At 46.3% G+C, this 57,671-nt stretch carries 54 protein-coding genes, 1 tRNA gene and 1 pseudogene (1 of these 56 running past the window's edge); 29 read left to right on the plus strand and 27 right to left on the minus strand.

Translation table 11 applies throughout. The annotated features are described in order from the left end of the window. Positions 1-16 precede the first annotated feature (16 nt). Complete coding sequence (locus QUA80_RS11850; protein WP_333424340.1) at positions 17-454, minus strand: helix-turn-helix domain-containing protein; 438 nt, start codon at positions 452-454, stop codon at positions 17-19. 617 nt (positions 455-1,071) lie between these two features. Here QUA80_RS11850 and ggt point away from each other — a divergent pair. Both ggt and QUA80_RS11860 read left to right on the plus strand, forming a co-directional pair. Then, positions 1,072-2,799 carry a gamma-glutamyltransferase gene (gene ggt / locus QUA80_RS11855; RefSeq protein WP_333424342.1) on the plus strand — a complete coding sequence of 576 codons (1,728 nt, stop codon included), beginning with the start codon at positions 1,072-1,074 and terminating at the stop codon, positions 2,797-2,799. A gap of 447 nt (positions 2,800-3,246) precedes the next feature. Then, positions 3,247-4,116 carry a choice-of-anchor L family PEP-CTERM protein gene (locus tag QUA80_RS11860; protein WP_333424344.1) on the plus strand — a complete coding sequence of 290 codons (870 nt, stop codon included), beginning with the start codon at positions 3,247-3,249 and terminating at the stop codon, positions 4,114-4,116. A gap of 356 nt (positions 4,117-4,472) precedes the next feature. Here QUA80_RS11860 and QUA80_RS11865 read toward each other — a convergent pair whose 3' ends face one another. The 4 genes from QUA80_RS11865 to QUA80_RS11880 form a co-directional block, all read right to left on the minus strand. Next, positions 4,473-5,630 (minus strand): pentapeptide repeat-containing protein, encoded by a 1,158-nt coding sequence (locus QUA80_RS11865; protein WP_333424346.1) that lies wholly within the window; start codon positions 5,628-5,630, stop codon positions 4,473-4,475. A gap of 108 nt (positions 5,631-5,738) precedes the next feature. Then, positions 5,739-6,587 carry an alpha/beta hydrolase gene (locus QUA80_RS11870; RefSeq protein WP_333424348.1) on the minus strand — a complete coding sequence of 283 codons (849 nt, stop codon included), beginning with the start codon at positions 6,585-6,587 and terminating at the stop codon, positions 5,739-5,741. Between the two features lie 194 nt (positions 6,588-6,781). Next, the gene (locus tag QUA80_RS11875) at positions 6,782-7,507 is read right to left on the minus strand and encodes a DUF3120 domain-containing protein (protein WP_333424350.1); all 726 of its coding nucleotides are present in this window, start codon (positions 7,505-7,507) and stop codon (positions 6,782-6,784) included. Beyond that, positions 7,500-8,084 carry a hypothetical protein gene (locus QUA80_RS11880; protein ID WP_333424659.1) on the minus strand — a complete coding sequence of 195 codons (585 nt, stop codon included), beginning with the start codon at positions 8,082-8,084 and terminating at the stop codon, positions 7,500-7,502. The genes QUA80_RS11875 and QUA80_RS11880 overlap by 8 nt, the downstream gene beginning before the upstream one ends. Positions 8,085-8,794: 710 nt before the next feature. On the opposite strand from QUA80_RS11880, the gene QUA80_RS11885 reads away from it, so the two are divergent. From QUA80_RS11885 to QUA80_RS11905, 5 genes are all read left to right on the plus strand, one after another. Next, positions 8,795-10,063 carry a ferrochelatase gene (locus QUA80_RS11885; protein WP_333424661.1) on the plus strand — a complete coding sequence of 423 codons (1,269 nt, stop codon included), beginning with the start codon at positions 8,795-8,797 and terminating at the stop codon, positions 10,061-10,063. Between the two features lie 379 nt (positions 10,064-10,442). Then, entirely contained in the window at positions 10,443-10,685 is a 243-nt protein-coding gene (locus tag QUA80_RS11890) for an AbrB/MazE/SpoVT family DNA-binding domain-containing protein (protein WP_015179509.1), read from the plus strand. Further along, on the plus strand, positions 10,682-11,026 hold the full coding sequence (mazF, locus tag QUA80_RS11895; protein WP_015179510.1) for an endoribonuclease MazF: 345 nt from the start codon (positions 10,682-10,684) through the stop codon (positions 11,024-11,026). Before QUA80_RS11890 ends, mazF begins: the two co-directional genes overlap by 4 nt. A 4-nt stretch (positions 11,027-11,030) precedes the next feature. Next, on the plus strand, positions 11,031-11,318 hold the full coding sequence (locus QUA80_RS11900; RefSeq protein WP_333424665.1) for a DUF433 domain-containing protein: 288 nt from the start codon (positions 11,031-11,033) through the stop codon (positions 11,316-11,318). A 26-nt stretch (positions 11,319-11,344) separates the two neighbouring features. Beyond that, positions 11,345-11,656 (plus strand): DUF433 domain-containing protein, encoded by a 312-nt coding sequence (locus QUA80_RS11905; protein ID WP_333424667.1) that lies wholly within the window; start codon positions 11,345-11,347, stop codon positions 11,654-11,656. A gap of 17 nt (positions 11,657-11,673) precedes the next feature. On the opposite strand, the gene QUA80_RS11910 is transcribed toward QUA80_RS11905, so the two are convergent. Beyond that, the gene (locus QUA80_RS11910; protein WP_333424669.1) at positions 11,674-12,930 is read right to left on the minus strand and encodes an aminotransferase class V-fold PLP-dependent enzyme; all 1,257 of its coding nucleotides are present in this window, start codon (positions 12,928-12,930) and stop codon (positions 11,674-11,676) included. A 95-nt stretch (positions 12,931-13,025) separates the two neighbouring features. Here QUA80_RS11910 and QUA80_RS11915 point away from each other — a divergent pair, with 95 nt between their 5' ends. The 4 genes from QUA80_RS11915 to QUA80_RS11930 all read left to right on the plus strand — a co-directional run bounded on the left by QUA80_RS11915 (position 13,026) and on the right by QUA80_RS11930 (position 16,921). Continuing rightward, the gene (locus QUA80_RS11915; RefSeq protein WP_333424671.1) at positions 13,026-14,834 is read left to right on the plus strand and encodes a TM0106 family RecB-like putative nuclease; all 1,809 of its coding nucleotides are present in this window, start codon (positions 13,026-13,028) and stop codon (positions 14,832-14,834) included. An 88-nt stretch (positions 14,835-14,922) separates the two neighbouring features. Then, positions 14,923-16,050: an esterase-like activity of phytase family protein gene (locus tag QUA80_RS11920; protein ID WP_333424673.1), complete on the plus strand. Its 1,128-nt coding sequence runs from the start codon at positions 14,923-14,925 to the stop codon at positions 16,048-16,050. Positions 16,051-16,106: 56 nt separating this feature from the next. Further along, a tRNA-Asp gene (locus tag QUA80_RS11925) sits at positions 16,107-16,180 on the plus strand. A gap of 78 nt (positions 16,181-16,258) precedes the next feature. Next, positions 16,259-16,921, plus strand: a complete 663-nt coding sequence (locus QUA80_RS11930) for a Uma2 family endonuclease (protein ID WP_333424675.1) — start codon at positions 16,259-16,261, stop codon at positions 16,919-16,921. A gap of 56 nt (positions 16,922-16,977) precedes the next feature. Here QUA80_RS11930 and QUA80_RS11935 read toward each other — a convergent pair whose 3' ends face one another. Next, the gene (locus tag QUA80_RS11935) at positions 16,978-17,187 is read right to left on the minus strand and encodes a hypothetical protein (RefSeq protein ID WP_333048979.1); all 210 of its coding nucleotides are present in this window, start codon (positions 17,185-17,187) and stop codon (positions 16,978-16,980) included. Between the two features lie 97 nt (positions 17,188-17,284). After that, entirely contained in the window at positions 17,285-17,782 is a 498-nt protein-coding gene (locus QUA80_RS11940; RefSeq protein ID WP_333424677.1) for a DUF393 domain-containing protein, read from the minus strand. Between the two features lie 330 nt (positions 17,783-18,112). Here QUA80_RS11940 and gltX point away from each other — a divergent pair. Together gltX and QUA80_RS11950 are read left to right on the plus strand one after the other, a co-directional pair. Further along, positions 18,113-19,555, plus strand: a pseudogene (gltX, locus tag QUA80_RS11945) (glutamate--tRNA ligase); the annotation flags it as partial. Between the two features lie 408 nt (positions 19,556-19,963). Next, positions 19,964-20,398 (plus strand): CAAD domain-containing protein, encoded by a 435-nt coding sequence (locus QUA80_RS11950; RefSeq protein ID WP_333424797.1) that lies wholly within the window; start codon positions 19,964-19,966, stop codon positions 20,396-20,398. A gap of 342 nt (positions 20,399-20,740) precedes the next feature. Here the strand turns inward: QUA80_RS11950 and QUA80_RS11955 are convergent, their stop codons facing one another. Further along, entirely contained in the window at positions 20,741-24,367 is a 3,627-nt protein-coding gene (locus tag QUA80_RS11955) for a CHAT domain-containing tetratricopeptide repeat protein (protein ID WP_333424679.1), read from the minus strand. A 1,020-nt stretch (positions 24,368-25,387) separates the two neighbouring features. Beyond that, entirely contained in the window at positions 25,388-26,659 is a 1,272-nt protein-coding gene (locus QUA80_RS11960; protein ID WP_333424681.1) for an aspartate aminotransferase family protein, read from the minus strand. Between the two features lie 128 nt (positions 26,660-26,787). Between QUA80_RS11960 and QUA80_RS11965 the strand changes: the two genes are divergently transcribed. Continuing rightward, positions 26,788-28,062, plus strand: a complete 1,275-nt coding sequence (locus QUA80_RS11965) for a ribulose bisphosphate carboxylase small subunit (protein ID WP_333424683.1) — start codon at positions 26,788-26,790, stop codon at positions 28,060-28,062. A gap of 187 nt (positions 28,063-28,249) precedes the next feature. Here the strand turns inward: QUA80_RS11965 and rbsK are convergent, their stop codons facing one another. After that, positions 28,250-29,176, minus strand: a complete 927-nt coding sequence (gene rbsK / locus QUA80_RS11970; protein ID WP_333424685.1) for a ribokinase — start codon at positions 29,174-29,176, stop codon at positions 28,250-28,252. Between the two features lie 242 nt (positions 29,177-29,418). Here rbsK and nblR point away from each other — a divergent pair, with 242 nt between their 5' ends. The 4 genes from nblR to QUA80_RS11990 all read left to right on the plus strand — a co-directional run bounded on the left by nblR (position 29,419) and on the right by QUA80_RS11990 (position 31,775). Further along, positions 29,419-30,114: a response regulator transcription factor NblR gene (nblR, locus tag QUA80_RS11975; protein ID WP_333424687.1), complete on the plus strand. Its 696-nt coding sequence runs from the start codon at positions 29,419-29,421 to the stop codon at positions 30,112-30,114. Between the two features lie 96 nt (positions 30,115-30,210). Next, the gene (locus QUA80_RS11980; protein WP_333424688.1) at positions 30,211-30,741 is read left to right on the plus strand and encodes a DUF192 domain-containing protein; all 531 of its coding nucleotides are present in this window, start codon (positions 30,211-30,213) and stop codon (positions 30,739-30,741) included. Positions 30,742-31,231: 490 nt separating this feature from the next. Beyond that, positions 31,232-31,444 (plus strand): hypothetical protein, encoded by a 213-nt coding sequence (locus tag QUA80_RS11985; protein ID WP_333424690.1) that lies wholly within the window; start codon positions 31,232-31,234, stop codon positions 31,442-31,444. A 115-nt stretch (positions 31,445-31,559) separates the two neighbouring features. After that, positions 31,560-31,775 carry a DUF2949 domain-containing protein gene (locus tag QUA80_RS11990; RefSeq protein ID WP_333424691.1) on the plus strand — a complete coding sequence of 72 codons (216 nt, stop codon included), beginning with the start codon at positions 31,560-31,562 and terminating at the stop codon, positions 31,773-31,775. A gap of 55 nt (positions 31,776-31,830) precedes the next feature. On the opposite strand, the gene QUA80_RS11995 is transcribed toward QUA80_RS11990, so the two are convergent. From QUA80_RS11995 to QUA80_RS12015, 5 genes are all read right to left on the minus strand, one after another. Further along, positions 31,831-32,988, minus strand: coding sequence for an alanine--glyoxylate aminotransferase family protein (locus tag QUA80_RS11995; protein ID WP_333424693.1), 1,158 nt, complete (start codon positions 32,986-32,988; stop codon positions 31,831-31,833). Positions 32,989-33,071: 83 nt separating this feature from the next. Then, positions 33,072-33,317: a DUF5340 domain-containing protein gene (locus QUA80_RS12000; RefSeq protein WP_041623669.1), complete on the minus strand. Its 246-nt coding sequence runs from the start codon at positions 33,315-33,317 to the stop codon at positions 33,072-33,074. A 348-nt stretch (positions 33,318-33,665) separates the two neighbouring features. Beyond that, positions 33,666-34,565, minus strand: a complete 900-nt coding sequence (gene trpC, locus QUA80_RS12005) for an indole-3-glycerol phosphate synthase TrpC (RefSeq protein WP_333424799.1) — start codon at positions 34,563-34,565, stop codon at positions 33,666-33,668. 58 nt (positions 34,566-34,623) lie between these two features. Further along, complete coding sequence (locus tag QUA80_RS12010) at positions 34,624-35,049, minus strand: transcriptional regulator (protein WP_333424695.1); 426 nt, start codon at positions 35,047-35,049, stop codon at positions 34,624-34,626. Then, the gene (locus tag QUA80_RS12015) at positions 35,012-35,311 is read right to left on the minus strand and encodes a type II toxin-antitoxin system HigB family toxin (protein ID WP_333424696.1); all 300 of its coding nucleotides are present in this window, start codon (positions 35,309-35,311) and stop codon (positions 35,012-35,014) included. Before QUA80_RS12015 ends, QUA80_RS12010 begins: the two co-directional genes overlap by 38 nt. Positions 35,312-35,729: 418 nt before the next feature. Here QUA80_RS12015 and QUA80_RS12020 point away from each other — a divergent pair, with 418 nt between their 5' ends. Both QUA80_RS12020 and QUA80_RS12025 read left to right on the plus strand, forming a co-directional pair. Beyond that, positions 35,730-36,491, plus strand: coding sequence for a lecithin retinol acyltransferase family protein (locus QUA80_RS12020; protein WP_333424698.1), 762 nt, complete (start codon positions 35,730-35,732; stop codon positions 36,489-36,491). A gap of 218 nt (positions 36,492-36,709) precedes the next feature. Beyond that, on the plus strand, positions 36,710-37,165 hold the full coding sequence (locus tag QUA80_RS12025; RefSeq protein ID WP_333424699.1) for a hypothetical protein: 456 nt from the start codon (positions 36,710-36,712) through the stop codon (positions 37,163-37,165). Here the strand turns inward: QUA80_RS12025 and QUA80_RS12030 are convergent. Both QUA80_RS12030 and QUA80_RS12035 read right to left on the minus strand, forming a co-directional pair. Beyond that, the gene (locus QUA80_RS12030; RefSeq protein ID WP_333424701.1) at positions 37,123-37,575 is read right to left on the minus strand and encodes an SCO4402 family protein; all 453 of its coding nucleotides are present in this window, start codon (positions 37,573-37,575) and stop codon (positions 37,123-37,125) included. The two genes, QUA80_RS12025 and QUA80_RS12030, sit on opposite strands and share 43 nt — an antisense overlap. A gap of 16 nt (positions 37,576-37,591) precedes the next feature. Then, a complete protein-coding gene (locus QUA80_RS12035; protein WP_333424703.1) occupies positions 37,592-37,915 on the minus strand; it encodes a hypothetical protein in 324 nt (107 codons plus the stop codon). Positions 37,916-38,001: 86 nt separating this feature from the next. Between QUA80_RS12035 and QUA80_RS12040 the strand changes: the two genes are divergently transcribed. Together QUA80_RS12040 and QUA80_RS12045 are read left to right on the plus strand one after the other, a co-directional pair. Next, a complete protein-coding gene (locus tag QUA80_RS12040; RefSeq protein WP_333424705.1) occupies positions 38,002-38,328 on the plus strand; it encodes a nucleotidyltransferase domain-containing protein in 327 nt (108 codons plus the stop codon). After that, entirely contained in the window at positions 38,325-38,714 is a 390-nt protein-coding gene (locus tag QUA80_RS12045) for a HEPN domain-containing protein (protein ID WP_333164859.1), read from the plus strand. The genes QUA80_RS12040 and QUA80_RS12045 overlap by 4 nt, the downstream gene beginning before the upstream one ends. 70 nt (positions 38,715-38,784) lie before the next feature. Here the strand turns inward: QUA80_RS12045 and lpdA are convergent, their stop codons facing one another. Continuing rightward, entirely contained in the window at positions 38,785-40,221 is a 1,437-nt protein-coding gene (lpdA, locus tag QUA80_RS12050) for a dihydrolipoyl dehydrogenase (RefSeq protein ID WP_333424707.1), read from the minus strand. Positions 40,222-40,666: 445 nt separating this feature from the next. Between lpdA and QUA80_RS12055 the strand changes: the two genes are divergently transcribed. Further along, positions 40,667-40,945, plus strand: coding sequence for a hypothetical protein (locus QUA80_RS12055; protein WP_333424709.1), 279 nt, complete (start codon positions 40,667-40,669; stop codon positions 40,943-40,945). Between the two features lie 543 nt (positions 40,946-41,488). Here the strand turns inward: QUA80_RS12055 and QUA80_RS12060 are convergent. From QUA80_RS12060 to QUA80_RS12080, 5 genes are all read right to left on the minus strand, one after another. After that, the gene (locus tag QUA80_RS12060; RefSeq protein WP_333424711.1) at positions 41,489-43,717 is read right to left on the minus strand and encodes an AAA family ATPase; all 2,229 of its coding nucleotides are present in this window, start codon (positions 43,715-43,717) and stop codon (positions 41,489-41,491) included. 172 nt (positions 43,718-43,889) lie between these two features. Further along, the gene (locus tag QUA80_RS12065; protein ID WP_333424713.1) at positions 43,890-45,467 is read right to left on the minus strand and encodes a polysaccharide biosynthesis/export family protein; all 1,578 of its coding nucleotides are present in this window, start codon (positions 45,465-45,467) and stop codon (positions 43,890-43,892) included. 440 nt (positions 45,468-45,907) lie between these two features. After that, positions 45,908-46,609, minus strand: a complete 702-nt coding sequence (locus tag QUA80_RS12070) for a cyanoexosortase B system-associated protein (protein WP_333424715.1) — start codon at positions 46,607-46,609, stop codon at positions 45,908-45,910. A gap of 8 nt (positions 46,610-46,617) precedes the next feature. Next, a complete protein-coding gene (gene crtB, locus QUA80_RS12075; protein WP_333424801.1) occupies positions 46,618-47,493 on the minus strand; it encodes a cyanoexosortase B in 876 nt (291 codons plus the stop codon). Between the two features lie 149 nt (positions 47,494-47,642). Next, on the minus strand, positions 47,643-48,782 hold the full coding sequence (locus QUA80_RS12080) for a DegT/DnrJ/EryC1/StrS family aminotransferase (RefSeq protein ID WP_333424717.1): 1,140 nt from the start codon (positions 48,780-48,782) through the stop codon (positions 47,643-47,645). Between the two features lie 196 nt (positions 48,783-48,978). On the opposite strand from QUA80_RS12080, the gene QUA80_RS12085 reads away from it, so the two are divergent. From QUA80_RS12085 to QUA80_RS12100, 4 genes are all read left to right on the plus strand, one after another. Continuing rightward, entirely contained in the window at positions 48,979-50,016 is a 1,038-nt protein-coding gene (locus QUA80_RS12085) for an NADP(H)-dependent aldo-keto reductase (protein WP_333424719.1), read from the plus strand. A gap of 72 nt (positions 50,017-50,088) precedes the next feature. Next, on the plus strand, positions 50,089-50,352 hold the full coding sequence (locus QUA80_RS12090; protein WP_333424721.1) for a hypothetical protein: 264 nt from the start codon (positions 50,089-50,091) through the stop codon (positions 50,350-50,352). A gap of 204 nt (positions 50,353-50,556) precedes the next feature. Then, positions 50,557-51,084, plus strand: a complete 528-nt coding sequence (locus tag QUA80_RS12095) for a hypothetical protein (RefSeq protein WP_333424723.1) — start codon at positions 50,557-50,559, stop codon at positions 51,082-51,084. 862 nt (positions 51,085-51,946) lie between these two features. Then, complete coding sequence (locus QUA80_RS12100; protein ID WP_333424725.1) at positions 51,947-52,198, plus strand: hypothetical protein; 252 nt, start codon at positions 51,947-51,949, stop codon at positions 52,196-52,198. Between the two features lie 259 nt (positions 52,199-52,457). Here the strand turns inward: QUA80_RS12100 and uvrB are convergent, their stop codons facing one another. Further along, positions 52,458-54,470, minus strand: coding sequence for an excinuclease ABC subunit UvrB (gene uvrB / locus QUA80_RS12105; protein ID WP_333424727.1), 2,013 nt, complete (start codon positions 54,468-54,470; stop codon positions 52,458-52,460). 179 nt (positions 54,471-54,649) lie between these two features. Between uvrB and QUA80_RS12110 the strand changes: the two genes are divergently transcribed. Together QUA80_RS12110 and QUA80_RS12115 are read left to right on the plus strand one after the other, a co-directional pair. Next, positions 54,650-55,132, plus strand: a complete 483-nt coding sequence (locus QUA80_RS12110; protein ID WP_333424729.1) for a hypothetical protein — start codon at positions 54,650-54,652, stop codon at positions 55,130-55,132. Between the two features lie 301 nt (positions 55,133-55,433). Continuing rightward, entirely contained in the window at positions 55,434-56,126 is a 693-nt protein-coding gene (locus QUA80_RS12115) for a histidine phosphatase family protein (protein ID WP_333424730.1), read from the plus strand. A gap of 304 nt (positions 56,127-56,430) precedes the next feature. Here QUA80_RS12115 and QUA80_RS12120 read toward each other — a convergent pair whose 3' ends face one another. Both QUA80_RS12120 and urtA read right to left on the minus strand, forming a co-directional pair. Then, positions 56,431-56,751 (minus strand): hypothetical protein, encoded by a 321-nt coding sequence (locus QUA80_RS12120; RefSeq protein ID WP_333424732.1) that lies wholly within the window; start codon positions 56,749-56,751, stop codon positions 56,431-56,433. 167 nt (positions 56,752-56,918) lie between these two features. Further along, positions 56,919-57,671, minus strand: the 3' end of a protein-coding gene (urtA, locus tag QUA80_RS12125; RefSeq protein WP_333424734.1) for an urea ABC transporter substrate-binding protein. 2,178 nt of this gene lie beyond the right edge of the window; 753 of the gene's 2,931 nt are visible here — the last part of the coding sequence; its start codon lies off the right edge, out of view; the stop codon is at positions 56,919-56,921.

Raw genomic sequence — 57,671 nt, forward strand, 5'->3', positions numbered from 1 at the left:
GCGAGGTTGGTCAAATTTACGTGATCTGTGCCAGGGCTGGCTTCTTGCTACAAATCACACTTAACGGGAAAAGTAAGCTCTGTTTTGATTTATATATCACACCAAACTCTTGAGCTAAATAAGTAACCAACTCATCTAAATTCCAATATTCTTTATTCTTTAACCACTCGATTACTTCAGTATTTTGTCGAGCTGTTAAATACCCTTTTGACCCTTTATGTCCTAGTTTGATTCCGGCGATGCCTTTGGTTTTAAATTGTTTTTTCCAATAACCAATAAAAAATTTACTTACACCTAATATTTTGCTGATTTCATGGTAGATATTACCTGAGAGTGCCATCCTTACAGCTATTGCTCGTTTGAGCTCTCTGGCATCGATATCACTTTTAATGAAAGATTCTAATTGGGCTATTTCTTTTTCTCTATCTTTTTCTTGCAATTGTAAGTTATTCATCTTTTTATTCACGATCGAGTATTGCATATAATTGTATCATAGTCTTGATAATGATTTAGGATTGCTATAGATATCTACTAATAAACTGACTTTATGACTCAGAGCTAGTCCGGTTAACCGCTGAAAATATTTTTTTACCTCCGCCTTTTGCTGACTAAATAAAACTTTTATTGCTCACTAAAAAACTAATTTAAAGCATTTCCAAAAAACTCTTTATTGAAAGTTCGGAATTCCTATTTTATTAATTGACCAGATCGTCGCATTAATACTCAAAAAAACTCTACCGTGTCTGCTGTTATTTTCATAATTAAAGCAATAATCTAAAATTTGTACTGATTTTATTTGAGATTTTATTAACTGAATTTTTCGGCGTTCATCAGCTTTGTTGAGATTAGCGATTTCTAAATAAAGATGTTTTTTCAAACTTCTTGAATGATTAAGTTGCCATAAGCTGTCCCTCATTTTTCTGTTTTTTTGGGCCGCGAGAGCCTCCCAAGGTCAAATCGTTTCCCGGTCTGCCATAACAGGTTATCTGCTATTGAACTCAGTACGGCTAGGTCTTAGGGAAAACCAGCGTAAAATTATACTGTAAAAAATCCACGAATCACCCGTAAAAAATGTTGCCAAAGTTCTCGAGCAAAGTGCAAATTTATACTTGTTGCCTAACAGTCTTGGTTTTGGGCGGCTGCCAACAGCAGCTACAGCCAACCTCGCAGCAGCAGCGCAGCAAACAGGGAATGGCTGTTTCGGCTCACCCTCTGGCGAGCGCTGCGGGGCTGACCCTGCTGCAACAGGGAGGCAATGCAGTGGATGCGGCGGCTGCTACGGCTTTGGCGATTTCAGTGGTGGAGCCTTTTTCGGCGGGTATCGGCGGCGGGGGTTTTTTGCTGCTGCAGCGGGCGGAAACGGGGACTGTGCAAGCGCTGGATTTCCGGGAACGAGCTCCGAGAAGGGCGGCGCGGGATATGTACCTCGACAAGCAAGGCAAGGTGCGTCCAAGGGCAAGTCTAGACGGGCATTTGGCTGCGGGTATTCCGGGCACTGTTGCTGGACTTTACACGGTGCACCGAGAGTATGGTAAGTTGCCTTGGGCTGCGGTGGTGGCGCCGGCGATCGCCCTGGCTGAAAAAGGTTTTCCGGTAAGTTCGCGGTTTACCGCAGCTACCAAGCAACGACAGGATGCGATCAAAAAAAACCCGGCTGCGCGGGAAGTTTTTACTCGCGGTGGCATTTTATACCAGCCGGGTGAGCTTTTGGTGCAGCGGGATTTGGCGCGGACTTTGCGGCAGATTGCAGAAAATCCGCAAAGTTTTTATACCGGGGACATTGCGCGGGCGATCGCCGCCGACATGGCTAAAAACGGCGGCATTATCACTCTCGAAGATTTGAAAAACTATACGCCGATTTGGCGGAATCCGGTTTGCGGCAACTTTCGCACTTACCAAATTTGCGCGATGTCGCCTCCTTCTTCCGGCGGGGTTCATTTGTTGCAAATCTTAAATATTCTGGGAGATACGGATCTCAAGAGTTTGGGAAGGCAAAGTCCAGATACTTTGCACTTGCTGGCGGAGAGTATGAGGATTGCTTATGCTGACAGGGCCGAGTATTTGGGCGACCCGGATTTTGTGAATGTACCGATCGAAGCTCTGACTAGCAGCAATTATGCCAAATTGAGACGATCGCAAATTCAAATGTCAAAAGCCACACCCTCCAGCGAGGTAAAAGCTGTTGACGCTGAAACTTTGAGCCGCTTCGTGTGGGAGTCTCCTGAAACTACGCACCTGACGGTAGTTGATAAACAGCGCAATGTTGTGAGTTTGACGTTTACGGTGAATGGCGGTTTTGGGGCTGGGGCTGTGGCGGCGGGCACGGGAATTTTGCTCAACAACGAGATGGACGATTTTGCCGCAGCGCCTGGAGTGCCGAATTTATTTGGTTTGGTGGGCGGGGAGGCAAATTCGATCGCCCCGGGGAAAACTCCTTTATCCAGCATGACGCCGGTCATCGTGACCGAAAATGGCAAATTCCGTCTGGCTGCTGGGGCTCCCGGAGGCAGCACGATTATTACCACCGTGCTGCAAATTGTGCTGAATGTGTTGGTTTACGACATGAATGTCGGCGAGGCTGTATCTGCACCTAGAATTCACCACCAATGGCAGCCCGATCGCCTGATGGTGGAAGGGGGAGGTTTTGAGGCTGCCACGCTTTCGGAGTTGCGGCGGCGGGGACACCTGATTGTCGAAAGCGACGGCTGGGGAAACGCTAATGCGATCGTCCTGACTGCAGACGGTTGGTTGGAAGGGGCTGCGGATCGGCGCGGCGAAGGAGAAGCAAGGGGGTTTTAGTCATCTGTGAACCGTAATTGTTCTGGGGGCGGGTTTGCCATCACCTTGACTTCCTCACCAGCACTTGAGTAAACCCGCCCCGCCCTCTACCGGAATGGTCGATCGACCGGACTTGATATAAATTGCGGACTGACGCAGAAACCGGGTTTTTCACCAAAAATCCCACGCGAGTGCGCGATCGGCAACGACATAAAAACCCGATTTCTTTTAGTATCCAGTGCGTATGTCATGAAATTATTAGTCTGTGTAGGTATATTTTGGCATCCATGTTTTTGTGGTGAGGTTTATTGACTGACTAACTGCCAATAACTACAAAAAAAAATAACTACATAAACCGTAAATATACTTAGATATAAATTCATTGTAAAGGCACTAGACATTGATAGTTGTATAGTGTGAAAATGAAGTTGTGCATTGAATCAGCTTTGTATTTTTAACAAAAAATTTATGATAAATTCTCACAAAATTGCTGCATTAACTACTACATTGACTGGTGTCCTGAGCTGGTTGGCAGCGCCAGCCATGGCATTTTCGGTAGGGGCAACTCATAACATTGAGACTTTGAAAAAAAATTTGTTAGGAACTAATACAGCAGGATTGAGTGATTTTTCTGTTTCAATTACAGGGAATGAGGCTGCTTTTGGTACTTTCACTAATGACCCCTTCGGTTTGACATCAGGTGTTGTTCTCAGCACCGGTAAAGTCACGGATATACCGGGTCAGAATCGGAAAGATAATCTAATGATCAACGGCAGCGATTTAAACACGGACTTTGGGCCTAGGGGTGAACAGGGGGATTTGACTCAGCTCAACCTCAGCTTTTTTGCTAATAGCACGGTCGAAAAGTTGTTCTTTGAATATGTATTTGCTTCTGAGGAATTTCCTGAGTTCGGCGGTTCTGAATTTAATGACAATTTTGAACTCCTGTTGAACGGCACTAATTTGGCAAAGTTGAGCGATGGGAAAACATTTACGATTAATAATCTGGTTCCCGATCCAAATAATCGCTCTGCAGATCACGCGGACTATATTGACAACTCAAGTTTGACAGGTATTGCTGCTAGCATCATTAAGCTGGACGGTTTTACTAAAGTTTTAGGTTTTGAGGGTTTGCTCAAGCAAAATCAGACGAATGTTCTCAGCATCCGCATTAAAGATGTGGGCGACGGCAATGTAGATTCTGCTGTATTTATTAAAGGTGGTTCTGTGGGGACAGAAAAAGCTGAGGCGGTTCCAGAACCGATGACTGTGGGGGGTTTGATGGCGGGAGGGGCTATGCTGGCTGCGGGACGAAAGTTGCGCGATCGTCGGAAATAATTAATGTAAAAATAGATTAACAGTCTTGGAGGCAGAGAAGGGGTTTGATAAACCAAAATACTTCGTTCCAGTCTTTGAACCCGTTAAAAAAACTCGGTTTGTGCGATGATTGCGATCGTGTAATATCATCTGAAGTAATTTAACCTATATGGGTGCGCTGCGAGGAATGCAAGTCCTCATAAAATTTTAACGACGAACTTCCTCACTACCAACCAGTTTTATGGCGGTTGTTATAGCGGACAGAATATAAGTTTAGATCCAAAATTCGCAAAGGGCGGATTTTTTTGTATTTGGGGTTGCAGCAAATATTTCGGGTAAAATCCGGGTCTACAACAACTGACTAAAAAGTAAATCATTTAGCTATGAACGGTACCGTCGGGCAAGATTGTACCTGTTAATGTAGTTCGGGTGAGTTTGACCATAACTCGATCGCCGTAACCGATTTTCGCTCCTGTTAAGTCTGCACCGCTCAAGTCTGCACCGCTCAAATCGGCTCCGATTAAGTTGCTTTCTCTCAAGTTGGCATTGATCAAACAAGCTCCTAACAAATTGGCCCTGAACAAGTTTGCTTTGTGCAAATTCGCGCCTGTGAGGTTGACGTTGTGTAGAAAAGCATCGCTTAAATCGGCTTCACTCAGGTTTGCATTGCTCAAGTTTCTTCCTGAAAAATCCTTTTCTTTTAAGGAAGCTCCTTTGAAGTTGGAACCGCTCAAATCGGGAGCTTGCGGCCCAGCTTGGCGGTAAGACTGAGATGGCGGCGGCTGCGATTGGTAGCGGGACGCGTCTGAATAGGGCCCTGCAGGGTTTCCCCCATAGTTTCCCGGATAATTTCCAGCATATTTTTCTGAAGAGGGTTCAGAAGAGTAGCGGGGTTCTTTTGGGTTGGCCGGTGGTGGCTGGGTGTTTTGGTGCTGGGTGTTTGAATACTGACTATTTCTGTACTGAGTGTTTTGGTACTGAGTCTTGGGTTGTTGAGTGTTTTGGTACTGAGTGTTTTGGTACTGACTATTGGGTTGCTGGGTATGTTGTTGCTGGGTATGTTGTTGCTGGCTGTTTCTGTACTGGGTATGTTGTTGCTGGGTATGTTGTTGCTGAGTATGTTGTTGCTGGGTATTTCTGTACTGAGTATTTTGTTGCTGAGTATTTCTGTACTGGGTATTTTGTTGCTGGGTATTTTGTTGCTGTGTGTTTCTGTACTGAGCGTTTTGTTGCTGGGTGTTTTGGTGCTGGGTGTGTTTGTACTGGGTGCTTTGTTGCTGGGTGTGTTTGTGCTGAGAATGTTTGTGCTGAACGTTCTGATTCTGACCTCTTGGTTGAATCGATCGCAATTGTTCGCGAGCTTGATTAATTTCCTTAATCTTTTCTTCAGCTTTCTGTAGCAGTCTGGGATTGTCTTTGGGGATGCGATCGGGGTGCCAAATGAACGCTAAATCCTTGTAGGCTTGGCTAATTTCTTCTCTGGAAGCTCCCGGCAACAGTCCCAGCACTTTATAGTATTGGTCGAGGTCGTTCATTGTACCACCTTTCGCTTTAAGAAATTAGGAATTAAAAATTAAGATCGGAGCAAAAGCCGTTCTCAAAGCTTGCTTCTCCGATCGTACATTAAATGAACAATAACTCAGCTAAGCCGCTGCTGGCAAAAATTCTCGAATTCGCTGCAAGTATGTTGCTGCATCCTCCAGCATCGGAAAGTGAGCCGTATTGGGAATTATAACAAATTCTACTTTTTTGCTCAGGGACGCCGCTTGCTCTCCCATTGTAGCAGGGATAATTTGGTCAAATTCTCCGGCCACAAGCAGTGTGGGAACACTCAGCCTCGCAAATTCTTGGGGCATTTCTTCGGCTGCTCTTTTGCTGACTGCCGTCACCATTGTACCTATAGCAGCTTGCTCGTCTGCCATTAAAAAATCCTTGAGAAACGCCAGACTTACCTCTGTGGGCAGGGAACGCCGCAAAAACCTGGCCATAAATAGCCGATCGGCAAAGGGGATCGATGCCAGCCAAGATGGCCTAAACTTTACCACATAGCCGCCGAATTTGTGAAAAGTTGTAAAGGCTTTTTCATCGTATTCAAAAATCCCGCTGCAAGTGAGAATAGCTTTTTCTACTTTTTCGGGGTAAAGGTTGAGAAATAAAGTAGCAATTGATGCACCTGTAGAGTGAGCATTGAGAAAGACGCGGCTTAAATTCAGAGATTCTAACAATTCAGCTAAGTCGCGGGCATAGGTTTCGAGTTCGTAGCTTGACTCAGGAGGCTCTTTTGGCAAAGGCGATCGACCAAAACCTCTCATATCGTAAAGCAAACAATCAAAATCATCAGCAATAGCCCGGGCCGTGCTTTCCCAGTAGCGCGCCGAGCCCGCCCAGCCGTGCAGGAATACCATCACTGGTTTCCCGCTGTGCCCAGCGCTGTTATCTGCCGTTATCCACTCGTAATAATGTTCCACACCGCGAATTGAAATGAAAGACATGATATTGATTTTGGATTCTTAGATTTTAGATTTTAGATTTTAACTCATAATTGTTCACTAAATACCCAAATTCCCGACTTCTTAAAAAAGTCAGGAATCTCAAGACTACATCTCTCAAAAAATCTGCGTTAATCTGCGTCAATCCGCCCACATCTGCGGTCAAAAATTACCAACATAGGAACCAATCATAAATCTTAAGCCGCAGAAGCAGCCAGCCAAAATAAACCATCTACCAAAAGCGTGCTCAACACGGCTCCGCTAAACGCGCGCCAGTGCAGTTCTCGATCGCGCAAACTCAGCAAACCGACTGTTAGCAACACAGCGATTAAAACTAGAGCGCAACCTATGCCCCAAGGAGTTTCGATTTGACCGATCGCACTTTGAAAAATCGGCATAGCTAATTCCGGTTCCGCGTGCATAACTTGCCGCCAGTAGGGCATCAATCCTGTCAAGTAAAAATATAAGTCGGTAATAGCAGTCCCCAATAGCGAACCCAAATAAAAATATCCGCCTACTTTTCCCCAAGATTTGCCCAAGCACCAAATAGCAAAAGGCAAGCCAATTGATTCTATAGGTAGATGTAAAATTGGTTCCCATCTAAACCAGCCCCAATAGATAGAACCTGCCAGCCAACATCCGGCAAACCCTAATAATAAATCTCCCCAAAGTTGTGTTTTGGGGCGGAAAATGAGGATTAAACTAAGTACAAACCAGGGGATAGTTGAGAGCAAACTGATTGTTGGATATAAACGCACTAACGGTGCTTGCACGAAGACGGGAATAGAGACTAAAAATGCTGAGGCGCTGAATATTAACCACTGTTTGATGGTGTTTGTTGTGCCTGAAGCGAGAGAATTTTCTAGGCGGGCGATGCTGGCAATAGGTGCGATCGCAGAGGATACTAAATTAAAATTAAACAACTGATTTGACTCCGTACTGTTTCAATAGGTGGACTAAAAAGGTTGCTGCGGTTGTGGGTGCCACAGCCTCAATGCCGGCGGCTGTTTGGCTGACTTGCCAGCCTTTTGCGGTTTGAGGAGATCGCCACAAATCCAAATGTTCGATCGCCGGATCTGCATAAAAGCTTTCTCCACCGCCACCGAGAATTGCCGAACTCCAGTGCGTAAAGCGATCGTGGCTGATGCGGTGGATGGGAAAATTGCCCCCCAGGGGTACTCCCCAACCGTCTAAGGCAAAAAATGCCCCGACTTTGCCGCCGATTTGCTGCCACATCCAAGCAGCCCCGATCGCCCCGGCTACTCCTGCCGAAAAGCTGACGAATACTAAACTTTCTCCTGCCAACTCTTCGCTGCATAAAAAGTGCCATACGTCAAGAGCTGAAAAAGGCGGATATTTATGAGCGGGAAAAATCTTGACACGATCGACTATTTGCTGGTTTGGGCGATCGGCTGCCAGTCCCCAAAGCCCCGAAAGTCCCGCCAGGAAACAGTCGGTTAGCTTTGGTTCGTGAACTCCGGGGCATATTACCAGTCTCATAGTTCGTCAAGAAAGTTAATATAGTTCGCAACATAACTTTATCATATGCCTACTATATCATATACTACCCCAGGGGATAGGGTGTTAAACTTATAATAGAATCTAGTTTGAAGAGTATCCCCCAAGTTAAAAGCTGGGAACGCTCCAAACGGCATTAATCAGAGGCAAGGCGAGGGAGTCTTAAGAAAACATAAAACTTATCCCCCCCGGCCCCATTTCCTGTCAAGCTTAGCAAAGCCTGATTCTAGTTTTAAGCAGTTCTGTATTTAGATTTAACTTTTCTGGCGGCGTCGAAGCCCGGCCCAAAAAAGCTTAAAGAAATAGGATTGTGAAAATTAGAGGCCTGCCAGCTTAGCTGCCCTACGAATTTCGGGTCAGGGTCAATCGATTTTAGATTTTAGATTTTAGATTTTAGATTGACCCCACGGATAAATGCTCTTTCTTGAGGATTTTCGATTTGGGATTGATTCCACGGATAAATCACGTGGCGGGTACCATCAAGAAATTCTTGGTAAAAAAACCCACTTAGGACTGATGCTCATCAATCCGGTTTCTAGGATAAATAAGAGGTTTGACCGGGAAGTATGGGCCAAGAAACCGGGAATCAGCCCCGCGCACGTCAGTCGTGCGATCGCAAACAATGAAAAATCTCCCATTCACCCTTCATCCTGCCTGGATCTCTTAGAGTAAATAAAATTGAGGAATACAAAGTGGTTGCTTCTCCAGAAAAAATCGATTTCAAAACATCTGCGGCACCCGCAAGTAACGATCGCGTTGCTGTATTGCTGATGGGTTACGGCGAAGTCGAAAGCTACGACGATTTTGCCAACTACAACGAACAAGCTTTAAACTTGCTTACGGCAAAATTCGCGCCAGTACCGCTTTGGATTTATCCGCCGCTGGCGAAGATTTTAGCAATCTTTGACTTGCACGAGTGGAGTCACCAACACGGTCAATTCGTTTCGCCGCACAATGCAATTTTTGAACAGCAGCGCGCCGGGATTGAAAAGAATTTACAGGAGAAATGGGGCGATAAAGTAAAAGTGTTCAAAGCTTTTAACTTTTGCGCGCCGTTTTTGCCGGAACAAGTAATCCCTCAAATTAAAGCAGAAGGATTTGACAAAATTCTGATTTATCCGCTGTTGGTAGTTGATTCTGTTTTCACCAGCGGCATTGCAGTCGAACAGGTGAATAAAGCTTTAGCACAAACCTTTGATGGTAAGGAACATTGGGTAAAAGGACAGCGCTACATTCCTTCTTTTTACGATGAACCTGCTTATATCGATTTGATGGCGCGTTTGGTTGAAGAGGAAATTAAGAACGATTTAGCTGTAGCGCATTTGCCTTCTCAGATTGGGATTGTGCTGATGAATCACGGTTGTCCGCACAAGGCGAAGGGATTTACTTCGGGAATTGTGGAAAGTCAAGCTTTGTACGATCGCGTGCGGGAACGTTTGATGTATCGCTATCCTTTGATTTCGGTGGGTTGGCTGAATCACGACACGCCGCTGATTGAATGGACGCAGCCGGATGCGACGTTGGCTGCAAAGAATTTGATCGATTTGGGTGCAACTGCGATCGTCTTTATGCCGATCGGATTTGCGACAGAAAATCACGAAACATTGTTAGATGTTGACCACGTGATTGAGTCTTTGCAGAAACAGCGTAAAGGAGTTACTTACCGCAAATTGCCTTGCGTTAACGACCATCCAGAGTTTCTGAAAATGGCGGCCGAGTGGGCAAATCCGCAGATTGAAGCGTTGTTGAGTGAGACTGCGGTTGCTGTTAATCCGAGTTTGGCTTCCGCGCACCGCGAGCACAGCCATTCTCACGGGGAACACGGTCATTCTCACGGGGAACACGGGCATTCTCATGGTGATCACGGTCATTCTCATGGCGGGCACGGGCATTCTCACGGGCACGGGCATTCTCACGAAGGGCACGGGCATTCTCACGGGGGGCACGGGCACAGTCACTAATTGAGTCGTTGGGTGGGGGCGGGTTTATTATATTGTTGGTTTCCAACATAGATGGCTGGTAAAACCCGCCCCTACGATGCCCTGTAGGGGCGGGTTTTACAGATAATATTTGAGCCTCACAAACAATCTAGATAAACCCGCCCCGGCTATACTAATTGAGTGCGTCAGTTCAGATTAATTGAGGTCAAAAGTCGATCGTCCTTTGGTGTTTTTAGGGAAAGGGCGATGGCGTCCCGCCCCGCAAGCTACGGCTTTTTTATCAAATTTTCTGTGCTTGTCAAACATCCGCTCAGTCGCTACACTGTATATACTCTGTATATACATTCTCTGAGAAAGAGTAAATTCCTCAGAGTGATATCACTAACTAGAGGTTCAGGCTATGGTTGGGACGATCGCAAAATGGGGAAACAGTCTTGCTATTCGGATTCCACAGAATTTAGCTAAAAAGATTAACTTGGTTGAGGGTTCCGAAGTGAAGCTTATCTTGATAGATGGCAAGCTGACAATCGAGCCTATCGTTCGTCGGCGGTATTCGCTTGAGGAGCTGATCGAAGCAATGACGCCAGAGAATCTTCATACTGAGATTGATACTGGAGTTGCTGTGGGGAACGAAGTTTGGTGACACAATCAAATCCCTACATTCCGAGTCGAGGCGATATCGTTTATTTAGACTTTGACCCAACTAAGGGACACGAGCAAAAAGGACTTAGACCTGCTTTTGTGCTGTCGCCTCGCTCCTACAACGAGAAAAGCTCCTTAGCTCTATTTATGCCGATTACAAAACAACAAAAAGGGTATCCTTTTGAAGTTATCCTACCCACTGGATTAACAGTTCAGGGCGTAATTCTTGCAGATCAAATTAAGTGTTTAGACTGGAAAGCTCGCGGTATTCGATTGGTTGAGTCGGTATCTCAAGATGTAATTGAAGAGGTGCAAGCTAAAATAGAGCCGTTGTTATTCTAAAAGCATGGAGTTCACGGGGCTGCGGAAATCAGACGATCGCGCTTTTCCTGAAATTACCTATGTGCGCGGCGCTAGCGGCGAACTCGTACCCGTTTTGCGCGGCACTAGCTTGCGGGTGCAAACAGTAGTTATTGCAGCCCATAAATGGGGTTTTTCGCCAAACCAAATTGCCACTGAGTATGATTTAAGTGAAGCTCAAGTGAACGATGTTTTCGCTTTTTATGCAGCCCACTCTCAGGAAATAGATGCCTCTATTGCCGCTGAGCGAATTATCGAAGCTGCCAATGTGTAAACTGCTATTGCATCTGGATATCGATTATGACCATCAAAGAACAACTTCTCCAAACCATTGAAACACTGCCTGATGACTTGCTAGCACAAACGCTGCAATTCGTCCAAACCCTTCAGCATCCCATTCAGAAAACTCCAGGAATTTGTGGCGGTGCAGCGCGAATTCGCGATACCCGCATTCCCGTCTGGACGATTATCGCCTACCAACAACAGGGCGCAACTGAAGCCGAACTTCTCTATAATTATCCAGGACTTACCCTTCAAGATTTGCAAGCGGTTGCGAACTATTACGAAAACAACCGAGAAGAAATCGAGCTGTGGCTTGCTGAAAATGAATAACTGTCGATGCTAAAGTTTTACTCAAATGAAAACTTCGCTATGGCGATCGCCCCAACCAACTTATCAATCTCCGCCTCAGTTGTAAAATAGTGAACACAAGCCCGCACACAGTCAGGATTAAGAATAGTCCTTACCATAATTCCCTGTTTCTCCAACAAATTGACAAGCTTGTTGTGCGGCATCCCATTAGTTAATCGAAACGAAACTAAACCCGCTTCCGGCGCAGATTTCCGCAAACATTCCACATCGGGAAGTACCGACAAACGCTCCCAGAGATACTTACTTAAACGGCAAATTTCTGCATACCTTTCCTCGATCGTACCCCATTCGTGCTGCAGGGCGATCGCACTCCGCAAACCCGCATACAAAGGATAAGCCGAAGTCGCAATTTCATAGCGCTGCGATCCAGACTTCCACCCAAGGACTTTAGCATTAGCATCCGTCACAATTCCCCGCCAACCGATAAACACCGGATGCAAATCTGCCAAAGCTTCAGCACTCACATAAAGTCCGCCCAAACCTTCCGGGCCGCACCACCATTTATGACCCGTAAAAGCATAAAAGTCAACCCCCGATTCAATCAAATTTAAAGGCAAAACCCCCACAGATTGAGCCGCATCAACTAACACTCTAACTTTGTGATTCTTTGCAGGCAATTCCTCTTGTCCCCCCCCTTGAATCAGCGGAAATTCCTCTTGTCCCCCCCCTTGGCAAGGGGGGGTTAGGGGGGGTTCATGACACACTTTCACAATCTCAGCCAGAGGCAAAACTTGGCCAGTATTCCACAAAATGTGACTGATAACCAACAAGCGAGTATTTGGCCGCAAACTATCAGCAATCACCGCCACCGGATCGCCCTCATTCAAAGTTGCCGCCAACGGACAAACAGAAACCTCAATGTTGAAACGGCGCTGAAGTTCCATTACACTAGCTACAATGCCGTGGTGTTCGCAATCAGAAAGCAGCAAATGGTCGCCTGCTTTCCAGTCAATGCCCCACAGCGCAATATTGCAGCCGACGGTGACATCTTCAGTTAGGGCGATGGTTTCAGGAGGTACCGTCAACTCAGATGCGATCGCACGTCGCGTCAGCATCGCCTCCTGAACCACCCAAGCCCCCACCTCCCCCGAAAACGGCCCCCCAAGCTGCACCCGTTTGTAAGCCTGATAAATCGCGTCTAAAGCAGGCTCAGGCAGTGGCCCTTGTCCGCCGTAGTTAAAATAAGCTTTATTGGCCAAAGCTGGGAATTGTTGCCGGTGATTGTCCTTTGCCATTTTTTTTGGGGAATTATTGATAGCGTTAATATTGAATAACTAATGCTGTGAATTTTATACCTTTTGCCTGATACTCTATGCCTTGCGAATACTAAATGTTAATAACTGACAAACTGCTACTTTCCTATCAGCGATGCCATCTCCGAGCATTTTTAGACACCTGCGGAGACTGGAAACAACTAGATCCCCCCAGCGACTTTTTGCTGAAACTGATGCGCGACAGCGCGACATACCAGCAGCAAGCTTTGGAACACGAGACTTACCAACAACCATATTATCCTAGAGGGGATTGGGAAGCTGGCGCGGCCGCTACATTGAGTTTAATGCAGCAAGGGGTCGATCGCATTTACCGAGGAGTTCTGATCCGGGGCGAATTCGGCAAAACCAACGCCGCAACAACTTCTCTGGTAGGAATTGACAATCAATATTTCCCAGAATTTGGCGAAATCCCCGAAACTCCCGTTGATTTTTCATCCTTCAATCTTCCCTCTTCAAACATTACCCTGATTAGCCGCCCCCATTTATTAATTAAACAGCCGGGACAATCAAAATTTGGCAATTGGAGTTATACTACTGCGGATATTTGGCTTAGCAAGCGACCCAAACTAGAGTATCAAATTATAGCAGCTTTTCACGCCCAAGTTTTAGCTTCCGTGCAGGAAACAATGCCCGATACTGCGTGGCTGATGCTGCGAAAAAAAGGGCTGTGCTCGGTGAATCTCGGTCAGCGAACTCCTCAGATGTTCGAGATTTTAGATGATTGCATTCAGATGATAGAAAATCGGGATAAACCAGAGGTGTTCATTTCCCGGCAAAAGTGCAATCTTTGCGGTTGGTATACTATCTGTCACGCCGAAGCCGAATCTATTAAACATCTTTCGTTATTGCCGGGAGTTACTGCCAGCCGCTATGCTAGACTAAAAACTCTCGGAATTACTGATGTAGAAGCTCTCGCTAATGCTAGTTCCGAACTGCTAGCTGAGTATCCAGAATTCCCGGATCGAGTTGCTTTTGATGTGGTGCAGCAAGCTAAATCGCACTTGCTAAATCAACCGCTGTTGCGGGAAGAAGGAAGAAGGAAGAAGGAAGAAGGAAGAAGGGAAGAAGGAAGGCAAGACACGGATTTTGACACGGATACAGGGATTAACGATCGAGAAGAACGTAGAAGTGAGAATTCAGAAGAACTTAACTCATCTGAAATAGTACCAGATATTGCAGACAAGATCGTGAATGACATAGCAGTTGAGAAAGTAAAAATTAGAGAAAATAAACCTGCGATATCTTCTATACCCGCGCCAATTCTCCGCAAGAAACCAATTCCGTATTCCCAATCGGTCTTTTTGCCGATCGCCCCAATCGAACTCTACTTTGATATTGAAGCGGAACCAGACTTAAATTTAGATTACCTCCACGGTGTCTTAGTTGTGGACAGGTACAACAATACTCAAAAATTCCACGGTTTTCTAGCAGAATCGGCAGCAGAGGAAGGTGCAATTTGGGAGCAGTTTTTAGAATTAATGTGGGCTTATCCTATTGCTCCGATTTTCCATTTTTGCGACTACGAAGTCAAGACTTTTAAGCGGCTGGCTAAACTTTACAATACTCCAGCTTATTTGTGGAAACCCGTGCTGAAACGGTTTGTAGATATTCACAAACAAGTGACGCAAAAAGCGATTATGCCGGTGGAAAGTTACGCCCTTAAACCCATTGCCCGCTGGCTGGGTTTTGACTGGCGAGATGCTAAGGCTAATGGTGCTCAGTGCGTCTGCTGGTACGACGATTGGCTCAAAACCGGCGATAGATCGCTCTTGGAGGCGATCGTCCGCTACAATGAGGACGACTGTCGTGCTACTTATGTGGTTAAAGATTGGTTGACCAATTTTTTGTTAAGTCAGAAACAGTGAATTTATGATTTAACGAACCGCGAAGGCGCAAAGGCAGCGAAGGAGGAAAGGGAAGAGGAAGGTAGATAATAATGTATTTATTGGTAAAATGCGAAGGCTAGCAAAAGCAATTATATTTATTGTCTGTTTTTTGATGGCAGCAAGTCTTGCTATTTGGGTAAATCAATCAGCTCAATCTTTCGCTGTTACGAAAATTGATTTTATCGGCAGAGCAATATTTCCTACAGGTTCTCCGTTTCAGGGGACGGAAATTGGCGGACTTTCGGGCATTACTTATGATGCCGAAAAACAAGTTTATTATGCCATTTCTGATGACCGCAGCAGCAAGGCTCCGGCGCGCTTCTATACTCTAAAAATTAACTTGCAATCTGGTAAACTGGAAAAAGAGCAAATTACTTTTACTGGTGTCACTACTTTATTAGATGAAAACGGCAAAGGTTTTCCTGAATTAAGTTTAGATCCCGAAGGGATAGCTTTTACTGGCAATAGCGTGTTTGTTTCTTCTGAGGGAGATGTCGATCGCCAAATAAATCCTTTTATCAAAGAGTTCTCCCTCGATGGTAAACTCCTGAAAACGCTGGCAATTCCTGAACAATTTTTGCCCGACGACAAAGGCACTAAAGGCATCCGCAACAATCTCGCTTTTGAAAGTTTAACTTTAACGCCCGATCGCAAATACTTATTTACAGCTACCGAAAACGCCTTGGTTCAAGATGGCGCCGCAGTTTCCCTGGAAACCGGGAGTCCGTGCCGGATTTTGCGCTACGATGCGGTGAGCGGCAATCCAGAAGCATCGTTTCTCTACATCACCGAACCGCTACCCGCGGGCGCGAATCCTGTGGGAAAATTAACTAGCAACGGTTTAGTGGATTTGTTGGCGATCGACGATAACCGCTTGCTGAGTTTAGAGCGTGCTTTCTCCCTGGAAACCGGCACAACTATCAGAATTTTTGAGATTTCTCTGGAAAAGGGCGATCGTATAGAAGCACTCGAAAGCCTCAAAAGCCGTCTGGGCGAGGCTTCTCCCGTTCAAAAACGCCTGCTGCTGGATTTGGAAACCCTGAAAATCCCCCTAGACAACATTGAGGGGTTGACATTGGGCCCCGACCTGGCGGATGCTAGCAAAGGTCTGATTTTGGTGAGCGACAACAACTTCAGTCCCCTGCAAGAGACTCAAATTTTGGGCTTCCAAATAAAAGTTCAAAAAACCTCTTGACAAAAGGTGAAGTTATAGGCATAATAGAAATTGTGCCTGAAAAAAAGGCAAAACGAGGGACAGTAGTTCAATTGGTTAGAGCACCGCCCTGTCACGGCGGAAGTTGCGGGTTCGAGCCCCGTCTGTCCCGTTCTCTCGTAAGTCGAAAGTTTTAAATACAAAGTTTAACCTTTGAGTATTTGATTGATTCAGTAAGGAGGAGGGAAATATGACCGTTACGCTCATTAACCCCTCGCCAGAAAAAACTACACAACGGGTGGTATTATCTAATATCAGTTGGCAGACTTATCAAACTTTATTAGCAGAAGCGGGAGACAAGAGAGCCTCGCGTTTTTCGTATTGTCACGAAGTATTAGAAATTATCATGCCATCAGATTTGCATGAAACAGTTAATTGTTTGTTGAAACAGTTTGTGACTACTTTAAGTGACGAATTAAAATTGAAACGCAAGGGATTTGGTTCGACGACTCTAAACCGTGAAGATTTAAAACAAGGTGCAGAACCGGATTCCTGTTTTTATATCCAAAATGTCGATCGCATTCGCGGCCGCAAAATTAACTTGTCAATCGACCCGCCACCTGATTTAATCATCGAAGTCGATCTCACCAGTCCATCTACTAATCGCTTTACTATCTACAAAAACTTAGGAGTTCCTGAAATTTGGAGATATGTCGGAGAGACTGTACAATTTTTTCAACTTCAGAACGGAGAATATGCAAGCTGTGAATACAGTGGCGCTTTTCCGATTGTTTCTTCAGGAATAATCAATCAATTTTTGCAGATGGCCGAGACGGAGGATGATACGACTATAATTGAGGCTTTGCGAGTATGGGTGAGGCACCAGTTGCGATCGCCAGAAAATGAGCAATAATACTAAAATTGATTTAACTAATTCCTTTCTCCCACGGACGATCGACCCAGCAGCGATCAAAGGTGTGGAATAATAAACGGTCGGGCTATCTGATATGTCAAAACCAGGACGATGGGCACGAGAATCGGAATCGCAACTAGCAGTCCCCATTTGCCAAACCTAAGTTTTTGACCGTCCGATTTTAACAGGAAAATCACAGCGGCAATTCCCATAAGTATCCAGAGACCACCGAAGCCCATGAAGACTGTATAGCCTGCATCTTGCATTTTTTTTGACCTTTAATAGTAGTCCATCTTTAAGGTTAGTTGCAGTCTGTTTCTGCTGACATCTTCTGATAGACCGATCGCACTTATTAAATATTACTCATTTTGAGTTGGGTTGGCAGCGGCCCTGAATTTCGCACTCGATCCGCTGAGTTCGATCGTTCATAATAGTTGCTAAATCCGGCCTTCCCGTCAGCTTCAGCCGCCAGTCTGCCCAAATTCCGTACAGCCAATTGGCGATCGCCCCGAACACTGGTAACTTAGTAACTGCATAAACCCATCCCATACCTAAAATCTCGTAGGTGCGGCGAAAAACCTCCACATTTTTAATTGCCGTACCGTCGGGTAATATCGCGTGAATCCGACCCATCGCCGTTTCGTAGTCGATTCCGCCGTGGGCCTCCGGGTTGTAGCCATCCTCCGCGATATCCACAAACGACACTAAACCTCGCCCCGCGTCGCGTTTTTTTAAGAAATTAACCTCCCGCACGCACAGAGGACATTCACCGTCGTACAGCAACTCAATCTGCCAAGCAGGCGCAGCAGACTCGGGTGAGGTCGCAACAGATTCGGAAAACTCGGTTTTAGCAGCAGACATAGGGAAATATATTTGAATGTCGTCGATCGCACACAAACATTTTACAAGAATTATTTGGTAGCCCTACGACAGTTATTTGTGCTTTGAAAATAGTCCCAAAGGTGAATCCAGTCTGGGCCGCCCGCAATGCTAATATCATCAAGATGCCTTCTCGTGCCTTGCCGGAGACTTTCGCCCGCTCGCCCGATCGTCTATTATCAAACAATTCAAGGCAAAGCACCTGCCAAGCACAACTATTAAGTCGGCAATAAAATATAATAAAATTTGAAGTCTTAAACATCAGCTATTCCCCCAACCAGCAAATCGCCCAATCTAAAAGCAAAAATCTACATGAATGTCAGAGTCCGTCTAGCCCCCAGTCCCACCGGAAACCTACACATCGGTACCGCCAGAACCGCCGTATTCAACTGGCTGTTTGCCCGCAACCAAGGCGGCACATTCATCCTGCGGGTAGAAGACACAGACGTAGAACGTTCTAAAAGCGAATACACCGATAACATCCTCGAAGGACTCACCTGGCTGGGTCTGAACTGGGACGAAGGCCCGAGTTTTCAGTCGCAGCGTCTGGAAACCTACCGCCAAACAGTCCAAACCCTGCTAGACCAAGGACTCGCTTACCGCTGCTACACCACGCCGGAAGAACTAGACCAGATGCGGGAAGAACAAAAAGCCAACAAACAGGCCCCCCGCTACGATAACCGCCACCGCAACCTCACTCCCGAACAGCGAGAAGCTTTTGAAGCCGAAGGGCGGCAAGCTGTAATTAGGTTTATTATCGAGGACGATCGCACGATCGCTTGGAACGACACGGTACGCGGCACCGTAACCTGGAAAGGTGGCGACCTCGGCGGCGATATGGTAATTGCCCGTGCATCCAGCGGCGGCGTCATCGGCCAACCCCTCTACAACCTCGCCGTAGTTGCAGATGACATCGACATGGGCATCACCCACGTCATCCGCGGCGAAGATCACATCGGCAATACTCCGAAACAAATATTGCTATACGAAGCTTTGGGCGCGACAATCCCAGAATTTGCCCACACGCCGCTGATTTTAAACTTGCAAGGGCAAAAACTTTCTAAACGCGACGGCGTAACCTCGATTTCTGATTTCAAAGATATGGGTTACGTCCCCGAAGCTTTAGTTAATTACATGACTTTGCTGGGCTGGACTCCCCCGGACTCAAAGCAAGAAATATTTACACTCTCCGAAGCTGCTGCAGTATTTACATTCGATCGAGTCAACAAAGCCGGTGCAAAATTTGACTGGGATAAACTCAATTGGCTCAACGGTCAATACCTGCACAAAATGCCAGTGCCGCAATTGACAGATTTGCTGATACCTTATTGGTGGCAGAAAGGCGGTTATGAGTTTGACTCCGAGGCAGACCGCCCCTGGCTCGAACAAATAGCTGCATTAATCGGCCCGAGTCTCGTTCGCTTAACCGATGCTGTGGATATGTGTAAGGTGTTCTTCTCCACCACGGTGGAATACGAAGAAGAAGCACTCGCACAGTTGCAGCAAACAGGGGCTGCACGGGCTTTACAAGCAGTTGTAGAAGCGATGGAAAGTCATTCATCCCTGACATCAGCGGAAGCTCAGAAAATCACTAAAAAGCTCAGTAAAGAGAAAAATCTTAACAAAGGGCTAATTATGCGATCGCTCAGAGCCGCTCTGACAGGTGCAATGCACGGCCCCGACCTGATAGAATCTTGGGTAATCCTTCACCAGCGAGGAACGGCTAAAACCCGTTTGCTTGATGCCATTAGTAGCTTGAATTTGCCGGCTGTTGGTGTCGCGGCCGAAACTCCTACCCCAGAACAACTAAAGGCAGAAACAGTCGCCGAAACTCCTGCTACAGAACAGCCAGGAGTCGAAACACTGATTGTTGAAACAGCAGCTGCAGAGGTGACAGCAGTAGAAATACCGGCTCCCGAAACAGTCGCAGCGTCGGTTTCAGCAGTCGAAATACCGACTCCAGAATCAATCTCCGCGTCCGTAACAGCAGTCGAAATACCGGCGGCCGAAATAGTCGGAACGGAGGTCGCAGCAGTCGAAATATCGCCTGTGGAAACAGTCGGCACCGAGGTTTCAGCAGTCGATATTTCGGCAGTTGAAACAGCCGCAGCAGCAGTTGAAATACCTGCCGCCAACCAGCAAAAAACTATTGCGAGTGGAGAAATGACTTCATCAAACGAACCAGAAACAACCGTTATCATCACCGAAATTCCTGCCGAGAATGAAGCAGACAGTTCGATCGGTACAACAAAAGTCATAATTACCGAAGAACCGCCAAGTCAGGCCCAGCAGATCAAAGAACAAATTATCGCAATTTTGTCCGAGTTTCCCGCTTACATCGGCAGCTTTTACGAACAGTACAAAAGTCCCCTGACTGTTGTAGGTGTAATTTTAGCCTCGATTATCTCTTTGAAAGTGCTTTTGGGCATAGTAGACGAACTCAACGACATCCCCCTGCTAGCACCCACATTTGAGCTAATTGGTATCGGATACACCGTGTGGTTTGTCTACCGCTATTTGCTGCGATCGTCCAACCGGCAACAATTAGCTCAAGAAATTCAAGCCTTGAAAGAACAAATTTTAGGCAAAAAATCCTAAATTTTTGCTGTAATTTGTTGAATTATTACCCGACACTGACAACTTGAAATAAGTTGTTAGTGTCGGGTTTTTAAATGACTAATAATTAATGATATTAATTCCGGTAACATCTTCCGGGGTAAAATCCAGTCAACAGTCAACCGCGGATGGTGCAACCGGACTTGAGATAATTCATCTGCGTTAATCTGTGTCGATCTGCCCTCATCTGCGGTGAAAACAAGAGAATATATTAACCGCCCCGGACAAGGGATTGACGCCCATTCACGCAGAGGTCGAGAAGAGAGATAGGAATAACTCCAATGCTAACATATTTGATATGACTGATGACTAAATAACAATTAACTAAACCCCAGCCGCAGTAAAAGCCGCCCAATAATAAGGATTAGCAAAAGGATAGGGTTTGCGGTTGCGAATTTGCTGCAAAGAAGCCTCCGCAATCAGGCGAGATCTTTGAGAAAGCCGATCGAACATTTGCGAAATTTGAGGCTGGAAATCCGCCAACAACACCTCCAATTCCTCGCCAGTCAAATCCCGCAGCCACCGTTGAGCGTCCCCCAGCGCGATCGCCACATCTCCCACCTGCAACCGAGAAAACCGTCCGAGATTTTCATAAAACTTGCTCGTCAGCAGCACCGTCGAAACATCGTTCACCTTCCAAAGACTGCTGACAACACTAGACGTGCCAGCATACAACAAACCCGCCGACAAACCGACAAAATCTTCAGCACCGCGGACTCCGCCGGCCGCAATTTCACAAGCCGATAAAGTAACTAAAAAATATTGCCGAAAATCGAGATTAAAAATTTCCTCTAAACTCAGAGAATCATTTCTCAAAAACACTGAGGATTTCAGAGGCAAAGCCAAATTAAGCAAACTCAAACAAGCAAAATGAGCGCATTTTTTCTGCTGCCAATCACCTATTGGCTGGGGTAACTCCCCATTATTAGCAGACATGGCTGGGGAAAAAGCCTCTTGAATTCCAGGCTTGTCGCGCACAAGTTCTGCACTGGAAAAATACTGGGAAATATTGCCGATTTCAATATTGCTGTAGAGCGCATCTTTGGTGAAAGTTGGAACTGCTAAAAGGCGATCCAAACCCGGTCTGTATCGACCAATAGCTGCTTGGTGCGCGCTTTGTTTCAACAGCAATAGCTGACAGCTAGGAGCATACCGAATTCCTCCAGCAAATCGATCGATCAAATAAGCAGCAGGCGCTGCAACCTCGCCAAAAGCCGAAGCTTGAGAAAAATCCGAAGCGCTGTGGGCATCCCGATCGAAACCGCTGCGATCGCCCCAGTGATATCTAAACATTCCCCCGCCCTCCTCAAACCCGTCTCTCACCCCCAGAGGCAAAGCGTGGAGCGGCAAAGCGTGCAAAAATCGGTGCGGCACAAAAATCAGCCGATCGCAATTCTCCGGAATCAGCGCCACCACTCGATCTATTTCCAGCAGCGCGGCCAAGCGTTTGAGGCGAGCCGGGAGATGATTGATCCAGCGACCTTTTTGTTCGGAATAAGCGCTGAGGTACTCCTGAGCCCAACTTTCGGCAGCCAAAGCATTTGCCGGCGAACACAGGTGAACGGCCGGATATTGTGCAGTCTTGACCACCACAAAAGCAACCAGCACATCCCCCAAACTCGCCCACACGACAGCAGCGCAATTGGCATCAGGCAACAATTGGCGAATTTGCTCGAAAGCGATCGGTTCAACTTTGCGAGCTAGGCTGAAGAAAGGGTCGTTTGCCTGCACCTCCCGAGCAATCAACCCATCAAACTGCCGCCACAATTGATTTAAGTGCATGAAGTCGGAGTTCGGCAGCAGAGAACCGCTGTTTAAACCTTGGCTGTCGCCTTCAGAAATCAAGGTAGTGCTAGGCTCGAGCTCTCGCTGTTCTTGATGCCGCTGTTCCCTGGCTATTTCAAGTTGCAGCGACTCCAACTCGCTTAGCACCCCTGCCGAAATTTCGGCTTTCGGAGTCAAGTCGCATTTTACCAGTAGTTCTACCAAATTCCGATTTTTGTGGCGTTCGGTGTATTCCAGGGCCTTAGAACAATATTCAGGTTGGGCGCGGCCGAGTTCCAGGCAAACTTGCACCAGGCATTTATAGAGTCCAGTCCAGGTGCGGGCTAATTTTAGTTTTGCGGTAGTAGCCCGATCGCCCAAATCGCTCACATCAGCTTCTGGTTCGGATCGCAAGAATTCAACAGTATCGACAGCAGCAGTAAAAACGCCGTAGGCGCGAAGCAAGTCGCCTCGAACTCGGTAAGCTTGACCCAAATAAAATAAAATTTCAGCCCAGCGGTGAGGATAGGTTTCGCGAGTGTAGACTTCGGCGGCACGCTGATAGCAGCCGATCGCACTTTCGAGGTGGGACGGGTTGTCCGTCTTCGTCAGTTCGGAAAAAGCCCTACCGAGATAAATTTGCAGCATTGCCCAGCGCTTGGGAGATCCCTGTCTGGTGTAGACTTGGCCGGCATTTTGATAGCAGGCGATCGCGCTTTTGAGGTTGCGGTTTTTTTCCCCTTTCACGTGTTCGCTGAAAGCGCGGCCGAGGTAGGCGCAAAGCATTGCCCAGCGTTCGGGAGATTTTTGGCGGTTGCAAAATAGCAAAGCATTTTGAAAGCAGGCGATCGCCATTTCGATATTTTCGGCTTTTTCCCCTTTCACCCGCAGGCTGTAGATCCTGCCTAGGTAAGTTTGGATCGAAGTCCAGGCTTCGGGAAATTTGATGCGGGTGTAGACTTGTAAAGCATTTTGAAAGCAGGCGATCGCCATTTCCACATTTTCCACCGGATCGCCTTTGATCCGATCGATAAACACCCGGCCCAAATTTCTTTGAGTCGTCGCCCACTGCAGCGGAAAAGCTTCGCGAGTCCGCACTTGCAAAGCTCTCTGATAGCAGGTAACTGCGTATTCGAGATTTTCAGCTCGATTGCCCTGCAGCAACTCGCAGTAAGCATTTGCCAAATTATTTTGAGTCGTGGCCCAACGCCGGGGAAACACCTTGCGATTGTAGACTTGCAAAGCATTGTGGTAGCAAGCGACCGCCTGTTCCAGATTTTGGGCTTTGTCGCCCTGCAGCCGGCGGCTGTAAGCGCGGCCGAGATTGTTTTGAGTGCTCGCCCACTCTTGCCCGAAAGCCTCGCGGCTGCGAACTCGCAGCGCCTTTTCATAGCAGGCGATCGCCTGTTCTAGATTGTCTGCCGGATCTCCCCTGAGGCGCTCGCTGTAAGCGTTGCCCAGATTGTTTTGCAGCGTCGCCCACTGTTCCGGGTACTGTTCGGGAGTGCGCACTTGTAGGGCATTTTCAAAGCAAGCGATCGCCTGTTCGATATTTTGAGCCTTATCACCCTTGGGGCGATCGCTGTAAGCGTTGCCCAGATTGTTTTGCATCACCGCCCATTCTTGGGGAAAATCTTTGCGGGTAAACACCTTCGCAACTGTTTCGTAACCGGCAATTTCGATTTCCAAGTTATTAGCCTTGCTGCCTAGTGGAAACCGCCCTATTTTGTTGCTCAGATTGCCGATTAGGGCTGCAATGCGCCTGGTTTCCGATTCTTTGGCAGCAGGGAGCACCAAAGTTGCCCAGCAGCGCAGCAGTTGTGCGAAATTCTGGTCGAGTTTGTCTAAATTGCTTCTAAGCAACGGGTACACGTGCTGCGAATCGGCGCCCCGCGCCACTGCCTGCAAGACTTCGGCTAAAAAAGCCAGATATGCTGTCTCGGTTGCGGGCAATTGAGAATTGCCCTTTGCAGCTTCTAAGGGTGCGATCGCCCTTTGGAAAAATTTTGCAGCTTTCAGCAAACTTTCTCGCGTCAGTACCAGATCTTCCAAATAAAGCGTTTTGACGAACCCACAGTCGATCGACTTTGAGTCAGTCCTCAAAATCAAATCTATTCCTGAGTCCACAGGATTTTCCAGCAGCGCTTGGAGCATATTAACATCAGTTTTGCGACGCTGTTCGTCCATCGTGCATTCCGCCGAACTATTAACGATAGGATCGCTACGCCTCTAATCACTAATTCACTGGACAAAAACGGACTAATAATACAAATAAAAAACCTTCCCGGCCCCACAACTGATAATTTTTTCTAGCATACCTGCTGGCATTACAGGATAGGGGCTGTCGATATTGTTGCGGGGATGACCCGCTTTCGGGTAGGGCCTTTGATTGGTAGAAATTTCTCTCCCTCTGAATTTCTCAGGTGATTTTTTTGGCAGTCAAGGTTATTAAGGCTTGTAATGCTCAACTCACTTCCATACAGCTAAATACAGATGTTGAAAATTGAGCGGCGAGAGAGACAAGAGCACTCTTTGGTCTGGCGACCGGAATAACAGCGGCCCTGCTGGGCCTATCTCTCACCGAATGTACTGGTTATCCAGCACTGTCGAGTGTTTAGCCGATAGCTGCTTCCGTGCAGCAATTAAATCACTTCCTGATTTAAATTTCAATCCCTAACCGGATGTACGAGTCTCCGAGAGATTCTAGATTAAAGGATCGAATCAGTTAAACCAGGATTCAAAAGTCGCAACTGACAGGCAGATAGCGAGACTAGCACCTACAATCGCTAATAATATTTTCGCGTTAATCTTTGGTAAAATCCCGGTTTAACGAGCCGTCACTGTTTCGGGGCGTTTCACAGAGAATATTCGAGTTGATGATACAAGTCTATTTTATCTTGATGTATTTGGCTCGATCGGCGTTCCGCAGCCGTTAAAAATCCCAAACCCGGAGTCTGTTAACTTTAAGACTTAGGTACAGGGATTAAAGAAACCGGGTTTTTCCACATCAACCCCCCCGACCGAGTTGCAGGGGGGCAGGTTGACATTTACCCCATCGGACTTAGGCTAAGAACCCCGGTTTTTGGGAAACTATTGGGTTTGGTAACGAGAAATCAGGAAAGAAACCGGGTTTAGTCGGAATAGTGCATCTAGATATGGCAATCGCCCGGTTCAGCGCTACGGCTAACAAAAATTAACTCACTAGATTTAGTCTACCGCTTGAGAGCGCAGGGCTGATTCCACTGCCAGCAGAGCTCGATCGACTTCAGCGGCAGTGACAATCAGCGGCGGGACAAACCTCAGCACTTTCGGCCCTGCAGGAACCAACAGAACTCCCGCGGCGATGGCAGATTTGACGATATCGGCCGATGTAAGTTCGATGTCGGCTTGCAATTCCATCCCGACAATCAAACCCCAGCCGCGCACCTCAGCAATTAAATGCGGATATGCCGCCGCCAACTTGTTGAGCCCTGCTTTTAACTGTTCCCCGCGCTGCTGCACGTTTTCCAGAAGGTTTTCCCGTTCCAAAGTTTGGCACACGCACAAAGCTACAGCGCAAGCAAAAGGATTGCCGCCGAAAGTGCTGGCGTGACTTCCCGGTTCCAATACATCGCAGGAAGATTTGCACAGCATAGCGCCGATCGGGATACCGCCGCCCAATCCTTTGGCAGATGTAAAGATATCCGGTTCAATGCCGAGGTTTTCGTAGCCCCAGTATTTGCCGGTGCGTCCCATCCCGACTTGCACTTCGTCGAGAATTAGCAAAATGCCTTTTTCGTCGCAAATTTCGCGAATTCGCTGGAAGTAAGCGATATCTCCGGGGCGAACTCCGCCTTCGCCTTGCAGCGCTTCCAGCATAATTGCTGCTACTTGGCGTTCGTCTTTGTCGAGTTGCTCGATCGCGCTTTCGATCGCACTAATATCGTTGTACGGCACGTAGTGAAATCCGGGAACCAAAGGACTAAAACCCTTCTGGTATTTAGGCTGTCCCGTGGCCGTAATTGTCGCCAAAGTCCGCCCGTGGAAACTCGCAACGGCGGTAACGATTGTCGGATTCGAGATATGTAATTTTTCCTGGGCGTACTTGCGGGCAAGTTTAATTGCCGCTTCATTAGCTTCCGCGCCGGAGTTGCAAAAGAAGGCTCTGTCCGCGCAAGAATGGTCTACAAGCCACTTTGCCAGCTCGCCCTGTACGGGGATGTAATAAAGATTAGAAACGTGGTGCAGGGTCTGAATTTGCTGAGTTACCGCTGCAATCATTGCCGGGTGGGCGTGTCCGAGAGTGCAGGTAGCAATACCAGCCACAAAATCGAGATATTCGCGGCCCTCGGTATCCCAAACGCGGCAGCCGAGGCCCCGTTCTAGGGCGATCGCAAAACGCCCGTAGGTTGACATTACATAGCTGTCGAAGCTTTCAGAACTGAACAAACTGGCTTCGGCTTCCACGCTTGGTTCTTTTAGTAAGGTTTCTGGACTCACGAATCGCTCCTTAACACATAATATGCAGACCTCGATTGTACGGTAAAAATCCAGGTTAGCGGTGCAAGCTGTTAGTTTTGTCATAAAATCGTAACAGTAACATCAATTAATCCCTCACAAATCTACTGATGAGTTATTACATTTCTCCTAACTTTCTCGATAAAGTTGCGGTGCACGTCACTAAGAACTTTTTAAATTTGCCCGGGGTAAGAGTTCCCCTAATTTTGGGAATTCACGGCCGCAAAGGAGAAGGCAAAACTTTTCAAACCGAACTGGTTTTTCGGCGGATGGGCTTTGAACCGGTGATGATTTCTGGTGGGGAATTAGAAAGCCCGGATGCAGGAGATCCGGCGCGTTTAATTCGCTTGCGCTACCGAGAAGCTGCGGAGCAAATTCGCGTGCGGGGCGAGATGTGCGCCATTTTTATTAACGACTTGGATGCCGGTGCGGGCAGGTTTGATACTACTACTCAATATACTGTCAATACTCAGATGGTCAATGCGACCCTGATGAATATTGCTGACAATCCAACTAACGTGCAGTTACCGGGAAGTTATGACAGTACGCCGCTGCACCGAGTGCCGATTATTGTCACCGGAAATGATTTTTCTACGCTGTACGCGCCGCTGATTCGCGACGGGCGGATGGAAAAGTTTTATTGGGAACCCAGCCGGGATGATAAAATTGGGATTGTTGGGGGAATTTTTGAGTCTGACAAATTGTCAAAAACAGAGATTGTGGGGTTAGTCGATCATTTTCCCGATCAGGCGATCGACTTTTTTAGCGCTTTGCGATCGCGCATTTACGACGAACAAGTTCGCGAATTTATTCACAAAGTAGGAATCGAGCGAGTTTCCAAGCGTTTGGTAAACACTTTGGAAGCAGCGCCCGATTTCAAAAACCCGGATTTCAGCCTCGCTCATTTATTAGAAATGGGCAGTTTGATGGTGGGCCAACAAAAGCGGATTCAGGAAATGCGCTTAGTAGATGAATACAACCAATCGCGGCTTTTCAACGTTAAAGGAACCCCTAACGCCCCTGCTGCTGCGCCCGCGCCAAGTCAATTAAACGACCCGTCATCCAAATATTATAAGGCTTACGATGAGCCAAGTTCAGAAGGTGGTAACGGTCATGCGGCGCGGCTGAGTTCCGAGGTATTGGAACAAGTGCAGCAGTTGTTAGCAAGAGGCTGCAAAATTGGCATAGAATATGCAGATAATCGGCGATTTAAAACAGGTTCTTGGCAAAGTTGCGCCACAATTCAAACTGCACAGGAAAAAGATGTGGTTGCATCTTTAGAAACTTGTTTGGCGGAACACGGCGGCGAATACGTGCGGCTGATTGGTATCGATCCAAAAGTCAAGCGGCGGGTAGTTGAAACAATTATTCAGAGGCCAAAGTAGGGTAAGCTGTTTCAGATTTAAATTCTTACATATTGGGGGTGTTGCTCAAAGCCCACCCCACAAAATTTTGATTGTTTTTTACATAAAATAGACCTATGACGATCGTTCACTTTCATCTCTTGAAATTATCTGCGTTCATCTGTGTTTATCTGCTTGAAATCTGCGGTTAACCGGCTCTATCAAAGATTTATCCAATCACTCTATTGTGCAAAAAATTATCAAAAGTTGCCCGATCGCACATAGCAACTTGAGCACCCACTTTAGTCGCGCACAGAGCGCCCGCTGCTGCGCCCCACCGCACCGCTTCTGACAAGGACAGACCGGCATCTAATGCAGAAGCCAACCCGCCGTTAAAAGCATCGCCAGCGGCCACAGTATCGATCGCCTCCACAGCAAAAGCCGGTACAAAAAACGTTTCATCCGCAGTAACAGCAACAGCCCCGCGATCGCCCAATTTGACAATAACATTCTTGACGCCGCGCTCCTGCAACTGTTTGGCAGCTACAATCGCTGTTTCGGTGTCATTCACCCGAAAACCCACTAACTGGCCGGCTTCCACTTCATTCGGCGTGATAATGTCAATTAGCGGATAAAGTTCCAGTGGCAAATCTGCCCTAGCCGGTGCTGGATCTAGAATAACTCGCACCCCCGCTTGACGAGCAGCTTTCGCAGCTTTTTGGACAACTTCCAGGGGAATTTCTAACTGTAACAGCAAGGATGTAGCTGCTGTTAAGAGTTTTTTGAGACGTTCTATATCTGCTTCACCGACATTGTTATTCGCCCCCGGAATCACAATAATATTATTTTGACCTGTCTCGTCTACCGCGATAATTGCCACTCCTGAATGAGTGTTTTGGTCTATTAATACATTGTCTGTATTTACCCCATAAGATTGTAAATTTGTCAATAATTCTTCAGCAAATTTATCGTTGCCGACGCGACCGATCGTGTGGGTGGAAGTGCCGAGACGGGCGGCGGCGACGGCTTGATTTGCTCCTTTGCCGCCGCCTGCAGTGAAAAAATTGCTACCGATGATAGTTTCCCCTGGCTGCGGCAACCGGGGAGTTTTTGCTGCTAGGTCGATGTTGATACTGCCGAATACGATGATGGTCATAAATTATTCAATTTGGTAATTGGTAAGCTGTAGCGCATTTAATTTGTCAGCTACTTTTTACTTAAACTCTGTGGGGCGGGCAGGATAGCCCGGGGCGATCGAGTTTCAATTTAAATGCCAAATAGCTTAATTGGTAATTGGTAATTTTCCCATTCTCCCACTTTCCCCCTCTCCCTCTCTCCCCCTCTCCCTCTCTTCCTTAAGACGTGCTAGAACAGTTATGGTCTCCACCGGTCAATTCAATGGCTGCAACTACTCTCGATCGCAATCCCTGTGTCCTGCTAGTTGAAACAGACGAAGTTCTCGCCGGACACTTGAGTCTAGATTTAAAATCCTCCGGCTACGAACCGGTAGTGGCTTCTAATACCGCCACCGGGCAACATTTAGCCCGTGAATTGCAGCCAGCTTTGATTGTAATCGATCGCATACTTGGCCCAGAGTCGGGGCTGTCACTGTGTTCTTACCTCAGAAGTATTGGCAATCGGGTGCCGGTGCTGCTATTGGTCGGTCGCGATACAGTTGACGATCGCGTCGCTTGTCTGGAAGCTGGTGCGGATGATTATTTTCTCAAACCTTACCGCACTGAGGAGTTTTTGCAGTTGGTGCGCTTGTATTTGCAGCCGGATAACACCAGCAACGAACAATTGAGGTTTGGCGATTTAGTTTTGGATTTGGCCTCTAGGCGGGCCCTACGCAACGGACGGGCGATCGACCTGACGATGAAGGAATTTGAGCTGCTAAAGTATTTGATGGAACATCCCCGCGAGGTTTTGACTCGGGAACAAATTCTGGAAAATGTTTGGGGTTACGACTTTTTGGGCGAGTCGAATGTGATTGAGGTTTACATCCGCTATCTGCGCCTCAAGATTGAAGATGAGGGCGAAAAGCGCTTGATTCAGACGGTGCGCGGTGTTGGCTATGTGATGCGGGAAGCTTGAAGCAGTCAGTTGACAGTTGTCAGTTGTCATCACTCAACGCAGTCAACAGTCAACAATTGCCAATCTAAAATCTAAAATCTAAAATCTAAAATAATTATGAGTTATTTAACTAATTTGCTCGGTATTGGAGTAAGTATATTTTTGCTGGGATGTTCGCCGATTTTACCTGTCGCAAATACTGGTGCTACTGGTATTTTGGCGGCTGAGTCTCCGACGGCGACAACATCGGGTCAAGTGCTGCCCGTTTCTGCTAGAGCTCGGATAGCCGATCGCCCAATCGAACTCGAAGTGGCGAAAACAGTCGAACAGCAGGCTATGGGTTTAATGTACAGAACTTCTTTGCCGGATGACAGAGGAATGCTGTTTGAGTTTAAACCGGCGCGGTTGGTCAATTTTTGGATGAAAAATTGCAAGATTTCTCTGGATATGATTTTTCTGCGGGATGGGGTGGTTGAGGCGATCGAAGTTTCTGCACCTCCTTGTACTGCCGATCCTTGTCCTACCTACGGGCCCAACACTGTTGTCGATCGAGTTATTGAGCTCCGGGGCGGGCGGGCTGCTGAACTCGGTGTCAAAGTGGGCGATCGTATTGAAATCGAGTTTTTTAACGAAAACCTCCATCAATAAACTATCCCCCGGTTTCCTTATTGCTTCTTTTTAGAATCCGTTACGGAATCCGTTGCCGAACTGCCCCCTGCCTTCGGAAGAGCGGAAAAAATTTAGAAACTTTACAAAAATTGATAAAATCTGTTAAAACATTAATGTAACATTCAGTACAAACACCAAAAGATTTGCTACGATGTCGATCTCAGTCAGTCAGAACTTGAGCTTGTTTCCGGAAGCTGTAGATTCTCGGTCGCAGGTATGAGACGAGTCAGCGACTCGTTACCAATCCTGAGAGACGATACTCAGCCTCAAGGTGTAGCAACACGAAAAGAAATTCTCTGGAAGTTCTGGCGATCGAGCTAAATCTACTAAACCTATCTAAAGTAATATGCTACGAGCCAACTTAATTGGCGTTAATTGGCAAAGTTAACTTCTGGTAGCAGATTGGGGTTGGCTCGAAATATCTAACGAAGTTTGCCGAAGTAGATGTGCGGATTCTGCATTTTGGCAGATGAAGTTAAACTCTGAACCTGGTTTAGTAGTTTTAGGTAGCAGAATTTATTCTGATTCGCACTGCAAAGATGCCGAGGTATTCAGTTTAGGTTCGATCGCAATCGCAAGTCGATCGGGCCGACATCAGCAAAATTGCAAAACCTTTCACTTTTTGGGAAAGGTTAGCTTGTGCGCTCGCACTCAGCATTATGTTTGGCAGTTCAACCGCTAATAGCGTTTTAAAAGCTATCGACGGTAACAAGACAAATTTAAAACTGGCTTATTACTCATCAAAAACATCAGGTTCACATCCGAAAATGGTGTCCTATACTTAGAGGTGAAATCAGATGGCACCCGCTAAATACACTCGATTAATTCGATTTTTACAAGAAGATTTGGCAATTTCTCCCGCGTCAATTGCTGTAGCCGAACGTGTCGGCGGTGACAAACAGCCGCAGCGCGATAAAGACCCGAATTCCTTGCCGATGGTTCTGTGGCAATACGGTTTAGTCACTCTCGAACAGTTGGATAAAATCTTTGATTGGTTATCCGAAGCATATTAAAAGGATTTTAGATTTTAGAGAGAATCCAAAATCCAAAATCCTTTAATAACTTGGATTAGGATTCAGCCAAGAATTTGGCAGCAGCGGCAACGCCGGCACCAGGAGTGTAGCCTTCATGACCCAATTCTCGCAACACGACTTCTAAAGAGGAAATTGCTGCTAGAATATCGCGATCGCACACAAACCCCAAATGACCGATTCGGAAGATTTTACCTTTCAAATGGTCTTGTCCGTCGGCGAGAGCAATGTCAAATCTTTTTCTCATCAAAGTCCGCACTTTTTGAGCATCTACGGATGCTGGCGGCATCACCGAAGTAATCGCAGGACTAGCGGCATCATCAGCGGCAAACAACGGCAAACCTAAAGCTTTTACAGCAGCGCGAGTAGTTGTCATTAAGCGTTTGTGCCGCGCGAAAACATTTTCCAACCCTTCTGTTTTCATCATCTGAAGCGATGCTTGCAGGGCAAAAAACATATTCACAGGGGGAGTAAAAGGAGTGGTATTTTTGGCAGCTTCTTTGCGGTATTTGCCCAAATCCAAATAATAGCGGGGCAGTTTCGCAGTTTTGTAAGCTTCCCAAGCTTTGGGACTGACTGCCACAAAACCCAAACCTGGAGGAATCATGTAAGCTTTCTGAGAACCCGAAGCAATGACATCGATGCCCCAAGCGTCCATCGGAATATTGACAGCGCCCAAGCTAGTGACAGCATCTACCATAATTAAAGCTTCGCCGTGTGCTTTAACGTGGCGGTTGATGGTTTCGAGGTCGTTGAGGACGCCGGTGGAGGTTTCCGAGTGGGTGATGATGACAGCTTTGATTTGCTTCTGTGTATCTGCTTCGAGTTTTTCGCGGAAGTGTTCGGGGTCTAAAGGTTGGCCCCACTCAGCTTTAATAATTTCGGCGTTTAAACCGTAAGCTTCGGCAACTTCAGCCCAACGTTCGCCAAATTTGCCGTTTGTACCGACTAAAACTCGATCGCCCGCACTTAAGAAATTAATTATCCCAGCTTCCATCGCGCCGGTACCGGAAACAGTTAAACTCAGCACGTCACTTTTAGTTTGGTGCAGCCATTTCAAATTTTCGGTACATTCTGCAAAAATCCCGTCAAATTCCTTGCTGCGGTGGCCCATCGGGTGTTTTGCCATCGCTAACAAGGCCGCTTCAGGCACCGGCGTCGGGCCGGGAATCATCAGCATTAATTTGTTGTCCATGATATTGTCCTAACTTTTCCTGTGGGAGTTCTATAGAATAAATCAAATACGATACGATACGTCGCGTCGATACTCTAAGTTTTTTAACTTTTAACTCCCTTGTGGTTAATTTCATTTAGAGACCAGCGGTGTTCTACCGCTAAGTTCGATCGCTCGCAGCTTTGTTCTAATTGCTTTTGAATGGCAAGGGCTTTACGCAGTGTAATAATAAGTTGGTGAACTTGTTGCTGCTGCGGCGATTGTGGACTTACAGCAAACATCGTTTTGCGCTCTAACAATTGAAGTAGCAATTCATAATGAATGTACGAAGGAAGGGGGATTGGCTCCATGAAAGCTAATATACCTCAGCGAACCGACACCCCATTGCAATTGCATGAGGCATCACAGGTGAACATTAGATGCCCGATTTTTTATTTGTTTTCTAACCGTACAAAAACCCCTGCTTTGCCGATCGCATATTCGGGGCTGGGTGCGTTGGACACGCTAAATTTTGCGCTCGACAGGCTTACAGAATAGATTTAATTGCTTTCTGGCAAAATATTTCTATGAAATATAGCTTTGAATGCTATTTTTTTTACAGTAGCGCTTTAGTCGATGCAGGCTAGAAATTCTCATTATTTACCTACTCAATCATTTTTTATCAGAATTATGGGTGGTTTGTCAAGCAGTCTCGCCTTTCACAGGCTGGGAGGGCGATCTGCCAGCGAGGCTAAAGCCGCACCCGGATCGGGCTGTTTGACTAGAGATTCGCCGATGAGAACGGCCTGAGCTCCGGCGCTGGCAACTTGAGCGAGGTCGTCGGGAGTGTGGATTCCTGACTCGCTGACTATGAGGATGCCTTTTGCTTGAATTTCGGTTTGGCGCGAGGCTAATAGTTGGCTGGTGGTTTCTAGGCTGACGGAAAAATCTGCTAGGTTGCGGTTGTTGATACCGATCAGGTTGACGCCTTCTAGGGTTAATACTCGATCGAGTTCTTCGAGAGTGTGAACTTCGATTAAGGCTGTCATGCCTAAAGTCTTGACAATTTTCACAAAATATTGTAAGTCTTTGTCAGATAGAATGGCTGCTATTAACAATACAGCATCAGCGCCGTGAATTCGGGCGAGATAGATTTGGTAGGGATAGATTATAAACTCTTTGCAAAGCAGGGGTAAATCGACGGCGGCACGGATTTTAGCTAGGTTGTCGAAGCTGCCTTGAAAGAACTTTTCATCGGTAAGTACGGAGATGCAACTAGCGCCGTTTTGTTGGTAAGCTAGGGCGATCGCCACTGGGTCAAAATCTTCGCGAATTACGCCTTTGCTGGGGGAAGCTTTTTTAACTTCGGCGATGATAGCGGGTGTGGTTTTGCCGTTTTTAAGGGCGGCAAGAAAGTCGCGAGTTGGCGGTGCGAAGGGGAGTTTTTTGTGAAGTTCGGATAACGGGGTGCGATCGCGCTTTTGGGCCACTTCAGCTTCTTTTTGCCAGACGATTTCTTCGAGGATGTGCTGGGGTTCGGCGTCGGGTACGGCGATTTGGTAGCTGAGGTAGAGTACGGAGACTGATGTGCTGGGGGGACGGCGGCGGATTTGAAGCATGATAGGGGGATAAAGGGCGATCGTAACAAGTTTCAACGTATTATATAATGGTTTACGATTAATCAAACAGAAACAAACCGGGATTTACATGAAAAAATTTTCCCAAAGCCTCAGCTTGTTTTTTGCTAAGTTCTAGCTGACCGTTAACGATTTCAGTTACCGTCTCAACTGTGCCAATAATTCCTACTAAATCTGCTAGTTCTAAACTTCTAGCATCCATCAAATGAAGAAGTCTTGAGTGGGGAGTTGAAGCATTCAGTTGATAGTGATTTTCTTCATAATCCTCAATAAGTTTGACTAAAAGTTCTAACAGAGTATCTTCTTCGGGAGTTAGATTGTTCCGAGATAGCCAGTTTTCAACTATTTCTAAAAAAGTCTCGTTTTCCTCTTCATTTTTGATAATTCGAGGTTGATATTGAGATAGCAGGCTGCTGTACCTGTCGGAGTCAAAAGTAAGGGTCGTTTTTCCAGTTCTCTTTGTCATATTCTGCATGAGTCAAAATGTACTTGATATAAACAATCTGCTTTTGATAGTTAAGACTTACGATTAAGCGATATTTATTTCCTTTGATATTAAAAATTGTCAAATTTCCAACTGCTTCAGCTTGAGGATAAATAGTTTGAACTTCAATAAGTTTAGTCCAATTGGCTTGACTAGCAATCTTGTACCAATCATCGAGGGCTTCGCAGGAATCAGCATGATTTTGGCAGTAGTCTCTTAATTTTTTGCGACTGATAACGTGCATTGAGCGATCGTTCAGATGTTTTGCAGATACCTAATTCTATCAAATTTAAGTGTGAACGGCTAAAACCCCAATTTTACTACTAAAAGGGCGATGGGGCTTCTTTTTCTATGTTTGGGCGGGAATAGTTACTTTTGACATACTCTTTTAGTACCGGTGCAAGGGTAAAAAATGTGCGCTCGCCCTCCGGGATTTTTTTAACTCATGAACGCCGTCCCAGGATTGCATAACTTTCAAAAATTGCGATCGAGATAATTGCATATTCTCTCAAAAATTTCGATAGGCTGCCGTTAAATAAATATTGAATCATTATTGCCACTATTTTTAACTTCTTGCAAAGCGTCTAAGTGTTTTCTCGTATTGACTAAGCAAGCTTATCTGTGATATTTAATACTTATTGAACCTCACCTGGTTAAAAACTATGGCAAAAGGCGATCATATCTACATTCAACAGATTCCACACACTCATCACGGTATCGACTGTGGCGACGATAGTGTTATTCATTATGGAAAGCGTCAAGGTGGAATAATTTGTCGTATTTCTAAGAATGAGTTTGCATCAGGAAACAAAATTTATGTAAAGGAGTATGGAAAATGTTATTCAGATGATTCAGTAGTCAGACGAGCAGAGGGCAGGTTAGGCGAAAAAGGATATGACCTTTTCAGCAATAATTGTGAGCATTTTGCTTATTGGTGCAAAACAGGAAAATATAAGAGTGAACAAGTCGAACAAGCTGAATGTGGAGTTACTGGTTTATTTCAAGGAGTAGCTATTAGCACAGGAACCAAGGTTGCAATTGAAATCGCAACTGAAGCTGCGATTCAAGCTGCCAACCCTATATCTAAATTTCTCATCAATGTAGGGCTGAAGCAAGCCCCTGCTGTAGCTGGTAAAGCGGCTGCTGGTATTGGAGGCGTGGGTGGTATAGTCAGTGGATTAGCTGCTGAGTTCATAGTTGGCAAGATACTTGAAGATGATGAAGCTTTGACTGAACGCGAACGTGAAGCACGAAAAAATGGAAGAATAGCAGGACAAGTTGCATCAACAATTGGAGGTGTTGGCGGAGGTATTGCTGCTGCTACGGTTGGTGGTAGCGTTGCCATTGCTGCTGCTGTTGCGGCTCCCGCAGTATTAGGTATAGCAATTGGTTTAGGTGCTTATCACCTACTCCAAGGCGAGTGAAAATTGATTTAGCTGCTGAAAGAGCGATCGCGCTTCTATTGTTGAGGTGCAATCGCTCTTTTTTTGAGTATCACTAATTCTGTTTCTCCAACACCATAGGGGATTTTTACCGCTTTGACAACCATTGATAAGACAAACTATAGTGAGTAGGAGAAAATCGGAGTGGGGTATTTGGTATAACGAAAGAATCCCGATCGCAGACAACCCAATGGAATTTGATGAATGCAGTAACTGTGACCAATCACCAAATTTGGGATGAACTTGCTCAACTATTAGCACCGATAGCCCTGAATCACCTGATCGAGAAACATCTAGAATCCTGTAATTACAAAATACGCGGTTACTGGGATAGCAATAAGTTTTATGAAGAAATAGCTTTCATTCATCCAACCTATGCTGAGTTAATCAGCCGATCGATCGGCACAAATATCATCAACAACCATTGCACTTCTCACTGGATTAAACTTAAATTTTTACTCACAGCCGATTTATCTGCTGGCGAAAACAACCTGGTTAGCGATGATGGCGATGATGAAATTGGCGAACTGACTCTAATTTTAGATGCCAATCTCAAAGTTATTGATGAAAACTGGTCGAGCGATATCGAATCCCCTTTTGTTGTTGCCAAAATTCAGCCAGTTTGCAGCATTCTGCCTAAAGTGCGTGAAGGGTAGCTATCCCGTCGGGAATCGCACTTTAACTTAAACCTTTTCCTGCGATTGAATTTCATCGCCTGCAACGCTCTCGATGCCGCCTCAACTACGCTTGTCCACTCAGAAGATTTAATATACTCCTCATCAGAAACTCCTGTCCCCAACGCCTCAAAAACTAAGTCTATAGCCTGACAAACTGCTGATATCAAACGGGCTTCTTTTTCATCTTCAATAATTACTCCGATTGCCGCATTCGGGTTTTCTGCCAGCACTGTATCGTCGTAAAGAAAATGAACCGCCTCATCAAAACTGTCGCACTCAATACCGGGCGGATAATCGCTCTCTAGCCAAGCTTTATGTTGATATTCTCTATCTGCCAAACTTCGGAGAGTTTCTAATAACTCCTCTCTCATTTTCGGATACTTTACCATACAACTTTCTCCTTTACTAAGGTGCGTACCAGGTTTGCCACTGCAACCATTCATCTAAAGGGATGTGAGCTTCTGTGGGACTATTTTTGATGCTACCTGCGATGGGTTGACCATTTTTACCGATAACTTGACCGTCTTTTCTAATAATAACGTGGTCTACCTGCTGAGAAGGAAAACTGCTATCTGCATCCCCTTTGTCAATCCTTACACCATTTCCCTGATTTGTAGGATCTCGCCACCGCCAACCTGGTTTCTTTTTGTTTGGCTGTGGAGCGCCCCAGGATTCGGGTATTTTCTGGCTGGCTGTTTCTGGAAATGTCCAATCTTGACTTGAAATCACCTCGCACCTGGTTTATGCTTAATCCTGTTCCTAGACAGCAATTTTAGCACAGAGGATATATCGACCTTAAATAATTTATCACTAATATGAGTATTAACGATAAACTCAAGGCCATCCTAACTCAGTTACGATCGCACTTCGAGCAACTCTACGGCGATCGCCTCACCCAAATGGTGCTCTACGGTTCCCAAGCCAGAGGCGATGCACGCCCTGACTCTGACATTGATATTTTAGTCGTCCTCAAAGGGCAAGTAAACCCAGGCGAAGAAATTAAAAGAACCAGCCACATTCGAGCCGATTTGTCGCTCCAAAATGATGAAGTCATTAGCTGTCTGTTTATGGATGAACAGCGATTTATACATTACAACGGGCCTTTATTGAGGAACATTCGTAAAGAGGGAATAGCTTTATGAAACCAGAACAATTAGACTTGCTCCTGAAAGCTCGTCAAAGCCTATCGGCGGCAAAGCTATTACTAAATAATGGTTTCCCAGACTATGCAGCATCCCGCGCTTATTACGCCATGTTTTATATTGCTGAGGCATTTTTAGATGGCGAAGGAATGTCATTTTCCAGTCATGCCGCAGTAATTGGAGCTTTCGGCCGAGAATTTGCCCGTACAGGAAGACTTCCTGCTGAGTTTCACCGATTCTTAATTGATGCTCAAGACTTGCGAAATAGTGGGGATTACGGGGGACTTGATACTGTCACTGTCGAGCAAGCTGCGGAGCAAATTAACTGCGGCGAGCAATTTCTCGAATTAGCCCAAAATGCGATCGGCACTCTACCGCCGCCTTAAAACAGTATACCGAAATCCCCGACTTATTCAACAAGTCGGGGATTTAAAACAAGAAAACAGCCCCTACAAATTAATGACTACCTGCTCCAGCCGCCCGTTTAAAGGCCTCATCCAACACTTCCGAAAGCGTCGGGTGAGTGTGCACTCGGAATGCTAAATTGTTAACAGAATCGCGCTGGGCGATCGCATTTGCCGCCTCCTGAATTAAATCCGAAGCGTGCAAACCGAAAATGTGAACTCCCAACAACTCCCCAGTATCTTTCCGGTAAATCACCTTAGCCGTACCGTCGGTTTCCCCTTCAGCAATAGCCTTAGAATTTCCCTTAAAATAAGTCTTGACAGAAGCTACCTCAAACCCTTCAGCTTTTCCTAACTCTTTAGCCGCAGGTTCCGTCATCCCCACATAGCTAATTTCCGGGTGAGTAAACGCCGCCGCCGGGATACTCAAATAGTCAACTTCGCGCGCACGGCCGCAAATATTTTCTACTGCGGCAATTCCCTGAGCAGACGCAGAATGCGCTAACATCATTTTGCCATTAACATCGCCGATCGCCCACAAATTTTGCACCGGTTCTCCCGCCGCCAAAACCTGCATCTTATCGTTAACCGGGATATAACCGCGCATCGTTTCCACGCCAACAGTTTCTAACCCCAAATTCTTGCTCACCGGCACCCGACCAGTTGCTACCAAACAAGCATCAACTTCCAAAACTTCGACAACTTCCTTAGTTTTGAAATCAGCTAATTCAATAATCACCGGCGAACCAGGAGTAATCTTCTTCGCCAAAACACCTACTTTTGTTTCAATATCGCGGGGCGCAATTAACACTCGTTCTGCTAACTTAGCAATATCCGGGTCAAAAGTCGGCATCAACTGATCTAGAGCTTCAATCATCGTAATTTCGCAGCCTAGGGCCGTGTAAATATCCGAAAACTCCAAACCGATATAACCGCTGCCAATAATTGCGATCCACTTCGGCAGCGATTCCAACCTGACAGCATCGTCGCTGGTAAATACAGTTTTGCCGTCAATTTCTATCCCGGGGGGGACGAAGGGAACCGAACCGGGAGCGAGAATAATATCCTTGGCGGTAATAGTTTTCTCGCCTTTATCGGTTTCGACGGTAATTTTTTGAGAACCGGCGATTTTTCCCCAACCTTGGATGACATCCACGTTCAAACGTTTGAGGCTGTTGGTCAAGTCGCCGCGGAGTTTGCTAACAATAGTGTTAGCGTGATTGGCGATCGCCCCGCGATCGAAATCCACACTCCCCAATTGAATTCCCAAAGTCTTCAGGTGGTGGGAATTCCGCAAATCTCGCACTCGCCCGGAAGCCGCCAACAGCGCCTTCGAGGGAATGCAGCCGCGGTTGACGCAAGTCCCGCCCATGTCCCCCGCTTCGATAATTGCCACTTTCAGCCCGCAGCTAACCGCGTGTATGGCCGCGCCGTGTCCGCCCACGCCAGCGCCGATAATTGCTAAATCGTAATCAAATCCCTGAGTCACCTTAAAATCTCCTAATGCCTTTGAAATCTTAGGACTCAAGCAAAAAATACCGTCTCTCCGTCCTTTCGAGGTGGCGCGTTGCCATCGCAACCCTTGAACAGCGGTAATAGTTGCATAAGTCCTGTCTCCTTATTCTCGACTAGACTAGGGTTAATTAGACAACGAAAGAGCAGTAACTGAGATTTTTTCAGGGTCGATGATTTTGAGCTGGGTCTGCACCAGGTCTCAAATCACTCAGTAGGCGGGTGTAAAGTTAAATATAGTTTGAAGGCTGACAATGCCCGCTGCAGGTTTTATATGGGGCAGCAAGTTCAGCCACAGGCATTCCCATCCCCCGGTTAAATTCTATCCTCCTGCTTGTTTTAGTCGGTTTTCATATCTAATATCTGCACGCGCCGGGGCGGACAGACTTTGTTGGCAAATTTTAGACCCTATGGAGTGGCTTATGACGGATGACGACGACCAGAAAGATTTACGCCGGGCCTCGGCTCAATCATTTTTTGAATCCCTGGATGAATTGTTCGATTCTATAGAATCGAACAGCACTCAAGCGGCCGGGCCTAAATCTCCACAGCCTCAGGGTAAGTCTGCGAGTCAGTCTTCGAGTCCGCCGAAGAAGACTAGACCTGCGAAAATTAATTTGTCGGATTTTGAAGATGCGATCGCCGATTTGGAACAGTTTATCCAGAGCAAACACCAGAAACGCCCGGAATCCAATCAATAGTCCGATCGACACATTTTCAAGTAATGACTGTTGACGGTTAACTGTTAACTGTTAACTGTTAAGTGCTGACAAGCGAAAAATTTTACACCTAATTTCCAGATCCCAGATTCATCTGTGGAGTCAATTCTAAAGGGAGCATCTCAATCAAAGCAGCCCAGCTAGAAATATGAGTTTTGAGGCTCTCTTGCTGCGATGCCCGAGTCAGAAGTCAGGAGCCAAAAGAAGTGTTTTTACAAATATGAGATGCTCCAATTCTAAAATCTAAAATCTAAAATCTCAAATCGACTGACTGTTGACTGTTGAACTCGCGCAAAAACCGATACTTGCTTGAAGACCGGAGTTGCCCAGATCGCAAAATTTTAGACCGAAGTTCAACATCCCAGATTTATCTGTGGAGTAGATTCTTCAATCTAAAATCTACAATCTAAAATCTACTGACTGTTAGCAGTGGTTTCGGCTGAAGCTGGTGATGGCACACCCTACAATATATTCAAATATTCACATTTCCTTGAGGATTGCTTTACCAGAATCGAGCCACATAAATTAGCTCAATTTACTATTAATAGCCTTATTTTTCGGCTTTGAGTGCTGCGGTAATTGCGTCGATCGCACTTCAATAGCCCGATCGCCGATCGCACTTAAAGGCAACTCGAATTCATCCATATCGTTGCGGAACTTCACCGCAATATCAGCACCGTTAATAATCGCTCCCAACAGCCGCGGCCCGGATTTATGCGACTCCTCGTCCTCAGATTCCAGCAACTGATCTGCAGCCTCAGACAACATACTAGACAGAGTGTAACCAGGCCGCGCCACCAAAATCATACCGTCGGTGTACGGTTCCAGCGTCAGCGCGTCGTTGCACTCGCTCAAGGCCGGAGAATCCACAACCACAAAATCAAAGCGGTTGCGAACATCGTCGAACAATCTCCGCATTTCGCTAGATTCGAGTACGGCAGAGGCCTGCCGCAAAAAGCCCGGACTCGGTACCACATATAGGTTTTCTACCTCGGGAACCAAAAAGACGCACTCGCTAATATTGCCGTAATAGTGCAAAGGTTCCACCGCCGCCAGAGGGTCAGCAGCAATTTTCAAAGATTCAACGTTAGAAGCCGATCGCAAATCTGCTTCAATTAACAAAGTCCGCTTACCCGATCGAGCCGACGCAATTGCCAAATTGTAAGCGCTAAAACTTTTCCCCTCCAAACCGGCCGCCGAAGTTAGCAGCACAACCTTCACGGGTTTGTCTCCGATCCGGCGCAAATTAGTGCGCAACCGCTCGTAAAATTCCAAATAGGGAGAATTTGCCTCCAGGGCCAGAGGCATTTCATCGCCGTAGGAATCAAACACCGTCACTTCAGGCAAAACTGCCAGTATCGGCACCTCTTTTTCCACCAAAGCCGCCCGCACTTCTTCCCAACTGTAAAACTTGCCGTTGAGCATCCCCAACAAAAATATCAACCCACCGCCCAGCAGCAATCCCACAAATCCCCCCACCGCCAGCATCACCGGCAAACCTCTCTTGTTTGACTCAACGTCATCAGTTTTGGGAAGTTGGGCGATTGTCAAACTCCCGGTTGTCTCAACTACCGCAGCCTCAGCATCTACCAAAGCCGACTGCATCTTATCGTAGAGAGATTTTTTCAGGGCTACTTGCTGGGCCAACCGCGCTTGTTCTAACTGCTTGTTGGGGATTGTCGCGTGTTCCCGGCGCAATTCTTGTTCAGTTTTCTCGATTCCTTGGAGTTGCTGTTGCAGCATATCGCGCTGCGTTTGCAAAGCAATCAAATTTTGAGCTAACTGCTGCCTGGCCGGGTCTAAAGAAGAGTCTACCCGAATTCGATCGGCACTTCTGAGCGGAGCGGCCACCCCGTTACCGCCGAGTACCTCAGACTGTCGCTGCTGCAACTGCTGCTCAAAAGCTTGTTTTTGTTTGAGCAATTCTACAATTTTCGGGTGTTCCTCCTGCAAGTCGCTGCGGAGAATTTTGAGCTGAGATTCGATCGAAAACAATTGCACTCGCAGTTGCGCAATAATTGGATCGGCAGAGAGTGCTTGAGCGACGTAAGCTTGCTCCACATTCAATCCCAAGCGCTCCTGCAAACTGTTAATTTGAGCTTCAATTCCTCCCAACTGCACTCGCAGTTGCCGTTGCTGCTGTTGGCTGCTGGTAATCGCTTGCGGCAGAGCACCGCTCTGAGCTGCTAAAATCGAGACTCCTTCTCGTTTTTCGTAGGTTTCTAATTTTTGTTCTGTCTCTCTGAGATCCTGAGTGACTTTCGGCAGACGGTTGTTAATTTGGGCGATGGTTTCTCGCAGTCTAGAAGTATTAATAGTTTGGCTGCGAGCCACCATTTCCTTCATCAGCGCCTCTACTACCGCTTCTGCTTTTTTGCGATCGGCATTTTTGTACAATACTTGAATCACAGCGGTGGGGTCATTATTCTTGCTCGGCATCTTTACCTGCACGTTATCTGCCAGCTTTTTAGCAGAAACATTTACTTTTTTTGCTGCTGCTTCAACCACCCTTTTATCCAGCAGCATATCTTTCGTTATTTCTTGTCCTTCCTGTTGAATTTTAGTAGTAGTCGATGAAAAAATCACGCTCGGCCTGCGATAGGCCAGCGTACCGGCAGCAACGTAAACTGGCGGCGGAGTTGGCTGCACGGCCACTACTCCCGACACGCCCACAGTCACCGCGAGAGTAGCCAGTCCCACCCACTTGTATTGGTCGAAAGCAATTAAATAACGTTTAACAACGGATAAAGTCATGACGATTTTAGATTTTAGATTTTAGATTTTAAATTGCTAATTTTTAACGATAACTAATGATTGCTGACAAATGATACCCATTCCCAAAAACCTTAGAACTTTCGGCTTGCGATCTAAACCCATATCGCATAAGTCATTTTCCATCTCAAATCGAAAATCTCAAATAGTATGACTACCTATCATTACGTGATGGACCGAACAGATCTGTTACCCCATTTCTCAACTGCTCAAAGAACAGAATAAATCCCAAAGTATCCCGGAATGGTCGAGTAAAAGTATTGATTACATAACCAATGCGCTCTACCAAATTCCTACCAATCACAATCACATCATTATCTTCGAGCAAGGGGTTCTGAGAAACATTGCCCTCCAAAGCAGCTTTAGCATCTATCGAACGGTTGATTGCTCTACCTTGCTTTTGGTCGAACCGAATCAGGGCTATTTTCCGCAAGTTAGCAAGATTAACAGGCAAGTTGTTGAGAGCATCCAAAAACCTGCTGCCATTTTCTACGTAGAACGAGGTCAAACCACCACTAGCGTAACTCAAAACTCGAACGTAGATCCTGGGTTTAATCAGAGTAGACCGCGAAACCAGAGCTTTGTCGTAGTCTAGGTTTTTGGTACTAGCGTCCAATTCCGGGATGACAATCACATCTCCCGATGCCAAAGGAACATCGAACAAATCGTTAGCGTTTGCTAGGGGAGTGTAGAGGTCGATTGGTTGCTCCACCGAGGAGCCGTCCATCAGCGTCCGCCGCACTCGCACCTCCCGCAAATCGGCTTTTCCCGTGACTCCCCCCGCGATCGCCAAAGCAGCCGAAATTTGACCAGAACCCGCCGGAAGCGTGTAAAAACCCGGTTTGCTGACTTCTCCGGTGACAGTGATTTGGACGGGGACAGCGGCAGCAGCGAGGCTGTACCTGGATGCTAAATCTCGATCGGATTTGCGATCGGGCGTAACCTGTTTATACGGTACGACGATCGCATCTCCATCTTCCAAACGCAAATCCGGCGGAGCAATACCAGTTTGCAGCGGTGTCAAAATATCAACAATTTGCTCGGCGACACCACCCTCAGGCAAAGTCCGCCGTACCCGCACTGCGCGCAGTTCTGCCGTAGGATTAGTCCCGGCAGCAGCAGCCAGAGCCGCCGGAAGTTGGGGGGTTTGCAGGGGATAAAAACCCGGTCTGGCGACTTCCCCCGTCACCGTCACCACTACGGGGCGCTGAACCAGCAAAGCAGCCGAGACTTGAGGATTTTTGATAAATTGGCCAAAGCGCTCCCGGAGGCGCTGCTGCGCTTGTTCCACGGTAAGACCGCGCACATTTACTGTTCCGATTAGCGGTAGTACAATTACCCCTTCAGGGCTGATTGCACCTGTAAAACCTAGCTCTGGGAAGCGCTGAACTTGAACAGAAATCTGGTCTGCCGGGCCCAGGCGGTAGGGCCGATTCCGAAAAGCGGGGTTAATTTCCCGGTTGAAGTTGGCAGGCGGCAGTGGCGGTACGCGCAGTGGCGGCGGCGGCACGAACTGTTCGGAACTAGGAACAACAGATTGGGCTAAAGCCGTTTCTGGAAAAACTTTGCCGTTAAAGCCCCAAAATACAACAGCAAAAGATACAGTCCAAGCCGTTGAATACAGGCCTGCCAAGGAAAAAGCGACGCGATTTTTAATTGTGAATTTTTCCGGCATTTTGAGATGATTAAAAAGAGTATGATTTTGAATAATTCCCTGATTTTGAAGTTTCATCTCCGCAAGTCTCAACTGAAAATCTCTATTCTCGATCGCAAATTATAGCATTTGATACTTGAGTTGTTACAATAGGGAATGACTGATGAAAGAATGGTTTGGATATTGCTTGTAATTGCAGATTTTTTTTCAACAGGTATTAACTGGCTCGGTTGAAATTTTCCCATTGATTTTTCTGGCAGGCGCGGGCGGGCTTTGTTAGTAGCAATGGAGGCACGGGCGGTCATAAACCGGGTTTTTGTTGCGAAAATACTGCATCCAGACATTGAAAAATGGTCACAACCCGGTTTTTTTAGTATTGATGCGTCCAGGACTATAGAAAATAGTAGAAGACGGCTTTTAATCGCCCAGGATAGGGGTTTTAATCGTCGCATTGGGTATGATAAATTTATAATATTCAAATATCCCCGCATAAAATTGCAGTCACAACTATACTATACTCAGAAAGTTTCTGCTATTAATTTAGCCTGGACAATTTCGCCGAGAGATTCGAGCAAGGGTTGAGCTATCTTAATGCTGCCCTGCGGTTGAATGGGAAGGATGATACTGACAGCAACCCAAGAGGCGCGGCGGTTCGACAGTCTAGCAATGCTGTCTTCCCAAAACCAGCGGCTGGTTGTTGGAGAACCCCCGTTAGGCCAAGCGTACCACTGCACGACAGCAAAAGTTTGTTGCGGAGTCCAGCTTCGGAAAAACCTGGCCTCGACATTAGTCGGTGGCTTGTCGGGTATTGACGCTAATTTAACTGTAAACCTCAAAATGCGATGAGAATCTGTTTGCCACCGATGAAATCCATCGATATCGAGCCATTCTACCTGCGGCTGGTTTTTGGGGTCATTTTGAGGCAACAGCAATAAAATGGCAATTGTTCGATCGTTTTTAATTTCTTCAACTAACCACCTGTGACCGCCAATTTGGACGTTATTTTGGATGCGGATCACCTGCCAGCCGGGAAGTGTCATGCCGTTTTGGCGCAAATTTTTCAATTGCTTGAGGTTGGCAACGGTTGGCGGGTTTGTCCAAGGCCACCTTCCTGTCGCGTAGCCCGGAATTGCTACTGTCCCAACCAGTACCAGCAAAAACACCAGTACCAAAATTTTAGATAATTGGTACCGTCGCAGTAGTTTGCGTGCTGAAATCATTTGTTTCACTAATTTACAGACTGGCTTGGGAAATACTTTTCCATCCCGTTGAGGATAAGTACCAATAAGCCTAGTATACAAGCAGAATACAAGTCTCCGCCCCATCCGGCGTGCAGCCAAGTAAAAAGCCCTTCTTTCTGGGTGCCGTGAAAGTAAGTTAGCAAGGTGTTGCGGAGGATATTTGAACTGATGCTAAGGATGGATGTAATCCCTAAAAACAAAAGGCTTCTTTTTTGGTCGTGCCAAACTCCTGTCCAATCCAGCAGAATTAAGCTGACGTAAAGACTGGTAAACAGCATTTTCAAGCCTGCACAGTGGGGAGCAACTTCTACAATGCGATCGTTTACGTAGAGATAAATTTCTTGCACTGTCACGTTGAGACCAACCTTAATTAATATGAAGCCTGATATTTCAGCAATGAAGTGCTGTAACGGCAATGCGTAGGGTTCTATGAGGTAAGGAATGTGGTTGGGCGAGGCCAGAAATACGAATAAAAGCGGCATCGCGTGCAATTTTAAGCCGGGAATTCCTTTTAAAGATAAGCAAATACTGACCAACATTACTAGCAAGGATAAATTTACTAAGTCGCTCAAGCGACTCAGATAAAAAAGCGTTCCTAGTACCAGCAAAAAGCTTCCCAAAGGATGCGGTGAGTTGGGCAAGCTGCGCCAGGACTTTCGGTTCATCCAAGCAATATAAGCAGCGTAAGGCAAACCAATTAGTCCGTGGCTGAAATATTCGTGTTCGATGCTGATGTTTTTGTTGAACCAACCGTCGTACCAGTGTACTAGCAGGGGGGCGTACAGCAGCACTAGGAGTACCGTGATACCTTCCCCCAGGAGGTATCGCTTGACAACAAGGCGAATTTTGCGCTGGATGTGCATGGTTTGAGAAGTTTTGAGATTGCCGCGCTGGATTCGCAACGGTGTGCGGTTTTAAACAGTCAGTTAAAGAATTGTTAATTCCCCACAAAAATGCTTTGAGAACCGCACCTTACTGCTTGAAACACCTGCAGCATAAGTTTTACGAACAATTAGCAATTCAATGATAGTACGATCGCCCGAACAACTTGCTCGATCTGAGTATTGCTCAATCCGGGATACATTGGCAATGATAAAATCTGCTCGCACAGGGTTTCTGCGCGGGGGAAGTCGCCGCGATTGCCTAAGTTTTGGTAGGCGGGTTGCAGGTGACAAGGTACGGGATAGTGTATACCTGTTTGAATGCCGTGTTGGGCGAGTTTTTCCTGAAGGGTGTTGCGGTCGATCGAGCTTTCCTCAGTAATTTGGATAACATATAGGTGATAAATGTGACCGCTGCTGCTGTGGTTGGCGATGGGTACAATGCCTTTGTGTTTCAGAGGTTCTAGTAGAGTATCGTAGTGTTGGGCGGCGGCGGTGCGATCGCGATTCCATTGTTCTAAGTAAGGCAATTTAACATTGAGCACGGCCGCTTGCAAATTGTCGAGGCGGCTGTTGGTGCCAATTTCTGTGTGCAAATATTTGCTAGGTGCTCCGTAATTGCGGAGAGTTCGCATTTTTTCTGCGAGTTGTGCATCGTTAGTAATTAACATCCCGCCGTCGCCAAAAGCACCGAGGTTTTTGCTGGGATAAAAGCTGAATGCTGCTGCTTTCCCAATGGAACCCGCGCGGTATCCTTCTCTTTCGGCTAAGTGCGCTTGGGCGGCATCTTCAAATACGATTAAATCGTGGCGGTTCGCAAAATCTAAAAGCTGCCGGGGCGATACCATTTGACCGTAGAGATGTACGGGAATAATTGCTTTAGTTTTGGAGGTAAGTGCTGTTTCGGCTGCTGTGAGGTCAATCAGGGCGGTTTCCGGGTCGCAATCTACAAGAATAGGTATAGCTTTGGCTTCGAGGACGGCGATCGCGGTGGCGATAAAAGTGTTAGCGGGTATGATAATTTCGTCGCCAGGATTAATGCCGCAAGCTTGGAGTCCCAGGGCGATCGCATCTGTTCCGCAAGCCACTCCTACGCCGTATTTTACTCCAGAAGCTGCTGCAAATGCTGTTTCAAATTCCGCGAGTGCTTGACCTAAAATAAAGTCTCCTTTCTGGATAATTTTTCCAATTGTTTCTGTTATTTGAGATTGGATTGGTTGGTGTTGCAGGGAGAGGTTGACAAATGGAACTTTTGGCGAGCGAATACTCATACATCAGAGGAATACGAATTATTTATATTAACATTTAAGTGCGGATATCTTTTAATTTTTTTAACCGCAGAGGGCGCAGAGAGCGCAGAGGAAAAGAGGAAGAGAGGAGAAAGCCGATCGCACTTTTCTGGAGCTGTCAATTAAATCAAGGTTTTTCTGTAATATAGAATTATATAATTTTCCAGCAAGCGAAATCATGGAATACAAAAAACTCGGCGACAGCGATTTATCAGTATCTGAAATCTGTTTGGGTACGATGACTTATGGCCAGCAGAACACCGTTGCAGAAGCGGCCGAACAGCTCGATTTTGCGATCGATAGAGGCATCAACTTTATCGATACGGCAGAAATGTACCCCGTCCCTGGAAGACCGGAAACTCAGGGTAAAACAGAGGAATATATCGGCGAATGGTTGGCGAAACAGCAGCGGGATAAAGTCATTATAGCGACTAAAGTGGCGGGTAGAAGCACTCGATTAAAGTGGATTCGGGAAGGGAAAAATCAGATCGATCGCCCAAATGTCGAAAAAGCCCTGAATGACAGCCTGAAGCGCTTGCAAACCGACTACATAGACCTGTATCAGATCCACTGGCCCGATCGCTACGTGCCGCTATTTGGCGCGTCGGATTACGATATCGCCCAAGAGCACGAAACTGTACCGATTTTGGAACAGTTAGAGGTATTTGCTGATTTGATTAAAGCTGGGAAAATCCGCTATTTGGGTTTGAGTAACGAGACGCCTTGGGGAGTTTGCGAGTTTTGCGAGTTGGCCCAAAAACACGGTTTGCCGAAAGTTGTTTCGATTCAGAATGCTTTCAGTTTGACCAATCGGACATTTCACCTAAATTTAGCAGAAACTTGCCGTTTTAAGAATGTGGGATTGATGGCTTACAGTCCTTTGGGGTTTGGGCTGTTAACGGGTAAATACTTGAATGGAATTCCCGAAAATTCTAGGTTGGCTTTATTCGCTGGATTTGGTCAGCGTTACGATAAAACTAATGTGAATGATGCGGTGAAAGCCTATGTTGAGATTGCGGGGAAACATGGGATAAGTCCGGCGCAGATGGCTTTGGCGTATGTGCGATCGCGCTGGTTTGTAACTAGCACAATTATCGGTGCAACCAGCCTCGAACAGTTGGAGGAAAATATCGGTAGTTTGGAGGTTAATTTGGATAAGGAGATCGTAGCGGAAATCGATGGGGTGCACGCTAAGTATCCGAATCCGACACCGTAAGTTTATTAGTAGGTTGGGTTGAGGTAACAAACCCTATGTTTCACTTCGCCCAACTTACCACTTTTTTATATTATGTATGTTGTACCAATTAAAAAAAATACCGAAGTGGCAGAAATTATAGAACAGGATATAATAGATTCTAGCGTAGAGGTTGGCAGCGGTTGTGAATGGAGAGGTAGAGGAACAGAACCCCAATGGAACAATCCTAAATCAATGAAAGCTTACGACCATATTGCTCGTCATCACGGCCCCCAACTTAAACCCCATGAACTTATGGGAAGATCGACAAGCACCAACAAGGATCAAGGACAGTGGTTAAATCCTCATATTGGATAAAGGCCGAGCAATTGATACCCAAATATTCCGGTAAATATATCATTGATTTTCAACGTGCCATCGGTAGAGTTTACCATCCTGATGGAACGATAACCGAAAGTGTTACTTGCGCGAAAATAAAAAGAAAACCTGATGGCACACTGAAGTACGGTTATCCTGTAGTAAAGAGTTCAAATTTTTCATAATTAGATAGGAGGAGCGAGGATGAATAATAGTCAAAAATTTAATTTTCAGTTAGGAGAACGTTTTTTAGAAAATTACGCAGATCCTCCAGAAGATCCATTGGGAGAACTTACTCATTTTGAAATGGCTATCCGGCGTTTTTGTTTTGAGTACGATTATAAAGTTTTACTAGAAATAGGTGATGAGAGAATACAGGTATTTTTAGATCCTGATATCTGTATGATTTTGGACGATAATCTGCCGGAACAAATTAGGAAACTGTCACAAGGTAAGCCAATAGAAATAGATTTTGCTGAAAGTTGTACGCTAACTATCAAGTTAGTACCCACAGACGATCGCATTAGCTGTACTTTGAGCAAGTGGGGAACTTCCTGCTGGGAAAATCATTTTGAGTTCGATCGCACTCACGTATTAGATGTGCTCAGAGGTTTTCTTCAGGAAGTGATGCAGCTAGCTGTAGATAAGGGTTACATCACGCTGGAAGAGAAGGAGGAATTTATTAGTCCAGCTTTTGCTAGCAGTACGGATGCTGTCGCGATCGGTCAGTAGGCGATGATGGAGTATTGAAACCGCAGATGCACGCGGATTAACGCGGAGGAGAGAGGGATGTTAGGGCGATCTCCAAAATCTTGCTAGCAAGAAGATTGCGAATCAGGTGGACAGCATGGAAAATCAGAGGGGTGGAGGAATCGCGATTCCCAGCGCTGGGAACAAATATATAAAATTGGCGGGCGTTGTGGAAATTTTTGAAGTGAAGAGGATGGAAAGTCAGAGGGGTTAAGGGGCGATCGCGATTCATTATTCCCAATATAGGAAATTTTTGAGGTGGAGAGGATGGAAAGTCAGAGGGGTTGAGGGGCGATCGTAAATAAGACTAACTTTACTATAGTTCATATTTCGTCATCTCAATGTGAGGTAATTCCTCACCAGTTAGTTTCAATCCCTATTAGGGATTAATAAAAGTTGGAGCCTCGTAAATATATTTGTAAAATTTAAACAAAATATCATGGTGTTTCAATCCTAACAGGGGTTTATATAATTTGTAACAAGGTTAAGCACTTTCAAACTTGTTAAGTTACGTCAAGTTTCAATCCCTGATAGGGTTTGAAGCTTATCTACTGTCCATAAGGTAGCCTAAAGGTAGCCTAATAACCACAAATTTTTACCATTCTTGTGGAAAAGTTCTTATTACACAATAATTTTATGTCAAATCATTAATAGGAGCTATTGTTGACACAAAAAATCATACAAAGCCTTGACGACTAGCTGGCAAATGTGCTAATAATAAAGAACGTCCCTAACACCGCCAAGTAATAGGGACGCTCTGTTGTAATTCTGAATCTTGAAGCGGCTGCACAGACCTGTATCAAGCCGTTCTAGAGATTCTTGTAGTTTTTGAGATATCAAACTCATGATAGCAGATACTAATCCGCAAAACAACCAACCCCGGGCTCAGCGGGCCTCCGATCTGACAGATCCTATCCGCAGTCTGCTTGAGAACATCGAAATCCTTCTGACTCGGATGCAACACCTCGAGCAAAAGTGCACGAATCTTGAGGAAAGGCAATCTTACCTAGAGTATGACCTGCACAGCGATCACGAAAACTTAAAAGCGGAAAACCTCGGACTGCGACAGCAGCTATATTATCCTTCTGAGGGTTAGCGTTCAGACCAGAACTTATCCGATCGCGAATATGCAGCATATCGACTAGGAAGCTGGTAAAAAGTACGATCGCCCTTCCCATTCAAAAAATAGGACAATGGTAAAGGGCGATCGCATTTCACCTAAAGGCTTAATACGATCGCACTTTTTCCTGTTTTTCCTGCAAAAACTCTGCAAAGTCGCAGACTTCAGCAATTCATCAGCGTTTATCTGCGTGCATCTGCGGTTAAAAATCCCCCTCAATTCCCTGACAACAAGCTTAATTTCCCAATAGCTTATCCCGCAAATGCTTGATTCGATCGCGCAATTTACCCGCCTCCTCAAACTCCAACTTCTTAGCCGCCGCCTTCATCTGCGTTTCCAACCGCCCGATTAACTGAGGAATCTCATCCAAAGATAACTCGTTTACCTGTTCGTAAACCTCCTCCAACTGCTGAGAATTCAGCTTGCGCGACACATCCAAAAATGCCAAAATCGCATTACTCGATCGCTTTTTGGCGATCGGCTGCGGCGTAATCCCGTGCATCTTATTGTACGCTAGCTGAATCCCCCGGCGCCGATCCGTTTCGTCGATCGCCTTAACCATACTATCCGTCAAATTATCCGCGTACAAAATAGCCTGTCCCTCAATGTGCCGCGCCGCCCTTCCAATCGTTTGAATCAACGAACGTCCCGATCGCAAAAACCCCTCTTTATCCGCATCCAAAATTACCACCAGCGAAACTTCCGGCAAATCCAAACCTTCCCGCAGCAAGTTAACACCAATCAATACATCAAACTTACCATCCTGCAAATCTTGGATAATTTCGATGCGTTGAATCGACTGAATTTCTGAGTGCAAATACCGCACTCTAATTCCCCTTTCCTGCAAATATTCGGTTAAATCTTCCGCCATCCGCTTGGTTAATGTCGTCACCAACACTCGCTCGTCCCGACTTACTCTCTCCTTAACTTCCCCCAACAAATCGTCGATTTGTCCTTCCGTCGGGCGCACGAAAATTGTCGGATCTATTACTCCGGTTGGGCGAATTACTTGCTCTGCAACTCTGCCTTCCGACAGTTCCATTTCCCAATCCCCAGGCGTAGCAGAAACAAAGATGCACTGATTTTCTTTTGCCCAGAATTCCTCTGCTTTTAAAGGGCGGTTATCGGCAGCGCTGGGCAAGCGGAAACCGTGTTCGATCAATACTTTTTTGCGCGCTTGGTCGCCGTTGTACATCCCCCGAATTTGGGGCACTGTAACGTGAGATTCATCTATCACCAACATCCAATCTTTCGGGAAATAATCAATCAAACATTCCGGCGGTTCCCCGGCATTTCTCCCTGCTAAATGCCGCGAATAATTCTCTACTCCGTTGCAGTAACCTACCTCGCGCAGCATTTCCAAATCGTAGCGCGTCCGCTGTTCCAACCGCTGAGCTTCTAATAGTTTACCCTCTTTTTCAAATTCTGCCAGTCGGTCTTCTAATTCGAGTTCTATTCCTTGGCAAGCTGCCTCTAATTTATCTTCTGCCGTGACAAAGTGGCGGGCTGGATAGATATTTAAAGCCGTCGAACTTTGCAGGATTTTACCTGTTACGGGGTCAACGTAGCGAATGGCATCAATTTCGTCGCCGAAGAATTCAACGCGAATAATTCTATCTTCGTAAGCGGGGCCAATTTCCAACACATCGCCTTTGACTCGAAATTTGCCTCTGCCTAAATCTATGTCGTTGCGAGTGTATTGGACGTTGACTAAATCGCGCAAAACTTGCCGCTGGTTGACTTCCATTCCTACTCGCAAAGGGATAGATGCTTTCAGGTATTCTGCGGGCATTCCCAAACCGTAGATGCAGCTAATTGAAGCAACTACAATCACGTCGCGGCGTTCAAAGAGCGATCGCGTCGCGGAGTGCCGCAGCATATCGATCTCGTCGTTAATTGCTGCCGTTTTCTCAATGAAAGTATCGGTGACGGCGATGTATGCTTCAGGTTGGTAGTAATCGTAATAACTGACAAAGTATTCAACTGCATTGTTCGGGAAAAAATTTCGCAGTTCGTTGCACAGTTGAGCTGCCAGGGTTTTGTTGTGTGCTAGGACTAAGGTGGGTCTGCCGACTTTTTCAATGACCGAGGCAATGGAGAACGTTTTGCCCGTACCTGTTGCACCGAGTAAGGTTTGAAATCGATCGCCCGCTTCGATGCCTTTGACAAGTTGCTCGATCGCTAGCGGTTGGTCGCCTGTGGGCTGGAAGGGCGCTTGCAATTGAAAAGATGCTGCCGCAGTTACCATAGGAAAATGTAGCTATTACCCATAAATCTTAACAAAAATGCAGAGATCCTGCAATTCGTTCAGAAAATAGTTAGACTTTGTAATATTATTTTAATCATCGCCCGAAATAGAAAGCAGAAAGCCAAAAAAAGCAGTTGTCCGAACCCAGCAATCAACAGCAATAAGCGAGGAAAAGAATTATGGATACGAGCAGTACAGGTACAGGCAAAAGCAAAGCGATCGCCCGCCGCGGCAAAGGCGGTTCCAAAAGCCAAGCGGCAGAACCCACGGATGCCAAAGCAACAGGAATTCAACTTTATCGGCCGCAACTCCTGCATGACAACCGTCCCGTCGGCCCAGACGATTTTACCATCAGCGAGACCGTCTCGATTTCGGGGAACCGCCCGATCGGCGCCAGCACCCTGCATATCAGCGAAACTTACGGCATTGTAGCCAATCGCCCGGTCGAATCCAGCGACTTTGAAGTGGTTGCGACAATGGGCAACCGCCCGATCGGCTCCAGCGCCATGCAAGTCAGCGAAATGTTCAGTATGTCCGGTGCTCGCCCTATTGCCATCAGCACTCTGCACATTGATGAAGTTTACTCCACAATGGGAGGAAACCGCCCCATTGCCTCAAACGAAATTGACGATAGCTCAACATTAATGGGCTTCTTAGATTAATTAGTCATTAGTCATTAGTTATTAGTTTTTCGCTGTTAACTAATGACTAATTAAACTTTTTTAGACAAGTTATTGACGAAGGCGATCGAGCAATTGAATCGTCTCAATTGATTTATTTAACTCTGCTAATTTTAAGCATCGGCGTTGCTGATTTACGGTACGAACGACTCAATCTGCAAAAAATGAAACAAGCGCCTCACAACATCTTCGGAATTTCCAAATTATTATATATTTTCCTACCGTGATTCAGCAACACCCTTGAAGTGATTTTTATCCATTAAATGAGAGGGAATATCAAACTGTGTCCATTTGGATTATTCGTCACGGTCAAAGTCAATCCAATGCAGGGTTGGCAACTCTTGGACCGCATGAAAATGCCTTAAGTGAGTTGGGCGATCGACAATCAAAATGTATTCCAACCGCCGTTAAACAAACTCCAGACTTGATTGTAACTTCACCTTATCTAAGAACACAACTCACTGCTCAACCATTGATTGAACAATTTCCACATACACCCGTTGAGGTTTGGCAAGTTCAGGAATTTACCTATCTGGACTTACAGTTCGACCAACCAACCACAACTCAGGCTCGCAAACCTTTGAGCAAAGCTTACTGGGACCGCTGCGACCCTGAATATGTCGATGGACCCAACGCCGAATCGTTGGTTCAACTGATGGAACGAGTCCGAACTTTCCTGAACCAGTTGCAACAACAATCCGGTTTTGTAGTTGTCTTTTCACATGGGTTTTTTATCAAAGCAATGCTGTGGCAGATTTTGGCTAACCCAACGGTAATTGATGCCGTTGCGATGACTCGGCTTTTGGGATTTTCGCGAGGATTTAGAGTACCGAATGCGTCAATTTTGCAGATGGAATTTGATTCAAATGGGATAGCTCATTGGAGTTCCTTCATTACCAACCATCTGCCACCAGAGCTAGAATCGGCAGCACCCGATGCAACTTTGGCGAGCGATGCAGGCGATCGACCTTCGTAACCTACCTTCACTGGAACAATGCTCCAACCAACGCCAGAGAGGGGTTGCTGATTTACGGTATGAACGACTCAATCTGCAAAAAATGAAACCAGCGTTTCAGAACAGCTTCGGAATTTCCAACTTATCTATTTTCCTACCGTGATTCAGCAATGCCTAACAATCCTTTCGCCATTGTTAAATAGCTCAATTGGGTCAGGAAAAGCACGATCGCAAAAGCGCTGCAAATCTCTATTCCTAATGCGGTCACAGGTTAGCCAAAGAATTTGAACTCGCTGCCAAAGCGAACTACTCAATCCACAAAACCTCACTTTTTAGTTACAACAACATTATCTGAACCGTTGGCAGGATCTCGATTAAATATTATTAATTTTTTTTTGTAAGTGCTAACACTTATAGCAGAAGATTTTTTGCAGAAAACTATCCAAGCAATAATTTCAACAATTAATAACTTCCTCAGCTTCTTCGCAGTTGGTATACAGCATATTCCATTTAGATGCAGATCGCGAAAAACCGGGTTTCGAGCAACAGAATCAGTAATGATGCGATAACTGTAAAGAAACCCGGTTTTTTGGGTGTACTTCATCAACCTGGAATACGCTATAACTGTTAATAGTTCATCTTTCACATTTCAGAGTTCAAGGGCTAATGACTGCTGATATTGTTTGCTGTTGCATCGGTATTGTTCCAATGTCTAAACAGTCAGTTGTTGCGAAAGCATAATTTTAGTCAACAGCCAACAGTTAACAGCAAACAATATCTTGCTCGTGCAACCAGAATTGACATGACTAATAACTACTTCCCCACACCCTGATATTTGCTCAATAAAGCAGCAAAGCGCTTGTAATCTAAAGGCTTCTCCAAATATTCCGCCGCTCCCAATTCCAAACCCTGATTTTTGTCGTCCACAAAAGTCAACATAATCACCGGAATATTAGTCAAATCCGGATCTGCTTTCAACGCCGACAGCACCGCCCAGCCGTTCATACTCGGCATCATCACGTCCAGAGTAATCGCATCCGGCAGCAACTCCTTAGCCAACAGAAGCCCCGCTTGACCGCTAGCCGACGATCGCACCCGAAATCCATGTTTAGACAAGCACCGGGCGATCAAATCGCGCGCGTCTGGATCGTCGTCAATCACTAGCACAGTAGCAGCATCGGGCAGATCCAGCGCTGGAACTCGCACTTCTTTTTGCTTCACTCCTGTCGCCGCTGCACTCGTCTCTAACCCTAGGGAGGACTCGGCCTGGATTTCTGCGATTTCTCGTCGATCGGGCGCAACTTTTTTCTGGCTTGTAATCTCAATCGGCAACCGGATCGTAAAACTAGAACCGCAATCAAACTCGCTCTCAACCGTAATGTCCCCGCCCATCATCTGGCAAAACTTCCGGCTAATTGTCAGCCCCAAACCGGTGCCGCCATACCTGCGGGTAGTCGAATCGTCCGCTTGGGTGAAAGCTCCGAACAGCCTTGACAACTGATCCTCAGTCATGCCGATGCCAGTATCGCTTACTTGAAACACGATCGAAGGCTGTTGACACAGACA

The sequence above is a fragment of the Microcoleus sp. F4-D5 genome (assembly GCF_036704885.1).
GTDB lineage: Bacteria > Cyanobacteriota > Cyanobacteriia > Cyanobacteriales > Microcoleaceae > Microcoleus.

Coding starts and splice junctions, on each gene's coding strand:
- QUA80_RS11935 (WP_333048979.1), bottom strand. CDS start 17,187: ATGCAAGATGCAGGCTATACAGTCTTCATGGGCTTCGGTGGTCTCTGG.
- QUA80_RS11985 (WP_333424690.1), top strand. CDS start 31,232: ATGAAGTTAAACTCTGAACCTGGTTTAGTAGTTTTAGGTAGCAGAATT.
- QUA80_RS11995 (WP_333424693.1), bottom strand. CDS start 32,988: ATGGACAACAAATTAATGCTGATGATTCCCGGCCCGACGCCGGTGCCT.
- QUA80_RS12060 (WP_333424711.1), bottom strand. CDS start 43,717: ATGACTTTATCCGTTGTTAAACGTTATTTAATTGCTTTCGACCAATAC.
- QUA80_RS11915 (WP_333424671.1), top strand. CDS start 13,026: ATGTTAATAACTGACAAACTGCTACTTTCCTATCAGCGATGCCATCTC.
- QUA80_RS12010 (WP_333424695.1), bottom strand. CDS start 35,049: ATGACAAAGAGAACTGGAAAAACGACCCTTACTTTTGACTCCGACAGG.
- QUA80_RS11980 (WP_333424688.1), top strand. CDS start 30,211: ATGAGTTATTTAACTAATTTGCTCGGTATTGGAGTAAGTATATTTTTG.
- QUA80_RS11890 (WP_015179509.1), top strand. CDS start 10,443: ATGGTTGGGACGATCGCAAAATGGGGAAACAGTCTTGCTATTCGGATT.
- QUA80_RS11865 (WP_333424346.1), bottom strand. CDS start 5,630: ATGAACGACCTCGACCAATACTATAAAGTGCTGGGACTGTTGCCGGGA.
- QUA80_RS11860 (WP_333424344.1), top strand. CDS start 3,247: ATGATAAATTCTCACAAAATTGCTGCATTAACTACTACATTGACTGGT.
- rbsK (WP_333424685.1), bottom strand. CDS start 29,176: ATGACCATCATCGTATTCGGCAGTATCAACATCGACCTAGCAGCAAAA.
- QUA80_RS12055 (WP_333424709.1), top strand. CDS start 40,667: ATGACGGATGACGACGACCAGAAAGATTTACGCCGGGCCTCGGCTCAA.
- QUA80_RS12090 (WP_333424721.1), top strand. CDS start 50,089: ATGTATGTTGTACCAATTAAAAAAAATACCGAAGTGGCAGAAATTATA.
- QUA80_RS11850 (WP_333424340.1), bottom strand. CDS start 454: ATGAATAACTTACAATTGCAAGAAAAAGATAGAGAAAAAGAAATAGCC.
- QUA80_RS12025 (WP_333424699.1), top strand. CDS start 36,710: ATGAATGCAGTAACTGTGACCAATCACCAAATTTGGGATGAACTTGCT.
- QUA80_RS11930 (WP_333424675.1), top strand. CDS start 16,259: ATGACCGTTACGCTCATTAACCCCTCGCCAGAAAAAACTACACAACGG.
- QUA80_RS11870 (WP_333424348.1), bottom strand. CDS start 6,587: ATGTCTTTCATTTCAATTCGCGGTGTGGAACATTATTACGAGTGGATA.
- QUA80_RS12000 (WP_041623669.1), bottom strand. CDS start 33,317: ATGGAGCCAATCCCCCTTCCTTCGTACATTCATTATGAATTGCTACTT.
- QUA80_RS12030 (WP_333424701.1), bottom strand. CDS start 37,575: ATGGTAAAGTATCCGAAAATGAGAGAGGAGTTATTAGAAACTCTCCGA.
- QUA80_RS12095 (WP_333424723.1), top strand. CDS start 50,557: ATGAATAATAGTCAAAAATTTAATTTTCAGTTAGGAGAACGTTTTTTA.
- QUA80_RS11900 (WP_333424665.1), top strand. CDS start 11,031: ATGGAGTTCACGGGGCTGCGGAAATCAGACGATCGCGCTTTTCCTGAA.
- QUA80_RS12020 (WP_333424698.1), top strand. CDS start 35,730: ATGGCAAAAGGCGATCATATCTACATTCAACAGATTCCACACACTCAT.
- QUA80_RS11920 (WP_333424673.1), top strand. CDS start 14,923: ATGCGAAGGCTAGCAAAAGCAATTATATTTATTGTCTGTTTTTTGATG.
- QUA80_RS11905 (WP_333424667.1), top strand. CDS start 11,345: ATGACCATCAAAGAACAACTTCTCCAAACCATTGAAACACTGCCTGAT.
- QUA80_RS11950 (WP_333424797.1), top strand. CDS start 19,964: ATGACTTCATCAAACGAACCAGAAACAACCGTTATCATCACCGAAATT.
- QUA80_RS12100 (WP_333424725.1), top strand. CDS start 51,947: ATGATAGCAGATACTAATCCGCAAAACAACCAACCCCGGGCTCAGCGG.
- QUA80_RS11955 (WP_333424679.1), bottom strand. CDS start 24,367: ATGGACGAACAGCGTCGCAAAACTGATGTTAATATGCTCCAAGCGCTG.
- crtB (WP_333424801.1), bottom strand. CDS start 47,493: ATGCACATCCAGCGCAAAATTCGCCTTGTTGTCAAGCGATACCTCCTG.
- QUA80_RS12085 (WP_333424719.1), top strand. CDS start 48,979: ATGGAATACAAAAAACTCGGCGACAGCGATTTATCAGTATCTGAAATC.
- QUA80_RS12045 (WP_333164859.1), top strand. CDS start 38,325: ATGAAACCAGAACAATTAGACTTGCTCCTGAAAGCTCGTCAAAGCCTA.
- QUA80_RS11965 (WP_333424683.1), top strand. CDS start 26,788: ATGAGTTATTACATTTCTCCTAACTTTCTCGATAAAGTTGCGGTGCAC.
- uvrB (WP_333424727.1), bottom strand. CDS start 54,470: ATGGTAACTGCGGCAGCATCTTTTCAATTGCAAGCGCCCTTCCAGCCC.
- QUA80_RS11940 (WP_333424677.1), bottom strand. CDS start 17,782: ATGTCTGCTGCTAAAACCGAGTTTTCCGAATCTGTTGCGACCTCACCC.
- QUA80_RS11990 (WP_333424691.1), top strand. CDS start 31,560: ATGGCACCCGCTAAATACACTCGATTAATTCGATTTTTACAAGAAGAT.
- nblR (WP_333424687.1), top strand. CDS start 29,419: ATGGCTGCAACTACTCTCGATCGCAATCCCTGTGTCCTGCTAGTTGAA.
- QUA80_RS12015 (WP_333424696.1), bottom strand. CDS start 35,311: ATGCACGTTATCAGTCGCAAAAAATTAAGAGACTACTGCCAAAATCAT.
- QUA80_RS12110 (WP_333424729.1), top strand. CDS start 54,650: ATGGATACGAGCAGTACAGGTACAGGCAAAAGCAAAGCGATCGCCCGC.
- ggt (WP_333424342.1), top strand. CDS start 1,072: ATGTTGCCAAAGTTCTCGAGCAAAGTGCAAATTTATACTTGTTGCCTA.
- QUA80_RS12040 (WP_333424705.1), top strand. CDS start 38,002: ATGAGTATTAACGATAAACTCAAGGCCATCCTAACTCAGTTACGATCG.
- QUA80_RS11910 (WP_333424669.1), bottom strand. CDS start 12,930: ATGGCAAAGGACAATCACCGGCAACAATTCCCAGCTTTGGCCAATAAA.
- trpC (WP_333424799.1), bottom strand. CDS start 34,565: ATGCTTCAAATCCGCCGCCGTCCCCCCAGCACATCAGTCTCCGTACTC.
- QUA80_RS12065 (WP_333424713.1), bottom strand. CDS start 45,467: ATGAAACTTCAAAATCAGGGAATTATTCAAAATCATACTCTTTTTAAT.
- QUA80_RS12070 (WP_333424715.1), bottom strand. CDS start 46,609: ATGATTTCAGCACGCAAACTACTGCGACGGTACCAATTATCTAAAATT.
- QUA80_RS12080 (WP_333424717.1), bottom strand. CDS start 48,782: ATGAGTATTCGCTCGCCAAAAGTTCCATTTGTCAACCTCTCCCTGCAA.
- QUA80_RS11880 (WP_333424659.1), bottom strand. CDS start 8,084: ATGAGACTGGTAATATGCCCCGGAGTTCACGAACCAAAGCTAACCGAC.